52 protein-coding genes (1 of these 52 cut by a window edge) are annotated in these 57,265 nt (G+C 63.7%); 27 read left to right on the top strand and 25 right to left on the bottom strand.

What is annotated here, in order from left to right; all coding sequences use genetic code 11:
- The 4 genes from coaBC to argB all read left to right on the top strand — a co-directional run.
- Positions 1-358, top strand: partial view of a bifunctional phosphopantothenoylcysteine decarboxylase/phosphopantothenate--cysteine ligase CoaBC gene (gene coaBC, locus M5B99_RS10845; RefSeq protein WP_248804016.1) — the end only. Its footprint begins 851 nt before the window's first position; the window shows 358 of its 1,209 coding nt (coding positions 852-1,209); its start codon lies off the left edge, out of view; the stop codon is at positions 356-358.
- Between the two features lie 5 nt (positions 359-363).
- Positions 364-819 (top strand): dUTP diphosphatase, encoded by a 456-nt coding sequence (dut, locus tag M5B99_RS10840; protein WP_100942178.1) that lies wholly within the window; start codon positions 364-366, stop codon positions 817-819.
- Between the two features lie 1,267 nt (positions 820-2,086).
- Positions 2,087-3,484, top strand: a complete 1,398-nt coding sequence (locus M5B99_RS10835) for a phosphomannomutase/phosphoglucomutase (protein WP_248804087.1) — start codon at positions 2,087-2,089, stop codon at positions 3,482-3,484.
- A 64-nt stretch (positions 3,485-3,548) separates the two neighbouring features.
- Entirely contained in the window at positions 3,549-4,454 is a 906-nt protein-coding gene (argB, locus tag M5B99_RS10830) for an acetylglutamate kinase (protein WP_177094030.1), read from the top strand.
- 126 nt (positions 4,455-4,580) lie between these two features.
- On the opposite strand, the gene M5B99_RS10825 is transcribed toward argB, so the two are convergent.
- A complete protein-coding gene (locus tag M5B99_RS10825; RefSeq protein ID WP_248804015.1) occupies positions 4,581-5,138 on the bottom strand; it encodes a DUF4124 domain-containing protein in 558 nt (185 codons plus the stop codon).
- 36 nt (positions 5,139-5,174) lie between these two features.
- Positions 5,175-5,816 (bottom strand): orotate phosphoribosyltransferase, encoded by a 642-nt coding sequence (gene pyrE, locus M5B99_RS10820; protein WP_248804014.1) that lies wholly within the window; start codon positions 5,814-5,816, stop codon positions 5,175-5,177.
- A gap of 83 nt (positions 5,817-5,899) precedes the next feature.
- On the opposite strand from pyrE, the gene M5B99_RS10815 reads away from it, so the two are divergent.
- Positions 5,900-6,679: an exodeoxyribonuclease III gene (locus M5B99_RS10815; RefSeq protein WP_003176915.1), complete on the top strand. Its 780-nt coding sequence runs from the start codon at positions 5,900-5,902 to the stop codon at positions 6,677-6,679.
- An 80-nt stretch (positions 6,680-6,759) separates the two neighbouring features.
- Here the strand turns inward: M5B99_RS10815 and M5B99_RS10810 are convergent, their stop codons facing one another.
- A complete protein-coding gene (locus tag M5B99_RS10810) occupies positions 6,760-7,128 on the bottom strand; it encodes a DUF4870 domain-containing protein (protein ID WP_248804013.1) in 369 nt (122 codons plus the stop codon).
- Positions 7,129-7,162: 34 nt separating this feature from the next.
- Positions 7,163-7,885 (bottom strand): ribonuclease PH, encoded by a 723-nt coding sequence (gene rph / locus M5B99_RS10805; protein ID WP_248804012.1) that lies wholly within the window; start codon positions 7,883-7,885, stop codon positions 7,163-7,165.
- A 338-nt stretch (positions 7,886-8,223) separates the two neighbouring features.
- Between rph and M5B99_RS10800 the strand changes: the two genes are divergently transcribed.
- The 6 genes from M5B99_RS10800 (at position 8,224) to M5B99_RS10775 (ending at position 13,564) form a co-directional block, all read left to right on the top strand.
- Positions 8,224-9,087 (top strand): YicC/YloC family endoribonuclease, encoded by an 864-nt coding sequence (locus M5B99_RS10800; protein WP_248804011.1) that lies wholly within the window; start codon positions 8,224-8,226, stop codon positions 9,085-9,087.
- A 12-nt stretch (positions 9,088-9,099) separates the two neighbouring features.
- Positions 9,100-9,720, top strand: a complete 621-nt coding sequence (gene gmk / locus M5B99_RS10795) for a guanylate kinase (protein ID WP_248804010.1) — start codon at positions 9,100-9,102, stop codon at positions 9,718-9,720.
- Between the two features lie 167 nt (positions 9,721-9,887).
- Positions 9,888-10,151, top strand: coding sequence for a DNA-directed RNA polymerase subunit omega (gene rpoZ / locus M5B99_RS10790; RefSeq protein WP_103499221.1), 264 nt, complete (start codon positions 9,888-9,890; stop codon positions 10,149-10,151).
- Positions 10,152-10,211: 60 nt separating this feature from the next.
- Positions 10,212-12,317 (top strand): bifunctional GTP diphosphokinase/guanosine-3',5'-bis pyrophosphate 3'-pyrophosphohydrolase, encoded by a 2,106-nt coding sequence (spoT, locus tag M5B99_RS10785; protein WP_248804009.1) that lies wholly within the window; start codon positions 10,212-10,214, stop codon positions 12,315-12,317.
- Between the two features lie 45 nt (positions 12,318-12,362).
- A complete protein-coding gene (locus M5B99_RS10780; protein ID WP_040071713.1) occupies positions 12,363-12,743 on the top strand; it encodes a RidA family protein in 381 nt (126 codons plus the stop codon).
- Positions 12,744-12,829: 86 nt separating this feature from the next.
- Positions 12,830-13,564, top strand: a complete 735-nt coding sequence (locus M5B99_RS10775) for a hypothetical protein (protein ID WP_248804008.1) — start codon at positions 12,830-12,832, stop codon at positions 13,562-13,564.
- 206 nt (positions 13,565-13,770) lie between these two features.
- Here M5B99_RS10775 and M5B99_RS10770 read toward each other — a convergent pair whose 3' ends face one another.
- Positions 13,771-14,625 carry an SDR family oxidoreductase gene (locus M5B99_RS10770; protein ID WP_248804007.1) on the bottom strand — a complete coding sequence of 285 codons (855 nt, stop codon included), beginning with the start codon at positions 14,623-14,625 and terminating at the stop codon, positions 13,771-13,773.
- Positions 14,626-14,816: 191 nt separating this feature from the next.
- Here M5B99_RS10770 and exbB point away from each other — a divergent pair, with 191 nt between their 5' ends.
- The 3 genes from exbB to M5B99_RS10755 are packed head-to-tail and all read left to right on the top strand — an operon-like array spanning position 14,817 to position 16,987.
- Positions 14,817-15,809: a tonB-system energizer ExbB gene (exbB, locus tag M5B99_RS10765; RefSeq protein WP_248804006.1), complete on the top strand. Its 993-nt coding sequence runs from the start codon at positions 14,817-14,819 to the stop codon at positions 15,807-15,809.
- Between the two features lie 6 nt (positions 15,810-15,815).
- Entirely contained in the window at positions 15,816-16,241 is a 426-nt protein-coding gene (exbD, locus tag M5B99_RS10760; protein ID WP_248804005.1) for a TonB system transport protein ExbD, read from the top strand.
- The gene (locus M5B99_RS10755; protein WP_248804004.1) at positions 16,238-16,987 is read left to right on the top strand and encodes a TonB family protein; all 750 of its coding nucleotides are present in this window, start codon (positions 16,238-16,240) and stop codon (positions 16,985-16,987) included. The genes exbD and M5B99_RS10755 overlap by 4 nt, the downstream gene beginning before the upstream one ends.
- A 128-nt stretch (positions 16,988-17,115) precedes the next feature.
- Here the strand turns inward: M5B99_RS10755 and M5B99_RS10750 are convergent, their stop codons facing one another.
- The 7 genes from M5B99_RS10750 to M5B99_RS10720 form a co-directional block, all read right to left on the bottom strand.
- A complete protein-coding gene (locus tag M5B99_RS10750) occupies positions 17,116-17,376 on the bottom strand; it encodes a short-chain dehydrogenase (RefSeq protein WP_248804003.1) in 261 nt (86 codons plus the stop codon).
- Positions 17,377-17,669: 293 nt separating this feature from the next.
- Positions 17,670-17,855 (bottom strand): hypothetical protein, encoded by a 186-nt coding sequence (locus tag M5B99_RS10745; RefSeq protein WP_248804002.1) that lies wholly within the window; start codon positions 17,853-17,855, stop codon positions 17,670-17,672.
- A 3-nt stretch (positions 17,856-17,858) separates the two neighbouring features.
- On the bottom strand, positions 17,859-18,248 hold the full coding sequence (locus M5B99_RS10740; protein WP_248804001.1) for a hypothetical protein: 390 nt from the start codon (positions 18,246-18,248) through the stop codon (positions 17,859-17,861).
- Positions 18,245-18,724, bottom strand: coding sequence for a hypothetical protein (locus tag M5B99_RS10735; RefSeq protein WP_248804000.1), 480 nt, complete (start codon positions 18,722-18,724; stop codon positions 18,245-18,247). The genes M5B99_RS10740 and M5B99_RS10735 overlap by 4 nt, the downstream gene beginning before the upstream one ends.
- 4 nt (positions 18,725-18,728) lie before the next feature.
- On the bottom strand, positions 18,729-19,112 hold the full coding sequence (locus M5B99_RS10730; protein WP_248803999.1) for a hypothetical protein: 384 nt from the start codon (positions 19,110-19,112) through the stop codon (positions 18,729-18,731).
- 45 nt (positions 19,113-19,157) lie between these two features.
- Positions 19,158-20,522 carry a PAAR domain-containing protein gene (locus tag M5B99_RS10725; protein WP_318654568.1) on the bottom strand — a complete coding sequence of 455 codons (1,365 nt, stop codon included), beginning with the start codon at positions 20,520-20,522 and terminating at the stop codon, positions 19,158-19,160.
- Between the two features lie 169 nt (positions 20,523-20,691).
- Positions 20,692-20,949 (bottom strand): hypothetical protein, encoded by a 258-nt coding sequence (locus tag M5B99_RS10720; RefSeq protein WP_248803998.1) that lies wholly within the window; start codon positions 20,947-20,949, stop codon positions 20,692-20,694.
- 574 nt (positions 20,950-21,523) lie between these two features.
- Here M5B99_RS10720 and M5B99_RS10715 point away from each other — a divergent pair.
- The 3 genes from M5B99_RS10715 to M5B99_RS10705 all read left to right on the top strand — a co-directional run bounded on the left by M5B99_RS10715 (position 21,524) and on the right by M5B99_RS10705 (position 26,004).
- A complete protein-coding gene (locus M5B99_RS10715; protein ID WP_248799140.1) occupies positions 21,524-22,444 on the top strand; it encodes a hydrogen peroxide-inducible genes activator in 921 nt (306 codons plus the stop codon).
- A gap of 5 nt (positions 22,445-22,449) precedes the next feature.
- The gene (gene recG / locus M5B99_RS10710; protein ID WP_248804086.1) at positions 22,450-24,525 is read left to right on the top strand and encodes an ATP-dependent DNA helicase RecG; all 2,076 of its coding nucleotides are present in this window, start codon (positions 22,450-22,452) and stop codon (positions 24,523-24,525) included.
- A gap of 78 nt (positions 24,526-24,603) precedes the next feature.
- The gene (locus M5B99_RS10705; RefSeq protein WP_248803997.1) at positions 24,604-26,004 is read left to right on the top strand and encodes an aminoacyl-tRNA deacylase and HDOD domain-containing protein; all 1,401 of its coding nucleotides are present in this window, start codon (positions 24,604-24,606) and stop codon (positions 26,002-26,004) included.
- A gap of 192 nt (positions 26,005-26,196) precedes the next feature.
- Here M5B99_RS10705 and M5B99_RS10700 read toward each other — a convergent pair whose 3' ends face one another.
- The 13 genes from M5B99_RS10700 to tagH all read right to left on the bottom strand — a co-directional run bounded on the left by M5B99_RS10700 (position 26,197) and on the right by tagH (position 44,200).
- A complete protein-coding gene (locus M5B99_RS10700; RefSeq protein ID WP_248803996.1) occupies positions 26,197-26,574 on the bottom strand; it encodes an SCP2 sterol-binding domain-containing protein in 378 nt (125 codons plus the stop codon).
- 140 nt (positions 26,575-26,714) lie between these two features.
- Complete coding sequence (gene tagQ, locus M5B99_RS10695; RefSeq protein ID WP_248803995.1) at positions 26,715-27,659, bottom strand: type VI secretion system-associated lipoprotein TagQ; 945 nt, start codon at positions 27,657-27,659, stop codon at positions 26,715-26,717.
- An 85-nt stretch (positions 27,660-27,744) separates the two neighbouring features.
- Positions 27,745-29,472: a formylglycine-generating enzyme family protein gene (locus M5B99_RS10690; protein WP_248803994.1), complete on the bottom strand. Its 1,728-nt coding sequence runs from the start codon at positions 29,470-29,472 to the stop codon at positions 27,745-27,747.
- Complete coding sequence (locus tag M5B99_RS10685) at positions 29,465-30,670, bottom strand: ABC transporter permease (RefSeq protein WP_248803993.1); 1,206 nt, start codon at positions 30,668-30,670, stop codon at positions 29,465-29,467. The genes M5B99_RS10690 and M5B99_RS10685 overlap by 8 nt, the downstream gene beginning before the upstream one ends.
- The gene (locus M5B99_RS10680) at positions 30,667-31,383 is read right to left on the bottom strand and encodes an ABC transporter ATP-binding protein (protein WP_248803992.1); all 717 of its coding nucleotides are present in this window, start codon (positions 31,381-31,383) and stop codon (positions 30,667-30,669) included. Before M5B99_RS10680 ends, M5B99_RS10685 begins: the two co-directional genes overlap by 4 nt.
- Positions 31,383-34,451, bottom strand: a complete 3,069-nt coding sequence (locus M5B99_RS10675; RefSeq protein WP_248803991.1) for a serine/threonine-protein kinase — start codon at positions 34,449-34,451, stop codon at positions 31,383-31,385. The genes M5B99_RS10680 and M5B99_RS10675 overlap by 1 nt, the downstream gene beginning before the upstream one ends.
- 14 nt (positions 34,452-34,465) lie before the next feature.
- Positions 34,466-35,194, bottom strand: coding sequence for a PP2C family protein-serine/threonine phosphatase (locus M5B99_RS10670; RefSeq protein WP_248803990.1), 729 nt, complete (start codon positions 35,192-35,194; stop codon positions 34,466-34,468).
- The gene (tagF, locus tag M5B99_RS10665) at positions 35,195-35,848 is read right to left on the bottom strand and encodes a type VI secretion system-associated protein TagF (protein WP_248803989.1); all 654 of its coding nucleotides are present in this window, start codon (positions 35,846-35,848) and stop codon (positions 35,195-35,197) included.
- Positions 35,845-39,348, bottom strand: a complete 3,504-nt coding sequence (tssM, locus tag M5B99_RS10660; protein WP_248803988.1) for a type VI secretion system membrane subunit TssM — start codon at positions 39,346-39,348, stop codon at positions 35,845-35,847. Before tssM ends, tagF begins: the two co-directional genes overlap by 4 nt.
- A complete protein-coding gene (locus M5B99_RS10655; RefSeq protein ID WP_248803987.1) occupies positions 39,345-40,664 on the bottom strand; it encodes a DotU family type VI secretion system protein in 1,320 nt (439 codons plus the stop codon). Before M5B99_RS10655 ends, tssM begins: the two co-directional genes overlap by 4 nt.
- A 6-nt stretch (positions 40,665-40,670) precedes the next feature.
- Complete coding sequence (gene tssK, locus M5B99_RS10650; protein WP_248803986.1) at positions 40,671-42,005, bottom strand: type VI secretion system baseplate subunit TssK; 1,335 nt, start codon at positions 42,003-42,005, stop codon at positions 40,671-40,673.
- 15 nt (positions 42,006-42,020) lie between these two features.
- Positions 42,021-42,530 carry a type VI secretion system lipoprotein TssJ gene (tssJ, locus tag M5B99_RS10645; RefSeq protein WP_248803985.1) on the bottom strand — a complete coding sequence of 170 codons (510 nt, stop codon included), beginning with the start codon at positions 42,528-42,530 and terminating at the stop codon, positions 42,021-42,023.
- A gap of 263 nt (positions 42,531-42,793) precedes the next feature.
- Positions 42,794-44,200: a type VI secretion system-associated FHA domain protein TagH gene (tagH, locus tag M5B99_RS10640; RefSeq protein ID WP_248803984.1), complete on the bottom strand. Its 1,407-nt coding sequence runs from the start codon at positions 44,198-44,200 to the stop codon at positions 42,794-42,796.
- Positions 44,201-44,592: 392 nt separating this feature from the next.
- On the opposite strand from tagH, the gene tssA reads away from it, so the two are divergent.
- The 10 genes from tssA to M5B99_RS10590 all read left to right on the top strand — a co-directional run bounded on the left by tssA (position 44,593) and on the right by M5B99_RS10590 (position 57,225).
- Positions 44,593-45,621, top strand: coding sequence for a type VI secretion system protein TssA (gene tssA, locus M5B99_RS10635; protein ID WP_248803983.1), 1,029 nt, complete (start codon positions 44,593-44,595; stop codon positions 45,619-45,621).
- Positions 45,622-45,702: 81 nt separating this feature from the next.
- Positions 45,703-46,218 (top strand): type VI secretion system contractile sheath small subunit, encoded by a 516-nt coding sequence (gene tssB / locus M5B99_RS10630; RefSeq protein ID WP_103495520.1) that lies wholly within the window; start codon positions 45,703-45,705, stop codon positions 46,216-46,218.
- Positions 46,219-46,233: 15 nt separating this feature from the next.
- Positions 46,234-47,727: a type VI secretion system contractile sheath large subunit gene (gene tssC / locus M5B99_RS10625; protein ID WP_103495521.1), complete on the top strand. Its 1,494-nt coding sequence runs from the start codon at positions 46,234-46,236 to the stop codon at positions 47,725-47,727.
- A 257-nt stretch (positions 47,728-47,984) separates the two neighbouring features.
- On the top strand, positions 47,985-48,473 hold the full coding sequence (locus M5B99_RS10620; protein ID WP_177094000.1) for an Hcp family type VI secretion system effector: 489 nt from the start codon (positions 47,985-47,987) through the stop codon (positions 48,471-48,473).
- Between the two features lie 146 nt (positions 48,474-48,619).
- Positions 48,620-49,144 carry a type VI secretion system baseplate subunit TssE gene (gene tssE / locus M5B99_RS10615; protein ID WP_263860478.1) on the top strand — a complete coding sequence of 175 codons (525 nt, stop codon included), beginning with the start codon at positions 48,620-48,622 and terminating at the stop codon, positions 49,142-49,144.
- Positions 49,141-51,000, top strand: coding sequence for a type VI secretion system baseplate subunit TssF (gene tssF / locus M5B99_RS10610; protein ID WP_248803982.1), 1,860 nt, complete (start codon positions 49,141-49,143; stop codon positions 50,998-51,000). Before tssE ends, tssF begins: the two co-directional genes overlap by 4 nt.
- Positions 50,964-52,016: a type VI secretion system baseplate subunit TssG gene (gene tssG / locus M5B99_RS10605; RefSeq protein WP_248803981.1), complete on the top strand. Its 1,053-nt coding sequence runs from the start codon at positions 50,964-50,966 to the stop codon at positions 52,014-52,016. Before tssF ends, tssG begins: the two co-directional genes overlap by 37 nt.
- Positions 52,009-54,690, top strand: a complete 2,682-nt coding sequence (gene tssH, locus M5B99_RS10600) for a type VI secretion system ATPase TssH (RefSeq protein WP_248803980.1) — start codon at positions 52,009-52,011, stop codon at positions 54,688-54,690. The genes tssG and tssH overlap by 8 nt, the downstream gene beginning before the upstream one ends.
- A 153-nt stretch (positions 54,691-54,843) precedes the next feature.
- Positions 54,844-56,775 (top strand): type VI secretion system tip protein VgrG, encoded by a 1,932-nt coding sequence (locus tag M5B99_RS10595; RefSeq protein WP_248803979.1) that lies wholly within the window; start codon positions 54,844-54,846, stop codon positions 56,773-56,775.
- A gap of 15 nt (positions 56,776-56,790) precedes the next feature.
- Complete coding sequence (locus M5B99_RS10590) at positions 56,791-57,225, top strand: DcrB-related protein (protein WP_248803978.1); 435 nt, start codon at positions 56,791-56,793, stop codon at positions 57,223-57,225.
- The last annotated feature ends 40 nt before the right edge of the window (positions 57,226-57,265 follow it).

The raw sequence follows: 57,265 nt of genomic DNA, 5'->3' as shown, positions 1-57,265 counted from the left end.
TGCCCCGCAAAAACTCAAGAAAGACCCTACGAACGGCGACGGCCTACTGCTGCAGATGGTGCGTAACCCGGACATCCTGGCCACCATTGCCAGCCGCGCCGACCGTCCGTTCAGCGTCGGTTTCGCCGCCGAAACCGAACACCTGCTCGACTACGCCGCGCGCAAGCTCAAGGACAAGAACCTCGACCTGATCGTCGCCAATGACGTGGCCAACCCCAGCATTGGCTTCAACAGCGAGGAAAACGCCTGCAGCGTGATCGACCGCGAGCTCCACGCGACACTCTTTGCCCAGACCAGCAAGGGCAAGATTGCCCGCCAGCTGGTGTCCTTTATCGCCGAACGACTGAACCAGGTTTAATTTTCATGCACGCTTTGCAAGCCAAGATCCTCGACCCGCGCATCGGCGGCGAATTCCCGCTGCCGCAGTACGCCACGCCCGGCTCCGCCGGCCTCGACCTGCGCGCCATGCTCCAGCAGGACACCGTACTGGAGCCGGGCCAGACCTTGCTGATCCCCACCGGCCTGTCGGTGTACATCGGCGACCCGGGCCTTGCCGCCCTGATCCTGCCGCGCTCCGGCCTGGGCCACAAACACGGCATCGTGCTGGGTAACCTGGTGGGCCTGATCGATTCCGACTACCAGGGCGAACTGATGGTGTCCTGCTGGAACCGTGGCCAGACCGCCTTCAACATCGTCGTCGGCGAGCGCATTGCCCAACTGGTGCTGGTACCCGTGGTCCAGGCGCACTTCGAGCTGGTCGAAACCTTCGACGAGAGCCAGCGCGGTGCCGGCGGCTTCGGGCATTCGGGCAGCCATTGACCTAAGCTGATCCCGGCCCGGTCCGAACGGTGCGCGTTGAATTTCAGGATGATCCTCTCGGAGGCAGTATTTGAAAGGCTTCAAGCGCAGTACCAAGACCGCCGGCGGTCACGAAAGCAACGGCCATCCGCCTTCAGGCGACGCCAGCAACCCGCTGCTACCGGGGCTGCTACTTGCCCTCGGCGGGTTGATCCTGGCCGCCGCGCTCCTATGGTTTGGCGTAGTCGCACCCTGGAGCCAGACGTTACGCGGCAGCCTGGCGCAGTATCCCGGCGCCGTGGCGGCCGCGGGCCTGAGCCAGGCGACCCACGACCTGATCGCGCAGACCGAAGCCGCGGCCCTTGATCCCTCGCTGCTCAAGGCCCTGCAAAGCCAGAACGCCGATCAGGTCAAGGCCGCGGAAGCCGGCCTGCGCTTCGCCAATGGCCTGGTGGACGCGCAACTCTACCTGCCCGGCCAGGCCCAACCGAGCAATGACCGCGCCGCGCCGCTGAATTTCTCGGCGCTGGACCTGATCACCCGCGCCGAGCGCGGCACCCGCCCGGCACCGGAAGCCTACAAGATCGGCCAACGCTGGCTGGTCTACAGCGTGGCCGCGCTCAAGGCCCCCACCGATCCCCAGAGCGGCGGCACCCTGCTGCTGGTCTTCGATCTGCAACGACTGCTCCAACCCTTCGGCACCTGGAACCTGGAGACCGGCGAGCTGCGCCTGACGCAAAGTGTCCTCGGCAGCCCGGAACAGGTGTTGGATCAGCGCGGAACGGCGACAGCGGACGAAAGCGTTGCCTTTGGCACTGGCAACCCCAACTGGGTACTGAAATTCAGCCCTGGCCCCTTGCTCAAACTGTCCTACCCCCTGAGCGCCTACGCCTTGATGGCACTCGCCGCCTTGCTCGCCCTGGGCGGCGCCCTGCTGGGCATCTACCTGCCGCACAAACGCCTGCAGACCCGTATCGACGGCGATGCCCGACAGTTGGAGCAGTTGTTTCGCGAACTCTCCGGCGGCAAAGCCGTCAAAGCCTTCAGCTTGAGTCTGCCGGCCCTCAATGCACTGGCTCAGGAACTGGCGCGCTTTTCCTTGCGCAATGGTCATCCCGAGCCTGCCGGCAGTGATCCAGGCCCTGCGATCCGCAGCGCCCCAGCGCCGATCCAGCCCGTGACGCCAAGTGCCGTCTGGGCCGATCCGCTGTTCCAAGATACCGACATTCTCGATATCGATATTCTCGACGAACACCAGGATTTCCTGGGAACGGAGCCCCCCCACACCATGAACAGCATCGCACCGGCCATCCCGAGCTTCCCTGACAGCATCTTCCGCGCCTACGACATCCGTGGCACGGTCCCGGAGACCCTGAACGGCGAAACCGCCTACTGGATCGGTCGCGCTATCGGCGCGCAGAGCCTGGCCCAGGGCGAACCCAACGTTTCGGTGGGTCGTGACGGGCGCCTGTCCGGACCGGAGCTGGTCCAGCAGCTGATCCAGGGTCTGCACGACAGCGGCTGCCATGTCAGCGATGTCGGCCTGGTGCCGACCCCGGCGCTGTACTACGCCGCCAACGTGCTGGCCGGCAAGTCCGGGGTAATGCTCACCGGCAGCCACAACCCGTCGAACTACAACGGCTTCAAGATCGTCATCGCCGGCGACACCCTGGCCAACGAACAGATCCAGGCCCTGCACACCCGTCTCAAGACCAATGACCTGAGCAGCGGCAAGGGCAGCGTCGAGAAGGTCGACATCCTCACCCCATACTTCGAGCAGATCCGCAACGACATCGTGCTGGCGAAGAAGCTCAAGGTCGTGGTCGACTGCGGCAACGGCGCCGCCGGGGTCATCGCGCCCAAGCTGATCGAAGCCCTGGGCTGCGAAGTGATCTCGCTGTTCGAAGAGGTCGACGGCCACTTCCCCAACCACCACCCGGACCCGGGCAAGCCCGAGAACCTCGTGGACCTGATCGCCAAGGTCAAGGAAAGCCATGCCGACCTGGGCCTGGCCTTCGACGGCGACGGCGACCGCGTGGGCGTGGTGACCAACACCGGCAGCATCGTCTTCCCCGACCGCCTGCTGATGCTGTTCGCCAAGGATGTAGTGGCGCGCAACCCGGGCGCGGACATCATTTTCGACGTCAAGTGCACCCGTCGCCTGACCCCCTTGATCCGCGAATACGGCGGTCGTCCGGTGATGTGGAAAACCGGCCACTCGCTGATCAAGAAAAAGATGAAGGAAAGCGGCGCCCTGCTCGCCGGAGAAATGAGCGGCCATATCTTCTTCAAGGAACGCTGGTTCGGTTTCGACGACGGTATCTACAGCGCCGCGCGCCTGCTGGAGATCCTCAGCCAGGAAAAATCCAGCGCCGAGGAGCTGTTCGCGACCTTCCCGAACGATATTTCCACGCCGGAAATCAATATCAATGTGACCGACGAGGGCAAATTCAGCATCATTGATGCACTGCAACGCGACGCCGACTGGGGCGATGCCAACCTGACCACCATCGACGGTGTACGGGTCGACTATCCCCAGGGCTGGGGCCTGGTCCGCGCCTCCAACACCACGCCGGTGCTGGTCCTGCGCTTCGAGGCCGACAGCGAAGCCGAATTGCAGCGCATCAAGGACGTGTTCCACGCCCAATTGAAACGTGTTGCACCTGACCTCCCACTACCGTTCTGACCTCTGGACGGTGTAAAAGCATAGTCTTTGCACCGTCCGACCACTTGTTCCACCGGAGCCCTGAATGACCCTCGAACGCGATGCCGCTGCCAATACCGCCAAGGTTCTTTCCGAAGCGTTGCCTTACATCCGCCGATACGTCGGCAAGACGCTGGTGATCAAGTACGGCGGCAACGCCATGGAAAGCGAAGAGCTGAAAACCGGTTTTGCCCGCGACATCGTGTTGATGAAAGCGGTGGGGATCAACCCGGTGGTGGTCCACGGCGGTGGCCCGCAGATCGGTGACTTGCTCAAGCGCCTGTCCATCGAGAGCCACTTTATCGACGGCATGCGCGTCACCGACGCGCAGACCATGGACGTGGTGGAAATGGTCCTCGGCGGGCAAGTGAACAAGAGCATCGTCAACCTGATCAACCGTCACGGCGGCAGTGCCATCGGCCTGACCGGCAAGGACGCCGAGTTGATCCGCGCGAAAAAGCTCACCGTGACCCGCCAGACTCCGGAAATGACCCAGCCGGAAATCATCGACATCGGCCAGGTCGGCGAAGTGGTCGGGATCAACACCGATCTGCTGAACCTGCTGGTCAAGGGTGATTTCATCCCGGTGATCGCGCCGATCGGCGTGGGTGCCAATGGCGAGTCCTACAACATCAACGCCGACCTGGTCGCGGGCAAGATCGCCGAGGCCCTCAAGGCCGAGAAGCTGATGCTGCTGACCAACATTGCCGGCCTGATGGACAAGGAAGGCAAGGTCCTCACCGGCCTGAGCACCACCCAGGTCGACGACCTGATCGCCGACGGCACCATCTACGGCGGCATGCTGCCGAAGATTCGTTGTGCGCTGGAAGCGGTACAGGGCGGGGTCGGTAGCTCGCTGATCATCGACGGCCGCGTGCCGAATGCGGTGCTGCTGGAGATTTTCACCGATACCGGCATGGGCACCCTGATCAGTAATCGCAAGCGTCACTGATCAAGCCGAAACACAGACTCGAAAACGCCCCCCTGTAGGAGCTGGCTTGCCGGCTCCCACGGGGGTCGCGTCAGCCGTAGTTGCAAGTCGAGGCAGTCTTCTTTGCAGGCTCGCGTTGACCTTGTGTCAGTGCGTCAACTGCTCCACCCGCGCCCGATCCACGGCAAAGTCCTGCTGCGCCTGGACCCGTGCCGCCTGGTAGCGGGCAATATCCGCCCTCAGCCGCGCCTGTTCATCCCGTAGCCCAGCGAGTTGCCCGAGCAACTGCGGCGACACCTCGTGCCCCGCCCGCTCCTGCCCCGCCGCCTGGCTTTGCAAGCCGGCCTGCTGCGCCAGCAGGGCTTGCAGATTGGTCTGGATGCTCGCAAGCATCGCATCCAACTCAGCCAGCTTTCGAGCCTGAGCCTTATCGACCTCACTGACACTGGAATAACGCTGCAACAGCTGTGCATTGGCGTCGGCCTGGGCTTTCTGCGCCTGTAAGCGCGCCAGTTCCTCGGCCGTCGGCGCCGGCGCAATCGTCTGCACCACCCGTCCCCGCGAGTTCAGCACCTGATAGCCCTTGCCCGCATACTCCGGGGGCACCTGGCGATCGAGCACCGTGACGCCTTTACCGTCGACATAGCGATACAGCAGCATGCCGGATGCGTCCTCGGCCTGGGCGGCAAAGGACGCACAGAGCATCAGGGGCAACCACCGATACCCACGGCGCAAGGGAGGTCAGATCCCGTATTGCGCGCGATAAGCCTCAACCGCAGGCAGATGCTGCTTGAGCTGCTCATCGTCGGCCAGGAACTGCAGGACCTGGGTCAGGGACACAATGCTGACCACCGGGATCGCGAAGTCACGCTCGACTTCCTGGATCGCCGACAGCTCGCCATTGCCGCGTTCCTGACGGTTGAGGGCGATCAGCACGCCGGCAGGCTTGGCGCCCTGGGCCTGGATGATCTGCATCACCTCGCGGATCGCGGTGCCGGCGGTGATTACGTCGTCGATGATCAGCACATCGCCGACCAGCGGCGCGCCGACCAGGCTGCCGCCTTCGCCGTGGGCCTTGGCTTCCTTGCGGTTGAAACACCAGGGCAGATCACGCCCATGATGCTCGGCCAGGGCCACGGCGGTGGCCGCCGCCAGGGGAATGCCCTTGTAGGCCGGACCAAACAGCACGTCGAACGAAATGCCGCTCTCGACGATCGCCGACGCATAGAAACGCCCCAGCTGGGCCAGGGCCGAACCGCTGTTGAACAGGCCGGCATTGAAGAAGTAAGGGCTGGTCCGCCCGGACTTCAGAGTGAACTCACCGAAGCGCAAAACCCCGCGATCGATGGCGAAACGAATGAAATCGCGTTGATACGCCTGCATGAAAAAAGCCCCAAATACCACGGATTTAGCTAATTAGGTAGACCTTGGGGTATCATACACGCACGTGATTTTTGGGGCCATTTATGCGGATCATCAGTGTGAACGTCAATGGTATTCAGGCCGCAGTCGAGCGTGGTTTGCTCAGTTGGCTGCAAGCTCAGAATGCCGACGTCATCTGCCTGCAGGACACCCGCGCCTCCGCCTTTGAACTGGACGACCCAGCCTTCCAACTGGATGGCTACTTCCTTTATGCCTGCGATGCCGAAGTCCCCGCCCAGGGTGGCGTGGCTCTGTATTCGCGGTTGCAACCGAAGGCTGTCATCAGCGGTCTCGGTTTCGAGACGGCAGACCGCTACGGGCGCTACCTGCAAGCCGATTTCGATAAGGTCAGCATCGCGACCTTGCTGCTTCCCTCGGGGCAGAACGGCGATGAAGACTTGAACCAGAAGTTCAAGCTTATGGACGACTTCGCTCGCTACCTGGATAAACAGCGGCGCAAACGTCGTGAATACATCTACTGTGGCTCGCTGTACGTCGCGCAACAGAAGCTGGACATCAAGAACTGGCGCGACAGCCAGCAATCCCCGGGCTTCCTGGCGCCGGAACGGGCCTGGATGGATGAGATTGTCGGCAACATGGGTTATGTCGATGCCCTGCGCGAAGTCAGCCGCGAAGGCGACCAGTACAGCTGGTGGCCGGATAACGAACAGGCCGAGATGCTCAACCTCGGCTGGCGTTTCGACTATCAGTTGCTGACCCCGGGCCTGCGCCGTTTCGTCCGCAGTGCACGCCTGCCGCGCCAGCCGCGCTTCTCGCAGCACGCGCCGCTGATCGTCGACTACGACTGGACGCTGACCATCTAAGCGTCTTTTCGCAGTGACAAAAAAGCCGACGCCAAGTCGGCTTTTTTGCGTGCCAGCGCCTGACGCAGCGCTGCCCGGGGCTACTTGATCGGGCGCCAGGTGAAGGGATAGCGGTACGCCACGCCCTCATTGGCCTTGACCCCGGCAATGATGGTCAACACCACCGCCGCGATCACCAGCAGACCGAACAGCGGGATGCCGATCAGGACGAACATCAGCGGGATACAGACCATCGCCGCCACCGCCACGGTGATCTGGAAGTTCAGCGCTTCCTTGCCCTGGGCGTCGATGAACGGGTCCTGCTCGCGCTTCATCTGCCAAAGAATCAGCGGGCCGATCAGACTACCGAACGGAAACCAGTAGCCGAGAAACGCCGACAAATGACAGAACATCGCCCACTGCCTGACTTCCTGGCTCGGAGTGGTTACGGGTAACTGATCGTCATTCATCACGCGCTCCTTATGCTGAAAACGGTTCGGTTGCTCAGTCGGCCAAGGCGGCTTTCTGCAATTCGAAAATGTCGTTCATGCCTTTCTGCGCCAGCGCCAGCATCGCGTTCAGGTCTTCTGGCTGGAACGGCGCGCCTTCGGCCGTGCCCTGGACTTCAATGAAACCGCCCGTGCTGGTCATGACCACGTTCAGGTCGGTCTCGGCCGCCGAGTCTTCCAGGTAATCGAGGTCGAGCACCGGCTCGCCCTGGTACATACCCACCGACACCGCAGCGATCATCTGCTTGAGCGGGCTACCGCCCTTCAAGCCGCCACGCTTCTTGATCACCGCCAAGGCGTCGACCAGTGCAACCATGGCACCGGTGATGGACGCGGTGCGGGTGCCACCGTCGGCCTGGATCACATCGCAGTCGACATACAGGGTCACATCACCCAGCTTGGACATGTCCAGCGCGGCGCGCAGCGAACGGCCGATCAGGCGCTGGATCTCCAGGGTCCGGCCGCCTTGCTTGCCACGGCTGGCCTCACGCTGGTTACGCTCGCCGGTGGCACGCGGCAGCATGCCGTACTCGGCGGTCAGCCAACCCTGGCCCTGGCCCTTGAGGAAACGCGGCACACCGTTCTCGACACTGACCGTGCAAATCACTTTGGTATCACCGAACTCGACCAGTACGGATCCCTCGGCGTGTTTGGTGTAGTTGCGGGTGATGCGGATCGAGCGAAGCTGATCGGCGGCGCGACCACTTGGACGTTTCATTGGGAATACCTGTACGAGGACGGAAATCTACCCGGCATTATAGAGGTCATGACTCGCTCTGGGCACGTCTAAAAAGGTTACAGCCGCACCAAAGGCTCTGAAGCACAAAACGCGGACTTGAAATGTGGGAGCGGAGCTTGCCCGCGAAGAACGATAACGCTGTGTATCTGAATAACCGCGGCGCCCCCCCCCTTCGCGGGCAAGCTCCGCTCCCACAAGGTTTGGGGACTGCGACCGCACTGCGCTACAATCCTGCGCCTTTGCTGCCTGTCGGCTTTAATTCATTCATCGGTCCGCCCCGCCCACGCGGCGGCGAACCAGAATCGCGAGGTACTTCCATGGTCCACAGCATGACCGCCTTCGCCCGCGTCGAAAGCGCCGTCAGCCAGGGCACCCTGAGCTGGGAGCTGCGCTCGGTCAACAGCCGCTACCTGGAACCCCACCTGCGCTTGCCGGAATCCTTCCGTGACCTCGAGGGCGCGGTTCGCGAGGCCCTGCGCCAGGGCCTGTCCCGGGGCAAGCTGGAATGCACCCTGCGCTTCACCGAGGAAACCACTGGCAAGGCCCTGCAGATCGACCGCGAGCGCGCCACGCAGTTGATCGCCGCCGCTGAGACCGTCGCCAGCCTGATCAAGCAGCCCGCCGCGCTGAACCCGCTGGAGGTCCTCGCCTGGCCCGGCGTGCTGGTGGCCGACGCCAGCGACCCGCAGGCCCTGAACAACGAGGCATTGACCCTGTTCAACCTGGGCCTCAAGGAACTCAAGAACGGCCGCCAGCGCGAAGGCGCGGAACTGGCCCGCTTGATCGTCGAGCGCCTGGACGCCATCGAAGGCGATGTCGCGACCCTGCGCGAACAGGTGCCGCAGATGCTCGCCAGCCAGCGCCAGAAAGTCCTCGACCGCTTCGCCGACATGAAAGCCGAGCTGGATCCGACCCGCCTGGAGCAGGAAATGGTCCTGCTGGCGCAGAAAAGCGACGTGGCCGAAGAACTCGACCGCCTCGCCACCCATATCATCGAAGTCCGCCGGGTGCTCAAGTCCGGCGGCGCGGCCGGCCGACGCCTGGACTTCCTGATGCAGGAACTCAATCGCGAAGCCAACACCCTCGGTTCCAAGGCCTTCGACCCGCGCAGCACCCAGGCGGCGGTCAATCTCAAGGTGTTGATCGAGCAAATGCGCGAACAAGTACAGAACATCGAGTAAGGCTAACCCGACATGACCCACAGCACTGGCACCCTCTACATCATTTCCGCACCGTCGGGCGCAGGCAAGACCAGCCTGGTCAAGGCCCTGATCGATGCCGAACCGCAGATCCGCGTCTCGGTCTCGCACACCACCCGCGCCATGCGCCCGGGCGAAGCCAACGGCGTGAACTACCACTTCGTCGAGCGCGCCGAGTTCGTGCGGATGGTCGAGCACGGGGATTTCCTCGAGCAGGCCGAAGTCTTCGGCAACCTCTATGGCACCTCCCAGAGCCACCTGCAGCAGACCCTGGACGAAGGCCATGACCTGATCCTGGAAATCGACTGGCAGGGCGCCGAACAAGTGCGCCGGCAAATGCCCGCGGCCCGCTCGATCTTTATCCTGCCGCCGAGCCAGCAGGCCCTGCGTCAGCGCCTGACCAACCGCGGCCAGGACAGCGACGCGATCATCGAAGGACGGATGCGCGAAGCGGTCAGTGAAATGAGCCACTACGTCGAATACGATTTCCTGATCATCAACGACGATTTTGCCCACGCACTGGACGATCTGAAGGCGATTTTCCGCGCCAATCGCCTGCGACAGGGCCCCCAACAGCAACATTTCACTCAGCTATTGAGTGAATTGCTGGCATAAGCAACACTTCCCAAAAGCGCCGCGAGGGCTTTACATTGGTACTCGTAGCGCGTCGGCGAAGCAGCCGGAAAAATCAGCGCTTCCCTAAACGCTGGTGATTTTTTAAACTGTTCAGTCCGCTCGCCCATCCGGGTAGCGTGATTACCGCATTTGCTACGAGGAACACCATGGCCCGCGTAACCGTTGAAGACTGCCTAGAACATGTGGCTAACCGTTTTGAGCTGGTCATGCTCTCCACCAAGCGCGCTCGTCAACTGGCGACCGGCGGCAAAGAGCCGAAGCTGGCGTGGGAAAATGACAAACCAACCGTAATGGCGCTGCGGGAAATCGCCGAAGGCTACGTGACGGACGCGTTCATCGCTGAACAGGATATCGTCCATGAAGACCCAGTCTTCGCGGCCTTCGAGGACGAGTCCAACGAGGCCGTCTAAGCCTATGCCTGGTCGACGGAGCACGGCGCAGGGTACAAAGCTTCGGTCGGGGGAAACCTCATGCCGAGCATAGACGCCCTCGCCGATCGCTTATCGACCTACCTCGGCGCCGACCAGGTCAACCTGGTCCGTCGGGCGTACTTCTACGCCGAACAAGCCCATGACGGTCAACGCCGTCGCAGCGGCGAAGCCTACGTCACGCATCCGCTGGCGGTGGCCAACATTCTTGCCGACATGCACATGGACCATCAGAGCCTGATGGCCGCCATGCTCCATGACGTGATCGAAGACACCGGGATCGCCAAGGAAGCGCTGCAAGCGCAGTTCGGTGAAACCGTGGCCGAACTGGTCGACGGGGTCAGCAAACTGACCCAGATGAATTTCGAGACCAAGGCCGAAGCCCAGGCGGAAAACTTCCAGAAGATGGCCATGGCCATGGCCCGCGATATTCGCGTGATCCTGGTCAAGCTCGCCGACCGCCTGCACAACATGCGCACCCTTGAAGTGCTGTCCGGCGAAAAGCGCCGGCGCATCGCCAAGGAAACCCTCGAAATCTATGCGCCCATCGCCAACCGTCTGGGCATGCATGCGATCCGCATCGAATTCGAAGACCTCGGCTTCAAGGCCATGCACCCGATGCGTTCCGCGCGGATCTACCAGGCGGTCAAGCGCGCCCGGGGCAACCGCAAGGAAATCGTCAACAAGATCGAAGAGTCCCTGAGCCACTGCCTGGCCGTCGACGAAATCCAGGGCGAGGTCAGCGGACGCCAGAAGCACCTGTACGGCATCTACACCAAGATGCGCGGCAAGCGCCGAGCCTTCAACGAGATCATGGACGTCTACGCATTCCGGATCATCGTCGATAAGGTCGACACCTGCTATCGGGTCCTCGGTGCCGTGCATAATTTGTACAAGCCCCTGCCCGGCCGCTTCAAGGACTACATCGCGATTCCCAAGGCCAACGGCTATCAGTCACTGCATACCACGCTGTTCGGCATGCACGGCGTGCCGATCGAGATCCAGATTCGCACCCGCGAAATGGAAGAGATGGCCAACAACGGCATCGCCGCCCACTGGCTGTACAAGTCCAGCGGCGACGAGCAGCCCAAGGGCACCCATGCCCGGGCCCGCCAGTGGGTCAAGGGCGTGCTGGAAATGCAGCAACGCGCCGGCAACTCCCTGGAGTTCATCGAAAGCGTGAAGATCGACCTGTTCCCGGACGAGGTCTACGTGTTCACGCCCAAGGGCCGGATCATGGAGCTGCCCAAAGGCTCCACGGCGGTGGACTTTGCCTACGCGGTGCACACCGACGTCGGCAACAGCTGCATTGCCTGTCGGATCAATCGCCGTCTCGCACCTCTGTCCGAACCGCTGCAAAGCGGCTCCACGGTCGAGATCGTCAGCGCCCCGGGTGCGCGCCCGAACCCGGCCTGGCTCAACTTCGTGGTCACCGGCAAGGCCCGCACGCATATCCGCCACGCACTGAAACTGCAGCGTCGCTCCGAATCCATCAGCCTGGGCGAACGCCTGCTGAACAAGGTACTCAACGGTTTCGACAGCGCCCTGGACAAGATCCCGGCCGAGCGCGTGCAGGCCATGCTCCACGAGTACCGCCTGGAACTGATCGAAGACCTGCTGGAAGACATCGGCCTGGGCAATCGCATGGCCTATGTGGTCGCCCGCCGCCTGCTCGGCGAAGGCGAACAACTGCCCAGCCCCGAAGGCCCGCTGGCGATCCGCGGCACCGAAGGCCTGGTGCTCAGCTACGCCAAGTGCTGCACGCCGATCCCGGGCGACCCGATTGTCGGTCACCTGTCCGCCGGCAAAGGCATGGTGGTACACCTGGACAACTGCCGCAATATCAGCGAAATCCGCCACAACCCGGAAAAATGCATCCAGCTCTCCTGGGCCAAGGATGTCACCGGCGAATTCAACGTCGAACTGCGCGTCGAGCTGGAACACCAGCGCGGCCTGATCGCCCTGCTGGCCAGCAGCGTCAATGCCGCCGACGGCAATATCGAGAAAATCAGCATGGACGAACGCGATGGTCGCATCAGCGTGGTCCAACTGGTGGTCAGCGTGCATGACCGCGTGCACCTGGCCCGCGTAATCAAGAAACTGCGCGCCCTGACCGGCGTGATCCGCATCACTCGCATGCGCGCATAGCTCAATAGCCCGTCTACGTAGCCGCCCATTACAAGGAACCCCTTCATGAGCAAGACCGTTATCAGCAGCGACAAAGCCCCAGCCGCCATCGGCACCTACTCCCAGGCGATCAAGGCCGGCAACACCGTCTACATGTCCGGCCAGATTCCCCTGGACCCGAAAACCATGGAACTGGTGGAAGGCTTCGAAGCCCAGACCGTACAGGTCTTCGAAAACCTCAAGGCCGTGGCCGAAGCCGCTGGCGGTTCGTTCAAGGACATCGTCAAACTGAACATCTTCCTCACCGACCTGAGCCACTTCGCCAAGGTCAACGAGATCATGGGCAAGTACTTCCAGCAGCCTTACCCGGCCCGTGCCGCCATCGGTGTTGCCGCCCTGCCGCGCGGCTCGCAGGTCGAGATGGACGCGATCCTGGTCCTCGAGTAACCGCCAGCCACGCCGCCCTCGAACAACCCCGCACTGCCTGGTGCAGCCTTGTCGCTGCACCAGCTTCGTCTGCAAAGGATTCCACCATGCGCAAAGCGCTTGCCTTCTCGGTGTTTGCCCTCCTGCTCGGCGGTTGCGCCAGCGACCCCGCCAAATACGACATCAGCGGCACCTGGATCAACCAGGCCGCCATCGATGCCGCCGTTAAAAAGGGCAGCTTGCGCGAAGCCCTGGAAACCTACGGACCGAACCTGGAGTGGAGCATCGATACCCGTAACGGCCAGGCCCGCTACAGCAACGGTTTCGAACGCCCCGAGGGCCATGTGCGCGCGGACGGCAAGCAGTGGCATGTCGATTTCTATGGCAGCGCCGGGACTTCGCTGGCGCGTGATGGCAAGGAACTGACCCAGGGCGCCAGCGACTCGGAGCCGGAACAGCCGTTCGTGCGCGCCGAAACCGAACTGCCGGCCAATGCGCCGGTGGGCGCCAGCTTCGAGCAAGCCTTGTACTCGGCCTACATGGGTGGCGACTGGAAGATCAGCAGCGGCCCGGGCGAAGGCGGCCAGGTGAAATTCCTGCCGGACGGGCGCCTGGAAGGCCTGCCCGGTGCCGATCGCTACGCACTGTGCCTGGCTGGCGATTGCGCCTCCATGAGCGGTGAGAACGACAGCATCTGGTTGCAGCAAGGCAGCAAGGGCGCCGCCTGGATCTTCGTGCGCAAGGACAAGCAGCTGGAAATTTTCCAGGCGCTGAACTCGGCCCAGCCTGATGAACAGCCGCAGCTCAACCCCGGTCCGCGCCAGTGGTTGCTGAAGAAGTAAGGGAAGCCCACGAGCTTCGCAGAGCTCCCCCCTGTGGCGAGCGGGCTTGCCCGCGCTGGGCCGCGAAGCGGCCCTAAACCCGGCCAATACGGTGCATCAGGTAGACCGAGGTGGCTGGTTTTGCGACTGCTGCGCAGTCGAGAGCGGCGGTGCGGCGTCCCGACAAGCCCGCTCGCCACAGGGGGTGAGGCCTCCATGAGCGTTTATCAGCGCCCTTCTAGAATCGCCGCATAGCCCTCGCGGAAACTCGAATAACGCGGTGCCCAGCCCAGAGCCCGCGCCCGGGCATTGCTGCAGCGCTTGCTTCCGGTACGGCGAATGCTCGCGTCCTCGGCCCACTCGGTCACCTCCAGGTACTCGCGCAACCAGCCCACCACCTCGGCCAATGGCGCCGGCGCATCATCGACACCGATGTAGCAATCCTCCAGCACCTTCCCGGCACGATCAGCCTCCAGCAGAAACGCCAGCAGGCCGGCCGCATCGTCGGCATGAATCCGATTGCCATACAGAGGCGGCTCCACCGCCACCCGATAACCACGCCGGACCTGAGTCAACAACCACTCGCGACCCGGCCCATAGATACCCGTCAGGCGTACCCGGGTCGCCGGGATGCCGCTGTCCAGCGCCACCTGCTCGGCCTCCAGCATCAAGCGCCCGGAATAGCCCTCGGCATCGGTCGGCGAAGCCTCGTCGACCCACTCGCCCGCCTGCTGCACGTACACACTGCTGCTGGAGACGAACAGCAGACGCCGCGGCTGCTGGCCTGATTGCCTGAGCCAGCTCAATACATGCCGCAAACCATCGACGTAGGCTGCGCGATAACCGGGCTCGTCGTGCTCGGTCGCCGCAGCGCAATACACCAGGTAATCCTGCGGGCCGCTCGGCCAGGTGGCAGGGCGCTGCTCGGCGAACAGATCGCCCGCGACTCCGACGACACCCTCAGGCAAATGCGTGATCGAGCGACGCAGACCGTGGACTAGCCAGCCCTGGGCGAGCAATTGCGTCGCCAGGCGACTACCGATATCGCCGCAGCCGGCAATCAGAACAGAAGGAGCAGACATCACGGATCTCCAGGGGAAAAACAACAAACCGGCGCTGGAAATTGACCAGCGGTTAGCAATGGAAGAAAAAAAGAGAAGCTATTACTTTTGTTAACAAGAAGTATTTGCAATAATGCACAACCCAATGTTCTCGGCCCACGAGGCCTGAAAGGACAAGACCCTCTTCATATCTTCTCTCAGGTCCGGCCAGCATGACACGCAATAAACGCCTCGTTTCGTCACCCCAGTCCCACAGCTCATCGCGCGCCTGGCGCTCGACAGCGGCCTTGCTGCTCAGCCTGGTGCTGGCGCCGACCGTGACATTCGCCGACGAAGCAGCAGCGCAGGCCCCAGCGGCAGCCGTCGCTCCAGCCCCGGCTGATCATGCCGCACCCGTCGCCGCGCCAACCGCCGCGGCTCCGCCCCTGGCCGAGAATGCCACAACGGCCGACGCCACCGATGCCAGCGCACTACCGGCCGAAGATAACAGCCTGGGCATGGCCCACGACCTGTCGCCCTGGGGCATGTACAAAAACGCCGACATCGTCGTCAAGATCGTGATGATCGGCCTGGCCATCGCCTCGATCATCACCTGGACCATCTGGATTGCCAAAGGCTTCGAACTGCTCGGTGCCAAGCGTCGCCTGCGCCGTGAGATGCTCGCCCTGAAAAAGGCCCGCACCCTCAAGGAAGCCAGCGACACCGCCAACCAGCAGGGCAACCTCGCCCACCTGCTGGTACATGACGCCCTGGAAGAAATGCACCTGTCGGTCAACAGCCGCGAGAAAGAAGGCATCAAGGAGCGCGTCAGCTTCCGCCTTGAGCGCCTGGTCGCCGCCTGCGGTCGCAACATGAGCAGCGGCACCGGCGTGCTCGCCACCATCGGCTCCACCGCGCCCTTCGTCGGCCTGTTCGGTACCGTGTGGGGCATCATGAACAGCTTTATCGGCATCGCCAAGACTCAGACCACCAACCTTGCCGTGGTCGCCCCGGGCATCGCCGAAGCCCTACTGGCCACCGCCCTGGGCCTGGTCGCGGCGATTCCGGCCGTGGTGATCTACAACGTCTTCGCCCGCTCCATTGCTGGCTACAGGGCCCAGGTAGCCGACGCATCGGCCCAGGTCCTGCTGCTGGTCAGCCGTGATCTCGACCACCTGCCGCCCGAGCGCTCGACGCAAACGCCGCATATGGTGAAAGTGGGGTAATCAGCCATGGGCCTGCATCTGAACGACAGCGGCGACGATCTCGCCGAAAACCACGAAATCAACGTCACACCGTTTATCGACGTGATGCTGGTACTGCTGATCATCTTCATGGTCGCCGCGCCCCTGGCCACCGTGGACATCAAGGTCGACCTGCCCGCCTCCAGCGCCAAGCCGGCACCGCGCCCGGAAAAGCCGGTGTTCCTCAGCGTCAAGGCCGACCAGCGTCTGTTCCTCGGTGAAGACGAAGTCAAGGCCGAGGCCCTGGGCCCGAGCCTGGACGCCCTGACCCACGGCAAGAAGGACACGACCATTTTCTTCCAGGCCGATAAAGGCGTGGATTATGGCGACCTGATGCGCGTGATGGATGCCCTGCGCGCCGCCGGTTACCTGAAGGTCGGCCTGGTCGGACTCGAGACGGCAGCCAAGAAATGACCAATACGCGCCAAAAGCTGACGCGTTACGGCGCCAGCCTGGGCCTGGTGCTGGGCATTCATGCGCTGGCGATCGTCGCCACGCTGAACTGGTCGGTGTCCAAGCCCATCGAGCTGCCGCCACAGGCGATGATGATCGAACTGGCGCCATTGCCCCCCGCCCCACCGCCGCCGGCACCGCCCAAGGTGATCATCCCGCCACAACCGCCCGCGCCACTGGAAGAGTTACCGCTGCCGAAGCTGGCCGAAGCGCCGAAGCCGACGATCTCGGTGCCCAAGCCGGTCAAGCCGAAACCCAAGCCGCAGCCGCCCAAGCCCCAGGTGAAGCCGGAGCCGGTGAAGGAAAAGCCGACGGAGGAAAAACCTGCCGATACGCCGCCGACCAACACGCCGCCGGAAAAATCCGCGGCCCCGGCGCCCGGCCCCTCGCCCCAGCAGGTAGCGGCAAAGGCCAGCTGGGAAGGCACCTTGCTGGCCCACCTGGGCAAGTACAAGAAGTACCCGCCGGCTGCGCAGTCACGGGGCAAGGAAGGTCTGAACCGCCTGCGCTTCGTGGTCGATGCCGAAGGCAAGGTGCTTTCCTATGAGCTGGTGGGCCGCTCGGGCAACGCCGATCTGGACCGCGCCACCCTGGAAATGATCCGCCGCGCCCAACCGCTGCCCAAGCCACCGGCCGAAATGCTGAGCAACGGCAGCATCGAGATTGTCGCGCCGTTCGTGTACTCCATCGACAGGCGCAACCGCTAAGCGCCTGTAAACCGGCGGGAACCGCACAACAGGAGGCCTGTGTGGCAGCGGGGGTGTTGTGTGATGAGAACAGGATTGCTTGTGCTTTTATGGGAACGGGCGGGATCTCCTACAGGGCGATACGTGAGTCAGGGCCGTAGTCGCCAACCCAGTACATCCATCAGGTCGCAGCCATCGCGAAGCACCATCGCGGGAACCTGGAGAATGTGTTGGAAGTCGATGTCGTTGGCGTTGTGCAGTTCGATGCGAGACAGGGCTTCGAGCATTTGCGTCGCCGCGAGGAAGCGGGCGGCGGCGTTGGCATGGAGCACGTCGGTCGGGCTTTCGGCATCGATCAACAGGCTGGGGATCAGGCAGTCGATGGCGGTGAGGGGTATGTATTTAGTCATGGGTAAAGCCTCAGTCTATTGGTTAGAAACCGCCCGATTCGTCGCCAAACGAAACGGGTGGCAGCTGTACGCAGGTTGGCGAACCGGAATAGACCAAGCCGGCAGACCCGAAGGTCTCCCGCGCACAGCTGCCATATAGAAGCAGCTTTGCGGGTACGAACGCACCTGCAAACAAGCACAGAGCTTTCGCACAGTCTAAAAACCGAGTCGCCAAACCCGTATCGCCAATAAGGGCGACCGGCGGACTATAAGCTGTGACCTTGCGAGGAAGCAAGGCGGGGAATTGTTACTGATTATTCTTGTTTCGTAGGGAGGGCTGAAGACAGCACCTCTTCAGGCAGGTAGTTGGGGACCACCCACGACAGGGATAACTCGATTAAAGAAAACATCGCGCCGAACACAGTAAATGAGTTTTGCCGTGCCAAGCCCTCAGCCAAGGCATTTACTTGAAATGCCTTGGCTGAGGAATAGTCGTCCATCAGTTATCTAAACTTCAGCAATACAGCTACAATCACCATCCAAATAACACTACCCACCATCATCACTGTTACGATTTTCAGTCGACGTTTAAGATAAGGAGGGAAATTTTCAAGATCAACTGGGTCCAGTTCACCGATACGCAGTGACGCCCTTGGCATCAAGATCATCCCGGCGATTTTTGCTATCTCCAAGAGGGACCAAATCAAACCTCGCTTCCCCAGGCTCGGCCCCCAAAGATAAATATAACGGCTATTCTTCAGGGCCTCCTTTATGGCGTCCATGTGACAGTGGCTCAGGTACAAATTGTATGCAATACCTACTGCTGTAAGCAGACCTGGGCCACCAGTAACAATGATTGCAATCCATAGAGGCCAAGTGTCGATACTGGTCATGGTTGTGTAGCTTCGTAAATTTTCTCCCCCATGTATTCGCCACCCATACCGCCGTAAGTCGTCCCCACCCAGGCGCCAGTCCCTACCAGGGTCGCAACACAGACAACACCCCCTACACCTGTAGAGAGGCCAAGCGCTGCGCAGATTGAACTACTGGCAATTTGGCCTGCCCATCCAAGTGCAACACCACCAAGGGTGGACAAGCCGAACTTCCCCCCCTCAGTAAACCTGATCTTCTCGCAAGCCGCCCCGGAATCGCCGTTACACACGTCCTGAATAGCCGCCAACGAGGACACGCCACCAATGGCAATGCCGATATAACCACCGGTCTTCATATACTTGGCCGCACGACTGGTCCCCTCCACATGGGTGGCATAACCCGGAATCTGTCTCGGCGCCCCGGCCTTGCTCCAGTGGTGCACCAGGCTCTGACTGGAAATTTCGAGGGCCGTTTTTAATTTGGGGTAGTCGTCCATAAAATTACTCAAACTTCGCCAACACGTATGTAATCACCAGCCAAATACCACCGCCATACATCATCACTGTTACGGTTTTCAGTCGACGTTTAAGGTGAGGAGGGAAGTTCTCAAGATCGACTGGGTCCAGCTCACCGATACGCAGTGATGCCCTTGGCATCATGATCATCCCGGAGATTTTTGCGATCTCCAAGAGGGACCAAATCAGACCCCGCTTCCCCAGGCTCGGCCCCCAAAGATAAATATAACGACTGTTCTTCAATGCCTTCTTTATGGCATCCAGGTGACGGCGGCTCAGGTACTGATTGTATGCAATACCCACAATTCCAAGCAAAAATGGCCCACCATTAAAAAAGAGAACCGCCCAGACGGGCCAATTGCTGATCATGGCTGTACGGTCTTATACAGTGTCTCGCCTATGACCTCTCCCCTTTCACCACCAATAAGTCGTACCCACCCAGGCGCCAGTCCCTACCAGGGTTGCAACACAGACAACTCCCCCTACGCCTGTAGAGAGACCAAGCGCCAGGCAGATCGGAACACTGGCAGATTGGCCCATCCATCCACCTATAACTCCACCAATGGTAGATCCGCCGAATTTCCCCCCTTCAGTAAACCTGACCTTCTCGCAAGCCGCCCCGGAATCACCGTTACACACTTCCTGAATAGCCGCCAACGAGGACACGCCACCAATGGCAATGCCGATATAACCACCGGTCTTCATATACTTGGCCGCACGACTGGTCCCCTCCACATGGGTGGCATAACCCGGAATCTGTCCCGGCACCCCGGCCTTGTTCCAGTGGTGCACCAGGCTCCGACTGGAAATCCCGAGAGCCGTTTTCAACTTGGGGTGATCGCCCAAGGTGGTCTGGCCACGTAGGCGAGTGGAGTTCAGCAGGTGTGAATCCAGCTGGCCGAGCAGACGCTTGCGCTCGGCGAAGAACTGCGACGATTTAAGGTGGCCGTGTTGGCGATAGCTTTCCTGATGCAAGCGCTCCATGGCCTGGAGGGTGTCGCGCAGGTTGTTCAGGTGCGTTTCCATCACCACCGCGCTGCCCCCCAGCCAGGTTGAGGTCTGGCCGGTAAAGCTGGCGATTTCAGCGCCGTGGCGGTGCATGAAGTCGGCCTCGTCCGCTGTCAGGGCTTCAAGCGCAACATTCACCGTTTGCGCAGCGGCCATCAACTGCGCCTCCTCGCGGGTACATAGCAGGTTGTTCGGATCGCTGAGCACGCTCATCGAACCGGCCTTGACTTCACCACGAGAAGGGTTGAGCGCCCGGAACTTGCGCATCACCGCCGGATCGGGCGCGGGGAAAAGCGTGGCCTCCAGCGCTTCGCGGGTCGTGCTTTTGGGTACCACATAGAACCCCGGTTCCTGGGGTTCCACGCTGCTGAATACCGCCGGAGCCGGAGGGGTTGAAGGCGTGAAAGCGGATTGACGCGGTGCTACCGGGCTGCCACTCATGGCTGAAAAGGCCGGTTGAGCGGCGTGCCTGGCCGGTGGCGGTGTGGCACTTTCGTTCACGTAGCTGGCCGTAAAAACCGAGGGGATCAGTTTGGCTCTGCAGGGACAACCGCTAAAGCTATCCAGCGTGCCGGCCATCAGCCGGCCATGGCTGTCCATATGCGAAACGCCACCGAGTATCCGATAGGTTTTCCCGTCCTTTCCACACGAGACCCGATCACCTTCGCGCGCATGAAGGACGCCATACAGGTTGATTCTGTCATCGCCATCCAGCACTTTTTCACCACAGGTGGTTTTGTCACCCAGGCCAATGAAATAACCTTTATTCATTGTTTTTTCTCCATGGTCAGCCGCTCGACTTCAACCTGTTGTCGACGGTAAATTGCTCGTCAGTTTCGAAAACATTCGAACAGCGCGGCACTGAGTAACACGCCGGCAAACTCCACGCCTTATGTCTCAGTTGATAGAGGGCAAAAAATCCTCTGCCATCCGCACGCCTTCAGGCGCGATGAACAAAACACCCGCCTGTCGCGTGTTGAATCACTCCGCCGTTACGCGTTTGGCTGCCCTCGGTCGCCACTCGGTAAATAGCGATAGGCGGGTGAGCTTTAACGTAAGCCTGCCGTTGATTAATAATCGCCATGGCATCTTCATGGAGCTTGGAAAGTTGCTGCTCCGTGAAGGGCGAGTTGTCCAGAATACTGAGAAATTCAGGGCAGGCTTCGTTGGTATACTGCAGGGGCGATGATGTATTCATTTTTATGATCCTGATTCATGAGGACTTTGGGCTACTGTTGTTCTCTCCTTAGCGAAAGCTGATATGCCTGATGATATCGCCGATGAAAATCGTGAGGATGTAATTAGCCCAGGCAGAACCTACAGCTTTGGCCGCTGAAAGTAAGTAGGATGTTTCTTAAAATCGCTTATCCATAAACAACTTGATTGATCAGCACTGCGTTTCCTTCGGGGCTGTTGGATCGCCGCACCGCCGCGAAGCTTTTTAGCGATCTTGAGGGCCTCTTCGCGGGCAAGCTCCGCTCCCACAGGACCGACCGAGTCGTACACGGAATTTGTGTCCAACGATGAACATAGGAGCCTGGCTTGCCAACGATGAGGCCCTCAAGTCGTCAAAAGCTTCGCGGCGGTGCGGCGATCCGACAAGCTCCGCTCCCACAAAAGCTCCGCCGCCCACAAGTTCGCGTCCTACCGCCCGAACAAAACCCCCACTAAAACCGACATCAACGACAATCGCCGTTCTTCCTGCGTCTGATAACGTGCGTCTATCGATTGCAGCCGTTATGCTTGGCCCGGCAACCTCATGGACGCTCGCTATGACTCTTACAGAACTACGCTATATCGTCACTCTCGCTCAGGAACAACACTTCGGCCACGCGGCCGAGCGTTGTCACGTCAGCCAGCCGACCCTGTCGGTCGGCGTGAAAAAGCTCGAGGACGAACTCGGTGTGCTGATTTTCGAGCGCAGCAAGAGCGCCGTGCGCCTGACCCCCGTCGGCGAAACCATCGTTGCCCAGGCGCAAAAGGTCCTCGAACAGGCCCAAGGCATCCGCGAACTGGCCCAGGCTGGGAAGAACCAGCTGACCGCGCCGCTGAAAGTCGGCGCGATCTACACCGTCGGCCCCTACCTGTTCCCGCACCTGATCCCGCAACTGCACCGGGTCGCCCCGCAGATGCCGTTGTACATCGAAGAAAACTTCACCCACGTGCTGCGCGACAAACTGCGCAACGGCGAACTGGACGCGGTGATCATCGCCCTGCCGTTCAACGAAGCCGATGTGCTGACCCTGCCGCTCTACGACGAGCCGTTCTACGTCTTGATGCCGGCCTCGCACCCCTGGACCAAGAAGGAAACCATCGACAGCGCCCTGCTCAACGACAAGAGCCTGTTGCTGCTGGGCGAAGGCCATTGCTTCCGCGACCAGGTCCTCGAAGCCTGTCCGACCCTGGCCAAGGGCGGCGATGCGGCCAAGCACACCACGGTCGAATCCAGCTCGTTGGAAACCATCCGCCACATGGTCGCCTCCGGCCTGGGCATTTCGGTGCTGCCGCTGTCGGCGGTGGACAGCCATCACTACGCCCCCGGCGTGATCGAAGTCCGTCCGCTGACGCCACCAGTGCCGTTTCGCACCGTGGCCATCGCCTGGCGCGCCAGCTTCCCGCGACCCAAGGCGATTGAAATCCTCGCCGACTCGATCCGCCTGTGCTCGGTGGCCAAGCCTCCCGCAGCGAGCTGATCGACGTGGCTGAACTGTCGCAAGTGTCGGTCACGGCGCTCAAGGGCGTTGGCGCGGCCATGGCCGAGAAGCTGGCCAAGGTCGGCCTGGAGAATCTCCAGGACGTGCTGTTCCACCTGCCCCTGCGCTACCAGGACCGCACCCGCGTGGTGCCCATCGGCGCCCTGCGTCCGGGCCAGGACGCCGTGGTCGAAGGTGTGGTCAGTGGTGCCGACGTGGTCATGGGCAAGCGCCGCAGCCTGTTGGTACGCATCAACGACGGCACCGGCAGCCTGAGCCTGCGCTTCTACCATTTCAGCACCGCGCAGAAGGACGGCCTCAAGCGTGGCACCCACGTGCGCTGCTACGGTGAAGCCCGTCCCGGTGCCTCCGGCCTGGAAATCTACCACCCGGAATACCGCGCCATCAGCGGCGACGAACCACCGCCGGTGGACACCACCCTGACGCCGATCTATCCGCTGACCGAAGGCCTGACCCAGCAGCGCTTGCGCCAGCTCTGCCTGCAAAGCCTGGCAATGCTCGGCCCGCGCAGCCTGCCGGACTGGCTGCCGCAGGAACTGGCCCGCGACTACCAACTGGCACCGCTGGACCAAGCCATCCGCTACCTGCACCAGCCACCCGCCGATGCCGACGTCGACGAACTCGCCCTCGGTCATCACTGGGCCCAGCACCGCCTGGCCTTCGAAGAGCTACTCACTCATCAACTGTCCCAGCAACGCCTGCGCGAAAGCCTGCGAGCCCTGCGCGCGCCGGCCCTACCGAAAGCCCAACGCTTGCCCGGGCAGTTTCTCGCCAACCTCGGCTTCCCGCCGACCGGTGCCCAGCAACGGGTCGGCAACGAAGTAGCCTACGACCTCAGCCAGCCAGAGCCGATGCTGCGGCTGATCCAGGGCGACGTCGGCGCCGGCAAGACCGTGGTCGCCGCCCTGGCCGCCTTGCAGGCCCTGGAAGCGGGTTACCAGGTAGCCCTGATGGCGCCGACCGAGATCCTTGCCGAACAGCACTTCCTCAATTTCCAGCGCTGGCTGGCACCGCTGGGCATCGAAACCGCCTGGCTGGCCGGCAAGCTCAAGGGCAAGGCCCGCGTCGCCGCCCTGGAGCAAATTGCCGGTGGCACGCCGATGGTGGTCGGCACCCACGCGCTGTTCCAGGACGAAGTGCAGTTCAAGAATCTGGCGCTGGTGATCATCGACGAACAGCACCGCTTCGGCGTCCAGCAACGCCTGGCCCTGCGCCAGAAAGGTGTTGGCGGGCGGATGTGCCCGCACCAGTTGATCATGACCGCCACGCCGATCCCACGGACCCTGGCCATGAGCGCCTATGCCGACCTCGACACCTCGATCCTCGACGAACTGCCGCCGGGCCGTACCCCGGTGAACACCGTGCTGGTGACCGACAGCCGGCGCTTCGAAGTGGTGGAACGAGTGCGTGCCGCCTGTGCCGAAGGCCGCCAGGCCTATTGGGTCTGCACGCTGATCGAAGAATCCGAAGAACTCACCTGCCAGGCCGCCGAAACCACCTTCGAAGAACTCACCGCCGCCCTCGGCGAACTGCGCGTCGGGCTGATCCACGGGCGTATGAAGCCGGCGGAAAAGGCGGCGGTGATGGCTGAATTCAAGGCCGGCGCCCTGCAACTGCTGGTGGCGACCACGGTGATCGAAGTCGGCGTCGACGTGCCCAATGCCAGCTTGATGATCATCGAAAACCCCGAGCGCCTGGGGCTGGCGCAACTGCACCAGCTGCGCGGCCGGGTCGGCCGGGGCAGCGCCGCCAGCCACTGCGTGCTGCTCTACCATCCGCCGCTGTCACAGATCGGTCGCCAACGCCTGGGCATCATGCGCGAGACCAACGACGGCTTCATCATTGCCGAGAAAGACCTGGAGCTGCGCGGCCCCGGGGAAATGCTCGGTACCCGCCAGACCGGGCTCCTGCAATTCAAGGTCGCCGACCTGATGCGCGACGCCGACCTGCTGCCAGCGGTGCGCGATGCCGCGCAAGCCCTGTTGGCTCGCTGGCCGCAGCACGTCAGCCCGTTGCTGGAGCGCTGGCTGCGCCATGGCCAGCAATACGGCCAAGTGTGATAGACCTCACAGTTTATGGACCATTAGGGCGGCCAAGCTGGTTATACTGGGAAAATTGTAGGAACCCGGATACAGACCATGACAGAAGTTGCCCTCATCGATGCAACCCCGCACACCCCGTCTGTGGTCCGGCTGCTGCTCGACAAGCTCGCCATCCGCTATAGCGAGGTCCTGGACCACCCCGGTCTGCCGGCCGCGCGCAAGGTCCAGGCCGTGCTGCTCGACGATGCAGTCGGCGCACTCATGGTCCTGTTTCCTCAGGACCAGTTGCTCGACCTCAATCGCCTGACCGAATTGACCGGCCGGCGCCTGACGGCGGTGCCCACCGAACGCATGGAGCGCATGCTCGGTAAACACAGCCTGCACCTGCTACCGGGCTTACCCGGGCTGACCAGTTCGCCGTGCCTGTACGAAGAGCAGCTGCTGCGGGAACCGAACCTGTTGATCGACTCCGGCGAAGCCGGCCTGCTGCTGGAAATCTCCAGCGACGACTTCAAGGGCATGCTGAGCAAGGCCAGTGCCGCCAGTTTCGGCGAACCCGTGGCCGATATCCGCCCCAACCTCGACCGCCCGCACGATGACCGCGAGGAAATCACCCAGGCCGTGCAAGCCTTCACCGCGCGGCGGATCCAGCAGCGCCTGGAAGCGACCATCGAGATTCCGCCGCTGGCGGAAACCGCACAGAAGATCATCAAGCTGCGGGTCGACCCCGACGCGACCATCGACGACATCACCGGCGTAGTCGAAACCGACCCGTCGCTGGCGGCCCAAGTGGTGAGTTGGGCGGCGTCGCCCTACTACGCCTCGCCGGGCAAGATTCGCTCGGTGGAAGACGCGATTGTCCGCGTGCTCGGTTTCGACCTGGTGATCAACCTGGCGCTGGGCCTGGCCTTGGGCAAGACCCTGAGCCTGCCCAAGGACCACCCGCAACACAGCACGCCTTACTGGCAGCAATCGATCTACACCGCCGCGGTGATCGAAGGCCTGACCCGTGCCATGCCACGCGCCCAGCGCCCGGAAGCCGGCCTGACCTACCTCGCCGGTTTGCTGCACAATTTCGGCTACCTGCTGCTGGCCCACGTCTTCCCGCCGCATTTCTCGCTGATCTGCCGGCACCTGGAGGTCAACCCACACCTGTGCCACAGCTATATCGAGCAGCATTTGCTGGGTATCAGCCGCGAGCAGATCGGTGCCTGGCTGATGCGTTACTGGGACATGCCGGATGAGTTGTCCACTGCACTGCGCTTCCAGCACGACCCGGGCTACGACGGCGACTATGCCGCCTATCCGAACCTGGTGTGCCTGGCCGTGCGCCTGCTGCGCAGCCGCAATATCGGCTCGGGCCCGGACGAAGAGATCCCGGATGCCTTGCTTGAACGCCTGGGGCTGACCCGCGACAAGGCCGATGACGTGGTGAACAAAGTGCTGGAAGCCGAAGTGCTGTTGCGCGAACTGGCGTCGCAGTTCAGCCAGGGCTGAAGCGCGGCCTCGAAGACCGCTATCGCGAGCAAGCTCGCTCCTACAGATTCAGCCTCGATCACAGGTTATGCGTACGACGCAAAACTGTGGGAGCGGAGCTTGCCCGCGAAGAGGTCCTCAAGGCCGCCAAAAGCTTCGCGGGCAAGCTCCGCTCCCACAGGTTTTGTCCATGCCGTGACAATCAGAACCGACTCAGGCTTTCTTCTTCCGCGGCTTGAGGTACTTCATCAAGCCCTGGAACCACATCACCAGCGCCGGATTGCCCTTGATCTGGATCGACTTGTCCTGGATCCCCGTCATGAACGCCAGTTGCTTGTTCTTCGCCTGCAACGTGGCGAAGCCATAGGCGGCGTCCTTGAAGGCAATGGCAAACGCCGGCTCGGGATACACCCCGGACTGACTGCTGATGCGCTGATCCTTGACGATAAAGTGACGAGCCACCTTGCCGTCCAGGGTCTGCAGCTGGAACACCAGGGCCTTGTCGGCCAGTTGCTGTTGGAAGGCGGGTTTTTTGCGGCTGGCCCGAGCCATCAACAGACCCAGCGCCCAGAGAAGAAAACGAAATTTCATGCACACAGCCTCGGCAGAAAAGATTAACGGCCGGCGCAGTGTAGCGCGTTACTTGAAGAACGCCACCGATCTCCCGCTTTACTCAGGAGATCGGCTGGCGTTTAACGCTTATACCCACAAATTGTCAGACGATCCGCCCATCAGGCGTTCGGGCAAGGCACCGGTGCCCAGTCGCCCAGGTCCGGGTTCTTGCACATGCTGTTGACCTGGGACTGGCCGTTGGTGGCCACGTCCTGGCTCGCGGCTTTCTTGGCGTTCGCGTCCTGCAGGGTCTTCTCGGTGGCCACGGCTTCTTTAGGCACGGTCGGCAGCACCGGCTTCTTCGCCACCTTCGCTTTCTTGCCCTTGGTGGTGGTCGGCGCGACTACCGGGTTGGTGTCGGCGGTCGCCACGGTGACCACGTCGGTACGCTGTACACCGACCTGGCGCAGGTCCTGCTCATAAGCCTGGGTGTAGTTGTTCAAGTCTTCGGCCGAGCGCCCGTTCACGGCGACGATCAGGTCATTGGACTCTTTCAGGCCGGAAACGATTTCCGCCAGACGCTTGCGGCCTTCGGCGTCGCCGATGGTCTTGGCCTTGCGTGCCGAAACCAGGTTGGTGAACTCACGCTGGTAGCAGCTCTGCGACGCCTTGGCATAGGCCGTGTTGCGATCCATGTCGGCGGCGCTTTTGTTGATGTCCTGGGCATAGGAACCGATGCGCTGGTTATCATCGGCGATCTGCTTCTGCTTCTCGGTGTAGTAACCCGCCGCGCCGCCTGCCAGAGCACCGCCAGCCGCGCCGATGGCGGCATTGCGCCCACGCTTGGCCGGGTCGTCGCCGGTCAGCGCGCCCAGGGCGGCACCGCCCAGTGCACCGATCACCGCACCGGTGGCGATCGACTTGGTCATGTCCGAGTCAGTGGCGCGCAGATGCTGCACCGGCTCGTAGCAAGTCGGGTAGTACTCGACCTTGGTGGTCGCGCCGACTTTCGAGGTCGGTGAAGTGGCGCAGCCGCCCATCAGCACGGTGCTGAATCCGGCGGCAACCCACAGCGCGGCACGGCACTTGGAGGTCGAAACAAGGGGTTTGCTGGAGAAGATCATGTTTGTGTTCCCTTTTTTGGTTTGACTTGCCCGGTACGGCACCCTGCCGTCCGAGTCCCCTCTACACTCGCCGGATACCGACCGCTCATGGCTGCTGGGCGGTCGACGCGAGTAACGCTTTCAAGATCGCCGCCGGATCGGCCCGCTGTTGCTTGCGGTAGTCCCCGACATGACGAACGAACAAGGTCGCCCGTGCGACCAGGCTATGGCCGAGCACGGGCTTGCGATTGAGTTCCTCCTTGACCCGCTGGAACTGCGCCTGGATCACCGCATCGGTGTAGCGCGTGGCTGTTGCCAGGTTGTCGATATAGATCGCCACCGCGCCGTCCAGCGCACTGGTGCCGTTCTCGATGGCCACGGCAAAGAGCTTGGCGGCGGCCTCGTCCTTGGACTCCACGGCCTGCTGGCGGCTCTTCTTCAAGTTGGTCAGGCGAATGTTGTAGTTATTCACGGTCTCGGCCACCAGGGCCGCCGACTGGATCAGGTTGCCGGCAGCCTCTTCACGCTGGCGGGCGATCAACGAAACGTTGCGCTTGAGCTCTTCATTGACCAGCCCCAGCTCGGCTTGCAGCTTCGGGTCGGTGCTGGTGGAAATGATCCCGTCCAGGCGCTTGGTCGGATCCTGGGCGTCATCGATGGCGTCGGTCAGGGAAGCCAGCCGGCCTTCCTGCTGCCATTGGGCGAACAACTCCTTGTAGCGCGAACGCGGCGCCGAGAGCGCGCCGACGGCGACACGAAAACCGGTGGTCTCGTTGCTCTGCTCGGTACCATCGGCGGCAAACAGCGGGTACTCGCGGCGCATACCGGTAAACAGCGTGCCTTCACCTTCCAGGTAGTTGCCGCCCTTGACCACGAAACCGCCGTAGGTGCCCTGACGGCGTCCCGCACGCACCAGTTGGAACGACTCCTGGACCATCTGCGCGGCATTGCCGATCACGTCGAACATCCCGATGGGGTTGGGCAGCTTGGTGCCGATCGGCATCAGCCGCGCCGCCTGACCGGTGCCGCCGGCGACCTGGTTGAATACCGCGTAGTCGGACAGCGGCCCGTCACTGTCGCTACCCGGCGCCCGCCGCGGAAACAGACGGCCTTCCAGGTCCTGGCGACTGACCGCCTGGGCGCCACGGGCAGCGAATTCCCACTCGACTTCGGTGGGCAGGCGGACAAAGCCCAGGCCACCATCATCGGCAGACGAGCCACGGCCGCTGACCGGCAGCAGGTCGCGGTGATATTTCATCAGCCAGGCACTGTAGACCGCCGAAAAACGCTCGGCGTCAAAATGCGACACCTTGACCTTGGGCAGGCGCCCGGCCACACCGCTCGGCGCGTCGCAGGCCGGCGCCTGCTCGCCGCTGGCCAGGGCTTGTGCCTGGGCCATTACCAAAGCGTACTGGCGGGCCGTTACCGGGTATTTGCCGATGAAATAGAACATCGGCTTGAGGGGCGAATCGGCATCGGTCTTCGGTAAGGTCGGGGCAATGCTTTTCTGCCAGGCGCCAGGCAGGTCCTTGAGGGTGAACTGACCGCTGATAAAGTCCCGGCGATAGCCGGAAATAAACGACTGCTTGTAGCCCGCCTCGTCCTCGCTGAAGGGGTAGCCGAGACTGATTTCACGATCATCGAGGCTGCCGCGAGCCAGCACATAGACCGCGCGAAAGACCATCTCGCCTTCGCAGGGCAGCGGCAGGCTGATGTCATCGGCCAAGGGCTTGGGGTTGTCGAGTTTTTCGCTGTCCTCATCGGCCCGCGCCCAGGAACCCAGGCACAGGGACGCGACGAGAACCGCCAGGGCCGCGCTGCGCAACTTATACATCTCTGATTCCTTCCGAAGCTTCTATCCGCGCCACGCGCCAGCCCCCCAGGGCGGCAGCCAGAGCACAGACCGCCAGCACGCTGAAAAGTGCCAGCAGGTAATGCGGCAACAACAGGCGGCTGGCGTACTCGCCGGCCGCCTGTACGAACAAGCGGTTCAAGCCCCACTCCGCCAGGCTGTAGAGCACGCCGCTCAACAGCCCCGCGAACAGGCCGCTGTACAGCGCTTGCAGCACCACGAACAGCAGCAGTAAGCGGGTGCCGAGGCCGAGCAGACGCAACACCGACAGCTCGCGGCGCTTGCGCTCGACCGCCGCCAGGGCCCCGGCGAAGAGCGCCGCGAAGGCGCCGGCCAAGGCCAATGCAGCAATGAGCCAGAACACGATGCCGAGGTTGCGGCTCAGGGACTGTACCTGGGCGATGGTCTGGGCCTGGGTCGAGACCAGCAGGTTGCGCTCGGCGAAATAGCGCCGCAGCGGCTCGACATCGGCCAGCCCACGGGCATACAGGCGAAACCCCGGATAGACCCGTTGCGCGGCGCTGCCCGCCGGCTCGCCGGGCCAGCCGAGCACCGGCACGCCCAGGCCGTCGCGATAGTCCTCGGCGGCTTCCAGCAAGCCCAGCGGCGCGAACAGCGCATCACGCTCGAAGGCCTCCAGCGGCAACACCGCCTGCACCTGGACCTGCGTGTGGCGGCTTTCCAGACGACCAGCCACCTGCCGGCCGAAAGACACCTGCAACCAGTCACCCGCCTTCACCCCGAGTTTCTCCGCCGCCGTCTGGCTGAGCAGCATCGCCGCCAGGCCGACCGGCGCGGGCAAGGCACCGAGCAAGGGGTCGCCCTCGGCGGTGGGCAACATTTCCACATTGACCACCGGCCCCTGGGCACTGGTCGACAAGTCCGCGGTCGCGGCGATCTGCCGGGTCCGCGGCAAGGCAAAGGCGACGTCTTCACGCTGCCCCAGCCCGGCGATAAACGCCGCACTGAAACGTCCGCCGCCGAGGGGAATGATCTCGCGCACCGTCGGATCGCGTTCGAGGCGTTCGGTGAGGCTGCTGACCAGGCCGAACTTGAGACCGAACAACACCAGCAGCGGTGCGATCACCGCCACCAGGGCCAGCACCGCACAGGCCGACAGCCGCCAGTCGGTGCGATAGTCCTGCCAGGCCAGGTCGGCGATCAGGATGGCGCGGGTCATGGCGTCTGCTCCAGGATCGCCGTCACACCACCATCGCCATCGCGCTGGCAGGCAATCCGCAACACCGGCACGCCGAGTTCGCGCACCAGGGCTTCGTCATGGGTGGCGATGACGCAACAGGCGCCCTGCTCCCGGGCCTGCTTCAACAACAATTGCATGACCCGTCCGGCATTCAGCGGATCGAGGGCCGCGGTCGGCTCGTCGGCCAACAGCAGCCGTGGGCCGTGGGCCAGGGCCCGGGCACAACTGACCCGCTGGCGCTGGCCGACCGACAGGGCCTGGGGCTTCTTGTCCAACTGATCGGCGATTTCCAGTTGCTCGGCGAGCCGCTGGACGCTGCCGTCCTCCTTCATACCCAGAAGTTGGCGCGACAAGGCGATATTCCCGCGCACATCGAGAAAACCCAGCAAGCCCCCGGTCTGCAGCACATAGCCGAGCTTTCGGCTACGCAGGTCCGCCAGGCGATCATGCCGGCCCTGGCGCCACAACGCGGCGATATCCAGCGCGCCGGCCGGCTCGTCGAAGACGAACAGGCCGGCGCGGTCCGGCGCCAACACCAGCGCCAGCAGATCGAGCAAGGTGCTCTTGCCACAACCGCTGGGCCCGACCACCGCCCACTGCGCGCCGGGCGCCAGGCTCAGGCACGGCACCTCCAGGCTGTAGCGCTGAGCGCCCTCGCCCCGCGTCTTGCGCACTTCTCGCAGACTGATCATCACGGCAACGTCGACAAAGGTACGCGGTACAACGCATCACCCGGCTCGGCATCGCCGAACCGGACCCAATTGGCCACATCGTTGTGGAAGGTTTCGTAGAGGCGGATCTTCGAATCCAGTTCGTCGATAAAGTCTTCCTGTTCGGCCACGCTCAGCGACAGCCAGAGATCCTGGGTCATGTTCAGCGACTTGCTGCGGTACGGCAGACCTTCCAGGTACTCGCCGAGAAGGCCGCCGTCGGCCAGGTTGCCGCCCTTGCGCAAGGCCTGCGGGTCGCGGCTCATATAGGCACTGGCGCTGGCGATTTCCTGGAAGAAATCCTTGGGCGAGGTCTGGGTCTTGCGCGCCGCGTCGACGATCAGCTTCAGCGACTGCTGCAGCTCGTTGAGTTGCAACTTGGTCAGCATCACGCAGACCTGGAACGCCGGCAGCGCCGGATTGGTCAGGTCGCGGTCGGCGGTCCAGGCGCTGACCAGTTGCGGCGCCTGGCTGGCGGCCTTGTGCCCAAGGAAATCCATGTGCATGGCATAACCGATGGCCGCCGTTTTGTCCGCCAGGCTCGGCGAGGCCGCCAGCAGCGGCACGGCCTGGGTCTGGTTGCTGCGCACCTGGTGCACCAGGTTGGCGAACACCGAGCCGATCTCGCCGACCCGTTCGCCAAGCTTGTGCACGTCGCCGCCCTGGACCGGGATATACAGATCACCGATCTGCGGGTTGGCGTCGGCGGTCAGGGTCCGGTACTGCTGCTCGGCGAAGGCATGGTTCTTCTTCCCGGCATCGCTGCGCAGGTGCAACGCGTAGATCTTGATCTGCTTGCCCAGCGCGGCCTGACGGATCTCCGCTTCGTTCATTTTGGTGCTGCTGTAGGGGTCGTTCTTGCGCAACGAACCGGCATCGGTGACCAACAGGATCAGCCGGCCGCCGTAGCCCGACCAGTCCATGCCATTGACCGCCTGCATGACCCCGGCGAAGGAGTCCTCGTTGAACGAATGGCTGGAGATCGTCGACGCCTTGACCTCCCGCGCCAACTCCAGGAAGCGCTCGGGATCGCGGCCCTGGTCGAGGGTCACCAGGGTCTTGGTCAGGTACTGCAGGCCCGGGGTCTTCTGGATATTGTTGCGAAAGCCGATCAGGCCGAAGCTCACGCTGTCCAGTTCACCACGCTGGGCAATCTGGCTTTGCAGCTCGTGGACCACGTCGCGGACCTGATCGATATACGGCTGCATCGACTCCGTGGTGTCCACCACCAGCACAATGGCTGTGCGGAAGGTGTCGGCCGCGACTGCCGGCGCGGCACCGTTGCCGAGGGCTTTCGAGGTGCTGCCGGGGTCGATGGAGGCAACGTTGAGCAACTGCACCGGCTGGCCGTTTTCATCCAGGCTTTCGCGCGAATCGAAAATCGGCAGCAGGTAGAACTGGTTCTGCGGCACCGCACTGGCGGCCGGCTCCAGGGCCAGCACGCGCTGATTGTCCTGAGGGTTTTTCTGCGCATTGAGCAGCAGGTTTTTCGCCGCCGAAGGATTGGCCAGCAGCTTGTCGATATCGGCGGCCTCACGCAGGAACATCACCGGCGCACGCCCGGAGCGCTCGGTGAACTTGAGGACCAGGCTCTGCTTCCAGTCGCTGACCGCATCCTGCGGCAACCAGCCTTCGCTGCGGCCGTCACTGGCGGCGCCAACCCGCAGCCAGGTGCTGCCGTCGACAGTCTTGCGCTGGTAGACGTACAGCACCGAGAACGCCGGCAGCGGCGTGCCCGGCTTGGCCCCGGGATCGCTGGAAAAGCTTGCGCCGGGCTTGCTCAGGACCCGCTGGAACAGGGTCTTCTTGCCGACCATCAACAGGGGGCGCTGGCCCCCGTCGATATCCGCCGCCACCGGCAGGGCCGCACTGGCCGGCTGGACCGGCGGCGGATTCGAAGCCGGAGACGGATTCGGCACCGACGGTGTTTTGGCCGGCGGCTGCGCGACCGTGATCGGCGTCGCGGGATGGCTCTCACGCCCCAGCCACCAGTAACCGCCGCCCGCCAAACCGAGGGCGGCGGCCACCGCCACGGCAACCAGCGTCAGCACCGGACCGCGCCGTTGTCCGGATTCGGCGGAACGATCGAGAACCGGCGTAGCTGCGGGGCGTGGTGCTGGTATCGGCGCAGCCGTCTGGGCCGTAGCGGGAATCTCGATCGACACCGGGGTCAGCCCGCCCAGGTCACTGGCCGCTGGCGCAGTCGGCGTCGGCGGCTCAATCGCCAGCGGCCGGACCAGGGTCGCCTCGAGGTTTTCCGCCGGCAGATTATCCAGCTCCCGCAGCAAAGCCGCGGCATCCGGGAAACGCTCCGCCGGGTCCTTGGCCAACAACCGGCGCAAGACTTCCTGGTAGCGCCCATGCTGGAGCGGCAACTCCGGCAGCGGCTCAGTCAGGTGCGCCAGGGCCGTGGACAGGGCATCGGTGCCGATGTAGGGCAACTTGCCGACGAGTATTTCGTAGAGCACCACACCCAGCGCATACAGGTCCGATCGCCCATCGAGGTCCTGCCCCCGGGCCTGCTCCGGGCTCATATAGCTCGGCGTGCCCACGGCAAACCCGGCCTGGGTGAACTGGGTGCGATCGTCCAGCGACTTGGCGATGCCGAAGTCCGAGAGTACCGCCGTGCCATCGGCGCGGAAGAGGATGTTGGCCGGTTTCACATCACGGTGCACCAGGCCCTTGGCATGGGCATAACCCAGGGCCGAGGCGATCTGGCGGATATAACCCAGCCCCTGCTCCGGGCTCAGTCCCGCCGCGATCCGCTCCTTGAGCGTGCCATTGGGCAGGTACTCCATGGCCATGTAATACAGCTCGCCGACATTGCCGATGTCATGGATGGTCACGGTGTTGGGATGCGACAGCCGCGCCAGGGTCCGGCCTTCACGCAGGAACCGCTCGCAGAAGGTCGGGTCGGCGGCCAGTGCGGCCGCCATCACTTTCAGCGCCACCTTGCGCTCCAGCGACCGTTGGGTCGCCAGATAGACGGTTGCCATGGCGCCTTCGCCAATCTCCTCGCCTATATCGAATCCGGGAATCATTATTTCCATGGTGTCAGGGATCTTCAGGTGGCTTTGACGACAATCGCCGTGATGTTGTCGGGGGCGCCCCGGGTCAGGCCCAGGTGCACCAGGCTGCGGACCACGTCATAGGGGTCGGCATGCGCCAGCACGTCGCGGATCTCGGCGTCTTCGGCGGTCTTGTTCAAGCCGTCGCTGCACAGCAGGTAGGTGTCGCCGGTCAGCACCTGGAACGGCACCATCGACAACTCCAGTTGCGCCTCCACGCCAATCGCCCGGGTGACGATGTTCGCCCGTGGGTGCACCCGCGCCTCGGCCTCGCTGAGCAAGCCGCTGTCCTGCAGGTCCTGGACATAACTATGATCGCGGGAAACGCTCTCCAGCTGACCGTCACGCAGGCGATACAGGCGACTGTCGCCGGCCCACAGGCAGACGCCCTCGGCCCCGCGCACCGCCAACAGCACCACGGTGCTGCCCATCATCGCCACGCCGCGGTGGGCGGTTTCCTCGCGCACGGCGGCATTGACCTCCGCCAGGCGCGAGCGCAGGGCCGAGGTGTAGATCGCCAGGGAGTCCGAGGGCGCAATACGCCGCAGGGTATCGACGATCAGGCTGCTGACGTAGTCCCCCGCCGCATGCCCGCCCATGCCGTCGGCCACCACCCAGAGCCCGGCGCCGGGCAGTTCCAGGAAGGCGTCCTCGTTGATCTGGCGGACCATGCCGACATGGCTGTAGCTGGCCGACTGGTAATTGATTGCAGGTGCGTGAGCCATCTAGATCGATGCCCCCTTGCCCAGAAGGAAACTGCCGAAATCGACGGTGGCCGGCAGGCCAGCGCAGCGCATCAGGCCCGCCTCGATGCGCTGCGAACCACGTCCCCACCAAAGGCTGCTACCGATGCAGGCCTGCTCGGCCAGGGCGCTGGCACGGCTTGGCGCATCGAGCGCGGCCAGGCGCTGCAACCCGGCGAAGACGCTGGAGGGCGCCTTGTTGGTGAATGGCAAACCACCCAGGTTCTCGACACCCTGATCGAACGCTTCGAAACCGGCGCCTTCTTCCAGGGTCGCCAGCAACAGGGCTTCGGCCTGCTCGAACCAGGCGTCCGCTCCGCCGACCACCGCCGCCAGGGCGTGCCCGGGATCGAGGGGTTGGGCCACGGTCAACGGAAAGTAGCGCCCGACCCGGTCGATGCTCGGCATCAACACCCCGGCCACCGCGTCCGGCCCACAGACGCCCGGCGCCAGCACAAAACGCCAGAGCGGGCTGACCAGGTACACACTCAACCAGTCAGCACCCAGTTGCTGCTGGCTGGCGAGCAAGCCCGAAGCCAGCCAGGCATCCCAGGGCTGGATAAAATTCTGTGGCAGACCACGGCTGACAAAGTCGCCGCGGCTGGCCAGCTTGCCGTAGAAACCCACCGTCGTCATAAGCGCTCCGGCAGGCTGAAGCCATTGAGCACGCGGCTCTTGAAAGGATTGAAGGCGCTGCTGGCGCGCAACTCGTAGGAGATGCTCGCACCATCCACCCGCAACCGCAGATTGAAGCGATCCGGCGCATTACCAGCCACCAGGTCCGATTGCTCCAGCAGACGGAACCAGGCCCAGGGACCGTCCAGGGTGATCCCGGAGCGTCCGCTGGCCGACGGCGGCGTGATCGACAGGCGCACCACGCCAACGCTGCCGGGGTTCGGCCATTGCATCGCCACCGGCCGGCTCGGACCGTGGTCATAACCGACCTGCTGGCCGTCGAGCTCAAGCTGGAACTGGGTGATGGACGCATCCATCGCCACTGGCTTGAGTTCGAAACGTACCGTCGGCTGGGTGCCGCCCGAGCGGAAGAACGCATCGCGAATCGCCGCGGCGCGCTGGAAGGTCTGCAATACGCCAGGGGCAATCCCGAGTTTCTGCGCCGCCCCCGGCTGCCAGCGCCAAGGGGTCGCCGAGGTGTCGACATAGGGCTGCAGGTACTTGCGGAAGTAGTTGTCCATCACCCCGCCGACCCCGAAGAACAGGCCGAAGTCCTCCAGCGTCGCATCCCGGGCACTGCCGGGCGTCAGCGGATAACGACCGCTGAGGGACTGCCGATAGACGTTGACCACTTCGCTGGTCCAGGCCGCGTTCAGTTGGTTGCGCACCCCGCCCATCATGCTGTTGGTGGTCGAACTGACCACCGACTTGACCAGCCCCTGGACCAGCGGCGGCTGGCGCTCGGCATTCAGGCTGACCCGCGTGGCGGCGGCCGAGGCCTGGTTCTTCGCCTCGCCGAGCAGGGCATCGCCACTGGCACCGGACATGGCGCTGACCTGCACATAGAGCGCATTCAGGTCCGCCAGCAAGGCATCGATGGCCGCCGGCTCACCTTCGCCCTTGTTGACCAGGGCATTGAGCTCGGCGAAGTGCGCGCTCACCGGGTCCTGCGTCTCCACCGGCACGGCGTTGCCCGCCGCCTGTTCCTGACCGAGCAGGGAACCGAGGCGTTGTTTGAGCTGGTCGACATTGCCCGCGACCGGCTTGCCCTGGGCTGCCAACTGGCGTTCCTCCTGCTGCAGATCGGTTTCCCTGGCCACCGCCACCAGCAACTTTTTCAGCGGCGAGGTCGGTCCGGAAATCACCCGCAGCACATCGGCGGCCTGGGCCACGCTGGTGATCGGCACAAAGTCGATATCGGCGAGCAAGGCATCCCACTGGCGCAGATAGTCCTGGAAATACAGGCGCCGTACATCCGCCGCCAGGCTGGCGACATTCTGCTGGTCGGCCGGGTCGCGGCCCAGCACCCATTGTTCCTCGGCAACGGTATTGGCCTGGTTCAGGCTGGTCAGCAGGAAGGCCTGCCGATAACCCTTGACGGTGAAGAAGCCGCTCAACGGATCGCCCAGGGGCTTGCCGCTCTTGCGACTGAACACCAGCGCCGCATCACGCCCGGCAGCCTCGTTCAGGCGGAAATCCACCACGCCGTCCGGCAGTTTCTGCCGTTTGACCCGGTCATAGACCCGCTGCGCCACCGGCAGCTGTTGCAACTGGCGACGCAGGTCGTCGATCAATCGTTCGTCCAGCCGGGCATTCGGTGGCCGACGTTCGAACAGCGCTTGCAGATGCTCGCCGAGGGCGGCGCGCTGCTCCGGCGGTAGATCCCGCGGCAGGCTACGATCCCAGTCGAGGGCGATCCAGGCCTTGATGAACTGCGGGTCGTAATGCTCGTTGTCGGCCAGCATCAGATAGGCTTTCAGGCCTTCGTAGAGGAAGTCCGAATTACCGCCGCCGTGCAGTTGTTCTTCGACGCGGGTCAGCAGGCGCGGCGCGAACACCGCGATCAGCAACTTGCGATAGACGCTGGCGGACTCGGCTTCGAGCATGTCGCCCTGGTACAGGCCCAGGCCTTCGGCCCAGCCTGGTGCGTCGCCGGCCAAGTGCTTGACCGCATTGAGCAACGGCAGCACCGCCAGCACGTCGCGTTGCGCCGAACTGAGTTCCTGCACGCTCTGGCCCAGGGGCGCGACCTTCTGGTCGACCTGGGCGATATAAGCCTCATTGGCGCGGAAACTCAGCCACCACAGCGTACCGACCACCAGCACCACCGCGACCGTGGTCGCCAGCACCCCACGCGCCAGCCATTTGCGCCGCTGTTCGACCTTGGGGTTGACTCCCACCAGCCCGCGCTCGGCAAAGGCCACGGCGGTGAACAACTTCTCGATAAAATAGCTGCGCCCGCTGCCGCTCTGACGCGCCAGCTGCTGGCGGTCGAGGCTCATGCTCTGGGCCATGGCGCCGATCAGGCGATCGATAGGACTGCCTTCCTGAGTGCCGCTGGTGAAGTACACGCCGCGCAGCAAAGCGCGGTCTTCATAGGCATTGGGCTTAAACACACCGTCGAGGAAATCCTGCAGACAGGTCTTCAGCGCACCGAACTGCTGCGGGAAACCGTAGATCAGGTCGCGCCGCACCGGGTCGCGCTCCTGTTGCAGACGCTCCACCAGCCGCGCGTTGAGGCGCTGCTCGAGCCCCATGAACTCTTCCTGAAAACGCGCCAGCGGACCGGCGGCGTGCTTGCCGTCGTCCAGGTCGAAGGTCATGCCCCAGACCTGGGCCCGCTCTTCCTTGCTCAGGGCGTCGAAGAACTCCATGAACCCCGGCACCAGGTCGAGCTTGGTCAGCATCAGATAGATCGGGAAACGCACGCCGAGCTGGGTGTACAGCTCCTGGATCCGCGCACGGATCGCCGTGGCGTGGGCGACCCGCTCCGCGTCAGTGCTGAGCAGCAAGTCCGACAGGCTGATGGCGATAAAAGCGCCGTCGATGGGCCGCCGCGAACGCTGGGTTTTCAGCAGATCGAGAAAACCCAGCCAGGCCGCCTTGTCCACCTGGGCATGGCTGTCCTGGGTGGTGTAGCGACCGGCGGTGTCCAGCAGCACGGCTTCGTCGGTAAACCACCAGTCGCAGTTGCGCGTACCGCCGACACCGCGAATCGCCCCGGCGCCGAACTGCGCGGCCAGGGGAAAATGCAGCCCCGAGTTGACCAGCGCGGTGGTCTTGCCCGAACCCGGCGGGCCGATGATCACGTACCACGGCAACTCGTACAGGTTGCGGCGTTCGTCACCGCCGAGCTTGGCTTTCTTGAGCAGCGCCAGGGCCTCGGCCATGCGTTGGCGCAGGGTCGCCAGCTCTTCGGCGGTGGCGACACTGGCAGGGTCCGGCGGGGTTTCCGCGGCCAGGCTCTGCATGACCCTGGCCGCCTGGCGCCGGGCCTGGATCAGGCGGAATACGCGGTAGGCGATCCACACCGCGAAAATCAACAGGATCAACGCCCAGCGTCGACCTTCCGGCACCAGCACTTCCAGCAGCGGACCAACGAACCAGATGATCAGGCTCAGGGCGATCAGCCCCAGCAGCGGGATCACCCAGCGCACGACAAAACCGAAAAACGCCTTCACTCGACTCCCTCCGCCAAGACTGTGATTTCCACCCGACGATTCTTCGCCCGGCCCTCGGCCGTGGCGTTCGAAGCCAGCGGCTCGGTGTCGCTACGCCCTTCGGCGCTGAAGCGCGCAGGCGTGCCGGTTTTCGCCGCGAGGATCTGCAGCACCTGCTCGGCCCGGGCCTGGGACAGCGCCCAGTTGGACGGGAAGCGCAGCGTCGCGATGGGCCGGTTGTCGCTGTGCCCGGTGACCCGCACCTGACCTTTCACTTTGCGAATGGCATCGGCGATGCGCAGCATCAGCGGCTGGTAGTCGTCGACAATGCTGGAGCTGGCCGAGGCGAAGAGTTCGTCGCCGCGAATAGTCACCACCGAGCGGTCGACCTTGTCTTCCACGGCGACCTTGCCGGCCTTGATATCGTCGGCCAGGAAGCCGGCCAGGCGCGGTCGTTCCACGACCTTGGGCTGGACCACCGGACGGTCGATGGTCTGCACCGGGATCTCGCCCAGGGCATGGATATTGCGAAACACCGGCTCGGCGTCGGCGGCCAGCTTCAGGCGCAGGCCGAACAGCAGGGCCAGCAACAACGCCAGGCCGATGGCGATACCGACCCAGGGCGGCATGAACTGGCTCAACCGATCACGCACCACCGCCAGGCCGCGCCAGTGCGGCGACAGCTCGCGCTCATATTCGCCGCGGGCACTGCGGATTGCCGCGCTGGTGCGCTCGCGCAGGGCATCGAGCTGGCTGCGACCGTCGATCATCACCCGGTAGCGGCCTTCAAAACCCAGGCAAATACACAGGTACAACAGCTCCAGCAGGTACAGGCGCTCGCGCGGACTTTGCAGGCAATGGTCGAGCAACTGGAAGACCTTCTCGCCACCCCAGGCTTCGTTGTGCACGGTGATCAACAGGCTCTGCTTGCCCCAGTCGCCGGCACTGCCCCACGGCGTGCTCAAGACCGCCTCGTCGAGGGCGGTGCACAACGCGTAGCGTGCCAGCAACACATCGTTGCGCGCCACACCGGCGCCTTCGGCGCGCTCCTCGAACTGGCGCAGGTAAGCCAGCAACTGCGCCCGCAGGCTGGCCGGCGCCGGATGAGCGATGGTGTTGCGCAACCGCGTCAGCAACGCCAGCAAGGGGCCGGCGGCGCTCTCCAGGGGGTTCAGGCCTTGGGACTGACCGATCGGCAGCGGCGCGGCCGGGACAGACAGCGGCGTCACCGGCTCGGCGCGGGCCGCTTCCGGTGCCCGGCCACCGGGACGCGGCATGAACTGGGTGCGGTCATTGGCGGGCAACGGCTGGCCCGACGGATCATCATTGGCATTCATCGCGGCTTATCCTCGGATTGCCCAGAAGGCCAGGTTCAGGCCGGGAAAATCGCCGGCGACATGGAAGGCGAAACCGCCGGAATTCACCAGTTGCTTCCAGTGCTCGCTGCCGCGGTCGAGTTCGTAGTAGGTCGACCCGGCATGGAACGGAATCTGCCGTGGTGCCACCGGCAGTGGCAGCAGGCCGATGCCCGGCAGTTGCAGGTTGACCAGGTCGCGGATGTGCTCCACCGAACCGACCTTGCTCTGCTGGGCGAAACGCCCGCGCAGGGTTTCGCTGGGGATATCGGCGCGCACCACGAGGATGAAACTGGCGCTGTCGATCAGGCTGCGGTCCGCCAGCATCGCCACATGGATGCCATAGGCTTTCTCGACAATCGGAATCGGCGTCGCCTTGCTGTCGATCAGCATCGACAGGGCTTCGCGCAGGGCCTGCATGACCGGCGCGAAGCTCAGCGCCAGGGCATCGTGTTGATAGGCCGGGAACGCGGCCGGGCGCCGACCGCTGCTGGCGAAGGTGGAAAACTCGCCGGCCAGGCTGACCAGCTCGCTGTACAGGCGCTCGGGGTGCAGCGGGCTGATCTGGTTCAGGTGGCTGATCAGCGGCTGGGCACGGTTGACCAGTTGCAGCAGCATGAAATCGGCAATCTCCGAGGCACCGCCGGCGCCCGAGGCCACCACGCGCCCGGCCAGGGCTTCGCCACGCTGGTGCAGCAGGCCCAGCAGCTCGCTGCGAAACGCCGTCAGTGGTTTGCTTGCCGCCACATCGAGCACTGGCGGCACATAGCTGTCATCGAGGACCAGAGCGCGATCGGCACGCTTCTCCTTGACCCGCACCAGACCGATGGCGGCGTAATCGCCCAGGCCATCCTCGGCGGTCAACAGACGCAAGGCCCGCGAACCCAACGCCACCGGCGCGCGGTTCTCGAACGGCGCGTTGTCGTCACGGACTTCGCGGACCTGGCTCAGGTAGCGCGCACCACCCAGTTCCTCACCTTCGTCGACAGTGTCCCGCGAGCCGGCGCGCTTGAGCGGCAAGGCCAGGTAGACCAGGCCGTCGCGCAGGCTGGCGTCGATGGTCAGCGGGCTTGGTGCCAGGTCATCATGAGGGATGTTGAACGGCGTGCCGTCCGGCAGCAGACCCCGGGCCGAGACGATGGCCAGCTTGCCCTGGGCCAACAGGCCCTGGTCGATCAGCAGCTCGGAAAAACCCCAGGCGCCGACGGCCAGTGGCCGGCTGCGCGCGTCGATCAGGTTTTCCAGATAACGGTCATGCTGCTGGAAGTGCTGCGTTCCGATGAACATGCCTTCCGACCAGACCACTCGATTGTTCCAGGACATGGCTTCTCCGTTTGCCTAGGGGGCGGTGCGGGTTGGGGTCACGACGATGGCACTGCGCACGGCGCGCACATCGAGGCTGATCTGATAGTCGTTGAGCTGCTTGGGCGTGATGGTCAGCAGCGTGCGCCAGAGTGCCTGGTCGACTTCGCGGTAGCCGACCACCAGGCCGACCTGGCGGGTCGCCGGGTTGAGGGCTCGCTCAATGTCCAGTTGTTCGCCGGGCCGGACCAGGACTTCGTCCTGGTCGATCAGGTCGGCACCGAGGGTCGCCTGGGCGCGTTCGGCCAGGGCGAAGTAGTCGGCGCGGTTGAAGTTGGCGCTGTTCTTCAGTTCGTAGATGCGCACGCGCACGGGGGCGGGCACACCGTCTGCACCGGGGTTGAGACCGGCAATGGCATGGAAATGCAGGGAAGCGGAGGCGCTATCGGCCACGGGGGCGTCAGCGGGCGCTGGGGCAGCCGCGTCCTTGGCACATGCGCCGAGCAGCAGCGTGAGGGCTGCGGCCAGTAAAACTCGGTAAATCATCCTGCGTCCTCAATGACGTTATGAGCTTTCCGTTAAATCCTGTTTTGCGATCAAGCTTTGGAACTGTGCTGCCTATGCCGGCCTCTTCGCGGGCAAGCTCCGCTCCCACAGGTTTTGCGCCGTACACAAAACCTGCATACGACTCGTCCTATTGTGGGAGCGGAGCTTGCCCGCGAAGAGGCTCTCGAGATCGCTAAAAGCTCCGCGGCGATGCGGCGTCCCGACAAGCCCTGCTCCTACAGGTCCATGGCGTTCTCAATGCCTTATCCCTTGCGCAACCGCGCACTGTGTTCCTCATACGCCCGACTGAACTCCCGCCCGAACAAATCCTGGAAATCCTCTTCGGCCTCGCGGGAAATATTCGTGTACAGCTCGGTGAACTGCTGCCAGTACTGGGCCTGGCGCGAACCGCTGAACAGGTTCGACAAACCACCGGGCTTGCCCATGCGGGTCTCGAGTTCCGACGGCTCAAAACGCTTGAGCAGGTGCTTGATCGCCGCTTCCACCCCGGCCATCACCGCCATCTGGTGCGCGCGCAAGTCATCGAAACTGTCGCTGACCGCCTGGTCCGGCGCCATGAACGCCTGGCTGCCGTGACGCAACAGCAAGAGCAGCGCTTCATCGACATTCGGGGCGAATTTCAACGGGTTGTTTTCCACCGGGCGGATCAGTGTCTGCTGCATGCGGAACTCGCCCTTGAGACTGCTGCGGGCCCGCAGCACATCGATCAGACCCTCGACCATCAGCCGGTAGCTGCGGCCGATGGCTTCCATCTGCGCCTCCACCTCGGCGGTGTCGATACGCAACTGGTCAAGGCCGGCACCACGCAGAAAGGCCTGCAGCAAATCGGCTTGGGGCGCGCCGCTCGACACCGCCACGGGGGCCGGCCGGCTAACCGGGGCCACTGTCGGTACAGGCAAGGGAGTCGGCGCCAGCGTGGGTGTCGGCTCGGCGATAACCTCGGCAATCGCCACGGGAACAGGCTCGGCCATCGGGGTGCTGAGCGGCATCTTGGGCGTATCGCCAAACAGGTCCCAGTCCTCGGGAATCACCCCGGCGCCCGGTGTTTTCGGCGGCGCCACGGGTGCCGGACTGATCACCGGCGTCGGTGGACGAAAGTCATGCTGCTGTGCCGGCACATGGTCCGACTGGGTCGCCGGAGGCACGCTTACCGGCGCCAGGAAATCAAACAGGTCGGGCAGCGTGTCCATCGCCGAACCGCCCTGGAAATGCGCGGCCGCGGTGCTGACCGGCGACGCGACCGGCACGGCGGCCGCGCGCCCCATCAAGGCTTCGAAACTGTTGGACGAATCGCCCCCCGAGAGGCTGTCCTGCGCCAGTTGCAGGTTGAAATCGATGCGCGCACGGATCTCGTACTCACCGATGCGGATGATTTCTCCATCCTGCAAGGGTTCGCTGTTACCTCGACGCAAACGGATACCGGCCTGAACTAACTCCACGCCATTGGTACTGGTATCGGTCAGATAGTAACGACCATCCTTGTATTGAATAACGCAATGTTTCGAGGAAACCAGCCGCTCCGGATCGGGAAGAACCCAGTCATTCTCGGAACTACGGCCAATTGCCATCACCCCGGTGTCCATGGACTTCTCCGGACATTGACCAGGGGTGATCTTGTGATAACTAGTGATAGTCAAACACAGCGACATTGCGCCTCCTTGCAGTACATCCACGCACGAGCCGCCCGACACAAACACCGTGCGCCGGGCCCCGCCATGGCCACCAAAATCCGCCAAAAAACCTATCTATTTCAGCCAGTTCGCTGATTCTAGCGAATTCTACCTACAAAATTATGAAAAACGCACACGGTCTGACCCAGCGGTCGATAGCCTTGACGAGTGTGTCACAACGGTAACAAAGGGCCGCTAGCTTACCTTGACAAGCTATAACTACTACACCAAAAATGCACAACTTCTTGTTTACAGGTGATAGCTCATTGATATCACTGCGTATATGCCAACAGGGAATATGAGAGTTTTCCGAAGGAACTTTCGGAATAAATGCCTGACTATCCAGCAGGCCGATAAGGAGATCGAATTTGGTGGATGTGCCGTTGTTGCTCGCCGCTGTTTCAGCGAACTCGCCCTGTGGCGAGGACCTGGAATATGACGCGCAATTCTTGCAATTGGAGCGTGATGCCCAAGGTAAACCCGAGCGCATCATGGGCGACTCGGTGCAAGCGGCCGAACCTCCGGCGTGGCGCGCCATCGAGCAGTCGAGCACGGCGCTCCTGCAACGCAGCAAAGACCTGCGCATCACCCATTTTCTCGTGCAAAGCGCCCTGGCCCTCGACGGTCTGCCGGGGCTCGCCAACGCCCTGACCCTGGTCAGCCAGATGCTCCAGCAGTACTGGGCGGAGCTCTATCCGCTGCTCGACGCCGATGACGACAACGACCCCACGGTGCGGATCAACGCGTTGTCGGGACTGGCCTGCGAGACCAATATCCGCCTGTTGCGCGAAAGTGTGCTGACCCGTTCCCGGGCCTTCGGCACCGTGACCCTGCGCGCCGCGCTGAATGCCAGCGGCCTGCAAGGCTTCTCCGACGAAAGCCTGAACGCCGACGAACTGTCCGGCGCCCTGCGCGACAGCGACCCCGAGCAACTGGCGGCTGTGCGCGCCGCGCTCAGCGAAGCCCGCGGCGCCGTCGACGCCATCGAGCGTTTCGTCAGCGACCAGGTCGGCTCAGCCGAGGGTGTCGACCTCAGCGCCTTGCGCCAACCGATCAAGCTGGCCTTGCAGATCCTCGCCGAATACGCCCCCGGCACCGACACCGGCGAATCAACCGCAACCGGATACGAGTCGGAGCCCGCCGTGCATGGCAGCGACAGCGTCGCCCCGGTCGCCCCGCGCAGCGCGCCGCCGGGTGAGATCGGCAACCGCGACGACGTCCTGCGCAGCCTCGAGCGGCTGCTGAACTACTACGCCCGCCACGAGCCCTCCAGCCCGCTGCCGGTACTGTTGACCCGGGCGAAAAACCTGGTGCACGCCGACTTCGCGACCATTGTGCGCAACCTGATTCCCGACGGCCTGTCCCAATTTGAAAACCTGCGGGGCCCCGAGGGCGAATAAGCCCGCCGGGACCGCGCCGCTTAGTTAACGGCAACCACCGATAACGCCAACACCGTCGCTTGAGCGACCAGGAGCAACAACGTGGCGAACACCAGCTCTCAGAAATTCATTGCGCGCAACCGCGCGCCACGGGTCCAGATCGAGTACGACGTAGAGCTCTACGGCGCCGAGAAAAAGGTCCAGTTGCCCTTCGTCATGGGCGTGATGGCCGACCTCGCCGGCAAGCCCGCCGAGCCCCTGCCAGCGGTCGCCGACCGCAAGTTCCTGGAAATCGACGTCGACAACTTCGACTCGCGTCTCAAGGCCATGCAGCCGCGGGTGGCGTTCCATGTGCCGAACGAGCTGACCGGCGAAGGCAACCTGAGCCTGGACATCACCTTCGAAAGCCTCGAGGACTTCAGCCCGGCCAACGTCGCGCGCAAGGTCGATGCCCTGAACAAGCTGCTCGAAGCCCGTACCCAGCTGGCCAACCTGCTGACCTACATGGACGGCAAGACCGGCGCCGAAGAAATCATCATGAAGGCCATCAAGGATCCGGCGTTGCTCCAGGCCCTGGCGAGTGCGCCAAAGCCCCAGGACTCCGAGCCCAGCGCTTAATCAGGACGAACGATCATGACCCAGTTGCAGCAAGACAATCAGGCGTTGCCCGGCACCACCACCGAGCCCAGCGAATTCGCCAACCTGCTGATGCAGGAATTCAAACCCAAGACCGAGCGTGCCCGCGAAGCCGTCGAGGGCGCCGTGCGCACCCTGGCCGAGCAGGCCCTGGCGCAGACCGACCTGGTGTCCAACGACGCCATCAAGTCCATCGAATCGATCATCGCCGCCATCGACGCCAAGCTCACCGCACAGGTCAACCAGGTGATCCATCACCCTGAGTTCCAGCAGCTGGAAAGCGCCTGGCGCGGTCTGCACTACCTGGTCAACAACACCGAAAGCGACGAGCAACTGAAGATCCGCGTGCTGAACATCGCCAAGCCGGAACTGCACAAGACCCTGAAGAAATTCAAGGGCACGGCCTGGGACCAGAGCCCGATCTTCAAGAAGATGTACGAAGAGGAATACGGCCAGTTCGGCGGCGAGCCCTATGGCTGCCTGGTGGGCGACTACTACTTCGACCAGTCGCCACCGGATGTCGAGTTGCTCGGCGAGCTGTCCAAGGTCTGCGCCGCCATGCACGCGCCGTTCATTGCCGCCGCTTCGCCGACCGTGATGGGCATGGGCTCGTGGCAGGAACTGTCGAACCCGCGCGACCTGACCAAGATCTTCACCACCCCGGAATACGCCGGCTGGCGCTCGCTGCGTGAATCGGAAGACTCGCGCTACATCGGCCTGACCATGCCGCGCTTCCTGGCGCGCCTGCCCTATGGCGCCAAGACCGACCCGGTGGAAGCCTTCGCCTTCGAAGAAGACACCGACGGTGCCGACAGCGCCAAGTACACCTGGGCCAACGCGGCCTACGCCATGGCGGCGAACATCAACCGTTCGTTCAAGCACTACGGCTGGTGCTCGCGGATTCGTGGCGTCGAATCCGGCGGCGAAGTGCAGAACCTGCCAGCCCACACCTTCCCCACCGATGATGGTGGCGTGGACATGAAATGCCCGACCGAAATCGCGATTTCCGACCGTCGCGAAGCCGAGTTGGCGAAGAACGGCTTCATGCCGCTGCTGCACAAGAAGAATACCGACTTCGCCGCGTTCATCGGCGCCCAGTCGCTGCAGAAACCGGCCGAGTACGACGATCCGGACGCCACCGCCAACGCCAACCTGGCCGCACGCCTGCCGTACCTGTTCGCCACCTGCCGCTTTGCCCATTACCTCAAGTGCATCGTGCGCGACAAGATCGGCTCGTTCAAAGAGAAGGACGAGATGCAGCGCTGGTTGCAGGACTGGATCCTCAACTACGTGGACGGCGATCCGGCCCACTCCACCGAAACCACCAAGGCCCAACACCCATTGGCGGCAGCGGAAGTGGTGGTCGAGGACGTCGAGGGCAACCCGGGTTACTACACCTCCAAGTTCTTCCTGCGGCCGCACTATCAGCTCGAAGGCCTGACGGTGTCGTTGCGCCTGGTATCCAAACTGCCGTCGGCGAAAGGGGCGTAACCCCCAACCCTGGCGGGCAACGCAATTCCTTTTAGGAGCCGAGCTTGCTCGCGATCGAGTGCGCAGCACTCGCAAAACCAGCGGACGCGGTCTTCCTGAAAGACCGGGTTCTCAGGATTTACGACCGCTTCGCGGCCGATCGCGAGCAAGCTCGGCTCCCACCAAGGACCGCGCCATCCGTCACAACAGCGAACCCGTCGTCAACCGCGGCGGGTCCTGGCTAACAACATCGTGGTGAAGACCACACTGGAGAAAACATGGCTGTTGATATCTTCATCAAGATCGGCGACATCAAGGGCGAGTCCCAGGACAAGGCCCACAAAGAGGAAATCGATGTCCTCAACTGGAGCTGGGGCATGTCCCAATCCGGCAACATGCACATGGGCGGTGGCGGCGGTGCCGGCAAGGTCAATATCCAGGACCTGTCGCTGACCAAGTACGTCGACAAGGCCTCGCCAAACCTGATGATGCATTGCGCCAGCGGCAAGCACATCGACAAGGTCACCCTGGTAGTGCGCAAGGCCGGCGGCGAAAGCCAGGTCGAGTACATGAAGATCGACCTGGAAGAAGTGCTGGTCACCTCCCTGAGCACCGGCGGTTCGGGCAGCGATGACCGCCTGACCGAAAACGTCACCCTGAACTTCGCCCAGGTCATGGTCGAGTATCAGGAGCAGAAAGCCGACGGTTCCAAGCAAGGTGGCCCGGTCAAGTTCGGCTGGAACATCCGCTCGAACACCAAGCGCTGATCCCCGTGCCCCCGACGCTCAGCGTCGGGGGCATCTGGTGTTACCCCGAATTCGATTCATTCCCGGTGTCCGAGCATGGCCAAGCCTTCGTTTCCCGTTCAGTGGCGCTGCCGCCCCGCAGTGTCCAGCCCCTGTGACGTCGCGCGATGAGCAACGTGCCGAGCGACCTCACCCTGCGCGAACGCCTGCAACCGTCGCTGCTCGACCGGCTGACCGACGACGAGCCGGGCAATCTCCAGGAAGGCAGCGACAAGCGCGTGCTGTCCCTGAGCCAACTCAAGGCCTCGGTGCTGCGTGACCTGACCTGGCTGCTCAACAGCACCAGCCTGCTCGACGCCGACGCCACCCTGCACACCCCGGCCGGTACTTCGGTGATCAACTACGGCCTGCCGGCACTGGCGGGCAACAGTGCCTCGAGCATCGATGTGGCCGCCCTCGAAGGCTTGATCCACACCGCCATCACCACCTTCGAACCGCGCATCCTCAGCCATACGCTGCGGGTCCGGGCCCAGGTCGCCCACGGCGAGATGAACCACAACGCCCTGAGCTTCGAGATCGAAGGCGACCTCTGGGCATTGCCGGCCTCATTGCCGCTGCTGCTGCGCACCGACCTCGACCTGGAATCCGGCCATGTCCGCGTGGTGCCCGGCGAGCAACGGAGACGTTCATGAACCCGCGCCTGCTCGACCTGTACAACCAGGAACTGCAACACGTGCGCGAAAGCGCCGCCGAGTTCGCCAAGGAGTACCCGAAGATCGCCGGGCGCCTGACGCTGTCCGGGCTCGACTGCGCCGACCCCTACGTCGAGCGCCTGCTGGAAGGCTTCGCCTACCTCACCGCGCGGGTCCAGCTCAAGCTCAACGCCGAGTACCCGACCTTTACCCATAACCTGCTGGAAATCGCCTACCCACACTACTTGGCGCCGACACCGTCGATGACCGTGGTGCAGTTGCAGACCGACCCGGATGAGGGCTCTCTGGCCAGCGGTTTTACCCTGCCCCGCGACAGCGTATTGCGCGCCACCCTGGGCAAGGACACCCAGACTTCCTGCGAATACCGCACGGCCCACGCGGTGACGCTGTGGCCGTTGCAGGTCAGCCAGGCCGAGTATTTCGGCAATCCATCGGCAGTGCTCGGACGCCTGGCCGCCAGCGAACCGAAAGCCAAGGCCGGCCTGCGCCTGACCCTGCGTACCGGCGCCGAGCTGCCGTTCAACCAGCTCGACCTGGACAGCCTGCCGCTGTACCTCAACGGTGCCGACGAGCAGCCATTTCGCCTGTACGAGCAACTGCTGGGCAATGCCTGCGCGGTGTTCGCCCGTGCCCCGGGCGGCGACTGGGCCGAGCGCCTGCCCGCCGACGCCCTGCGCGCCTGCGGCTTCGACGACCGCGAAGCAGCGATGCCGGTGGTGGCCCAGGCTTTCCAGGGCTATCGGCTGCTGCAGGAATACTTCGCCCTGCCCCAACGCTACCTGTTCATCGAATTCGCCGAGCTGGGCCGTGCGGTCAAACGCTGCGCCGGCCAGGAACTGGAACTGATCGTGCTGTTCGAACGTTTCGACCCCAGCCTGGAAAGCAGCGTCGGCGCCGCGCAGTTCGTGCCGTTCTGTACCCCGGCGATCAACCTGTTCCCGCGTCGGGTGGACCGTATCCACCTGTCCGAACGGGTCAACGAACACCATGTGATCGCCGACCGCACCCGGCCCATGGACTTCGAGATCCACTCGCTGACCGGCGTCACCGGCCATGGCACCGGGCCCGACCAGCCGTTCCTGCCGTTCTATGCGGTGCGCGATCCGTCCCGCTACGGCCGCGACCAGGCCTACTACACCCTGCGTCGCGAACCACGGGTGCTGTCCAGCGAACAACGACGCAAAGGCACCCGCTCAACCTATGTCGGTAGCGAAACCTTCATCAGCCTGGTGGACAACCGCCAGGCGCCCTACGGCCACGACCTGCGCCAGCTGGGCGTCAGCGCGCTGTGCACCAACCGCGACCTGCCGCTGTTCATGAACGTCGGCGGCGGCAAGAGCGACTTCACCCTGGCCGACAGCGCGCCGGTCTCGGCGATCCGCTGCCTGGCCGGGCCCAGTCGCCCAAAGGCCAGCCATGCCCATGACAACCAGGCCTGGCGTCTGATCAGCCAGCTGTCGCTGAACTACCTGTCATTGAGCGAAGCCGGCCAGGGTGCCGCCGCCCTGCGCGAACTGCTGCGCCTGTATGGCGAGAGCAACGACGCCGCGCTGCAATTGCAGATCGAGGGCCTGCGCGAAGTCAGCAGCAAGCCCTGCACCCGGCGCCTGCCGATGCCCGGGCCGATCGTCTTCGGCCGTGGCCTGGAGATCACCCTGGAATTCGATGAAAACGCGTTTCGCGGCACCGGGGTGTTCCTCCTCGGCGCGGTGTTCGAACGCTTCCTGGCACGCTACGTGTCGATCAACAGTTTTACCGAGACGGTGATCCGTACCACCGAACGCGGCGAGATCATGCGATGGAAAGCCAAGCCCGGACGCCGTCCGACCCTGTGAGCACGCTCACGGCGATGCAGGCCGAACCCTGGGAATACGATTTCTTCCAGGCATTGCGGCGTATCGAGTGCGAATCGCCGCAGTTGCCGCGCTTCGGCCATTCCCAACGGCTGGCCGACGACCCGTTGCGCCTCGGCCAGCAGCTCGACTGCGCCTTCGCCCCGGCCACCCTGGCGTCCATGACCCCGGCCAGCGACACCACGCCGGCGCGACTCGAACAGTTCTTCTTCGGCCTCGGCGGGCCCAACGGCCCGTTGCCGCTGCACCTGACCGAGTACATGCGCGAACGCCAGCGCAACAATGCCGACAGCACCAGCAAGCGTTTCCTCGATATCTTCCACCATCGCCTGCTGAGCCTGTTCTACCGGGCCTGGGCCGAAGCGCGGCCGACCGTCAGCCATGACCGCCCGGACGACGACTACTGGTCCGCGCGCCTGGCTGCCCTGAGTGGCCGGGGCATGCCCAGCCTGCTGAAACAGGGGCTGATCGCGGACACCGCCAAGCTGCACTTCAGCGGCCACCTCGCCGCCCAGACCCGCTACCCGGATGGCCTGCGCGCCATCCTGCAAGCGTATTTCGGGCTGCCGGTGCAGATCGAGGAATACGTCGGCCAATGGCTGCACCTGCCCGAGCGCAGCCGCGTCGGCGTCAGCGCGCACCAGCTGGGCGTCGACTTCTGCCTGGGCCGGCATGTCTGGGACCGCCAGCACAAATTCCGCATCCGCGTCGGCCCCCTCAAGCTGGCCGACTACATGGGCCTGCTGCCCGACGGTGAACCCTTCCGCCACCTGGTGGCCTGGGTCGCCGAATACCTGGGGCACGAGCTGGACTGGGACCTGAACCTGGTCCTGGAACAGCCGCAAGTGCCCAAGCTGCAACTCAACGGCCAGTTCCGCCTGGGTTTCAACACCTGGCTCGGCCACCCCCAAGAAGATGCCAAGGACCTGATCCTGGCCCGGCACTACGCCGATCAGGCCACCTCGGCCCACCATTCAAGGAGCCCGGACCATGGGTGAAATCAGCCGCGCCGCGTTATTCGGCAAACTCAACAGCATCGCCTACAAGGCCATCGAAGCCGCCACGGTGTTCTGCAAGCTGCGGGGCAACCCCTATGTGGAACTGAGCCACTGGCTGCACCAGTTGCTGCAATTGCAGGACTCCGACCTGCACCGCCTGATCCGCCAGTTCAATATCGAGCCGGCGCGCCTGGCCCGCGACCTGACCGATGCGCTGGACCGCCTGCCGCGCGGCTCGACCTCGATCACCGACCTGTCGTCCCACGTCGAAGAAGCCGTGGAGCGCGGCTGGGTCTACGGCAGCCTGATGTTCGGCGAAAGCCAGGTGCGCACCGGCTACCTGATACTCGGCATCCTCAAGACCCCGAGCCTGCGCCATGCCCTGCTGGCGCTGTCGTCGGAGTTCGACAAGATCAAGGTCGAGGCCTTGAGCGAACGCTTCGACGAATACGTCGGCGATTCGCCGGAAAACCACCTGGGCGCCAGCGACGGCTTCACGGCCGGGGCGGTGCCAGGCGAAGCCAGCGGCGCCATGGCCCCCAGCGCCATGGGCAAGCAGGAAGCCCTCAAGCGTTTCACCGTGGACCTGACCGAACAGGCCCGTAGCGGCAAGCTCGACCCCATCGTCGGCCGTGACGAGGAGATCCGCCAGTTGGTCGATATCCTCATGCGTCGGCGCCAGAACAACCCGATCCTCACTGGTGAAGCCGGCGTCGGCAAGACCGCCGTGGTCGAAGGCTTCGCCCTGCGCATCGTCGCTGGCGACGTGCCGCCGGCCCTCAAAGATGTGGAACTGCGCAGCCTCGATGTCGGCCTGCTGCAAGCCGGTGCGAGCATGAAAGGCGAGTTCGAACAACGCCTGCGCCAGGTCATCGAAGACGTCCAGGCCTCGCCCAAGCCGATCATCCTGTTTATCGACGAAGCCCACACCCTGGTCGGTGCTGGTGGCGCCGCCGGTACCGGTGACGCGGCCAACCTGCTGAAACCCGCCCTGGCCCGTGGCACCCTGCGCACCGTGGCCGCGACCACCTGGGCCGAGTACAAGAAGCACATCGAAAAAGACCCGGCCCTGACCCGCCGTTTCCAGGTGGTGCAGGTTGCCGAGCCGTCGGAAGACAAGGCCCTGCTGATGATGCGCGGCGTCGCCTCGACCATGGAAAAACACCACCAGGTGCAGATCCTCGACGAGGCGCTGGAGGCTTCGGTGAAGCTGTCGCACCGCTATATCCCGGCGCGCCAGTTGCCGGACAAGTCCGTCAGCCTGCTGGACACCGCCTGTGCCCGGGTGGCCATCAGCCTGCATGCGGTGCCTGCCGAGGTCGACGACAGCCGTCGGCGTATCGAAGCGCTGGAAACCGAGTTGCAGATCATTGCCCGCGAGCATGCCATCGGCGTCGATACCGCCGTGCGCCGTAGCAACAGCGAGAACCTGCTGAACGCCGAGCGCGAACGCCTGGCCGAGCTGGAAGTGCGCTGGGCCGACGAGAAAGCCCTGGTCGACGAACTGCTCGCCACCCGCGCCGAACTGCGCGAAAGCGCCGGTGTGGTGGACCGCGAGGCTGGCACTGAACAGAGCCACGTCCTACGGGAAAAACTGGTCGACCTGCAACGGCGCCTCAGCGCCCTGCAAGGCGAAAGCCCGCTGATCCTGCCGACCGTGGACTACCAGGCGGTGGCCTCGGTGGTCGCCGACTGGACCGGCATTCCGGTGGGCCGCATGGCTCGCAACGAACTGGAAACCGTGCTCAACCTCGACCAGCACCTGCAAAAACGTATCATCGGCCAGGACCATGCGCTGCGGATGATCGCCAAGCGCATCCAGACCTCCCGCGCCGGCCTCGACAACCCGAGCAAGCCGATCGGCGTGTTCATGCTCGCCGGCACCTCGGGCGTGGGCAAGACCGAAACCGCCCTGGCCCTGGCCGAAGCCATGTACGGCGGCGAACAGAACGTCATCACCATCAACATGAGTGAGTTCCAGGAAGCCCATACCGTCTCGACACTCAAAGGTGCCCCGCCCGGCTACGTCGGCTACGGCGAAGGCGGCGTGCTGACCGAAGCGGTGCGGCGCAAGCCTTACAGCGTGGTGTTGCTGGATGAGGTGGAAAAAGCCCACCCGGACGTGCACGAGATCTTCTTCCAGGTCTTCGACAAAGGCGTGATGGAGGATGGCGAAGGCCGGGTGATCGACTTCAAGAACACCCTGATCCTGCTGACCACCAACGCCGGCACCGAACTGATTTCGCACCTGTGCAAGGACGCCGACAACGTGCCCGACCCGGAGGAGATCGCCAAGGCCCTGCGCCAGCCGCTGCTGGAGATTTTCCCGCCGGCGTTGCTCGGGCGCCTGGTGACCATTCCTTACTACCCGCTGAGCGACAGCATGCTCAAGGCGATCACCCGCTTGCAGTTGGGGCGGATCAAGAAGCGCGTGGAAAGCACCCACAAGGTGGCCTTCGATTTCGACGACGCGGTGGTCGACCTGATCGTTTCGCGCTGCACCGAGACCGAAAGCGGCGGCCGGATGATCGATACCATCCTGACCAACAGCCTGCTGCCGGACATGAGCCGCGAATTCCTCACGCGCATGCTCGAGGGCAAGGCGCTGGCGGGGGTGCGAATCAGTGAGCGGGATAACGAGCTGCATTACCAGTTCAGCGACGCGGGCGCCTGAGCCGACGCTTTCGCGGGCAAGCTCCGCTCCCACAGGTCCTCGGTCGTTCCCACATTTTGTGTACGACCGAGGACCTGTGGGAGCGGAGCTTGTCGGATCGCCGCACCGCCGCGAAGAGGCCAGACCAGACCACACAGAATCCAGAGATAACCCATGCTATTCACCCAAGCCACCCGCCTGGCCCAGATCAACAGCCCCCTCGGGCCGGATGTCCTGTTGCTCAAGGATTTCGGCGGCGGCGAGGAGCTCGGGCGGCTGTTCGACTACGAATTGCACCTGACCTCCAACGACGGCGCCCTGGACCTCAACCAGTTGCTCGGCAAACCCATGAGCCTGTCGCTGCAGGTCCAGGGCGGCCTGCGTTACTTCCACGGCATCGTCGCCCGCTGCAGCCAGAACGTCAGCCAGGGCCAGTTCGCCAGCTACTCAGTGACCCTGCGTCCCTGGCTCTGGCTGCTGACCCGCACCTCCGACTGCCGGATCTTCCAGCACCAGAGCATCCCGCAGATCATCAAGCAGGTGTTCCGCGACCTCGGTTTCTCCGACTTCGAAGACGCCCTCAGCCAGCCCTATCGCGAATGGGAATACTGCGTCCAGTACCGCGAAAGCAGCTTCGACTTCGTCAGCCGGCTGATGGAGCAGGAAGGCATCTACTACTACTTCCGCCATGAAAAGGACCGCCACGTGCTGGTCCTGGCCGATGCCTACGGCGCCCATCACAGCGCCCCGGGCTACGAGTCGCTGCCCTACTACCCGCCGGACGGCCAGCATCGCGAACGCGATCACCTCAACGGCTGGCACCTGGCCCAGGAAGTCCAGCCCGGTTCCCTGGAGCTCAACGACTACGACTTCCAGCGCCCCAGTGCGCGGATCGACGTGCGTTCGGTGATGCCGCGCCCACACACCGCCGGTGACTATCCGCTCTACGATTACCCCGGCACCTACGTGCAAAGCCAGGACGGCGAGCATTACGCACGTACCCGTATCGAAGCGATCCAGAGCCAGCATGAACGCGTCGAGCTCAACGGCAACGCCCGCGGCCTGGGATCCGGGCATCTGTTCAGCCTCACCGGCTTCGGCCGCCAGGACCAGAACCGCGAATACCTGATCGTCGGCGCCCGTTACTACATTGCCCAGGAAAGCCTGGAATCCGGCGCGACGGCGGCCGGCGCGCAGTTCGAAAGCAGCCTGAGCTGCATCGACGCGCAACAGAGCTTCCGCTCGCTGGCGAACACCGCGCGGCCTACCGTCAAAGGCCCGCAGACCGCCGTGGTGGTGGGTCCGGCCGGCGAGGAAATCTGGACCGACCAGTTCGGCCGGGTCAAGGTGCACTTCCACTGGGACCGCCACGACCAGTCCAACGAAAACAGCTCCTGCTGGATTCGCGTGTCGCAAGCCTGGGCCGGCAAGAACTGGGGTTCGATGCAGATTCCGCGGATCGGCCAGGAAGTCATCGTCAGCTTCCTCGAAGGCGACCCCGACCGGCCGATCATCACCGGCCGGGTCTACAACGCCGAACAGACGGTGCCCTACGACCTGCCCGCCAACGCCACCCAAAGCGGCATGAAAAGCCGTTCGAGCAAGGGCGGCAGCCCGGCCAACTTCAACGAAATCCGCATGGAAGACAAGAAAGGCGCCGAGCAGCTATACATCCATGCCGAGCGCAACCAGGACATCGTGGTCGAGGTCGACGAGAGCCATGCGGTGGGCCACGACCGCAACAAGAGCGTGGGGCGCGACGAGACGGTGACTATCGGCTCGGTGCGCCTGCGCGCGGTCAAGGACGACGACATCCTGGTGGTCGGCCGCAAGAAGACCGACAGCATCAGCCAGAGCTACGTCATCGAGGTCGGCGAAAACCTGCGCCTGGTCTGCGGTGAAAGCGTGCTGGAGTTGAATGCCAGCGGCCAGATCAACCTCAGCGGCGTGCAGATCAGCTTCCATGCCTCGGGCGATGCCGAATTCAACACCGGCGGCACCCTGCACCTGAACAACGGCGGCGGCCCCGGCGCAGCGCCCGAAGGCCAGGGCGTCAAAGGCAGCATCGACGCCAGCGTCGAGGCAATGTTCCCCAAGCCCAAATAACGAGACCCGCGAGCCATGACCTATCGCCTCAATGAATTCCAGTTCGCCCTGCCCGAGAGTGAGCTGCTGGACGCCTCGATCAATATCCTCAAGTTCCCGGAGCTGGGCACCTCGCTGATCGTCAGCCGCAGCCAGCTGGCCGAGGGCGAGACCCTGCAGAGCAACTTCGACGCCCAGCTCAAGCGCCTGGAACAGCAGGTCCAGGAACTGCGCTACCAGCCGGGCCAGGCCGTGCGCCTGGGCGCCGATCAGTCGGTGGACGGCATCGAGCTGCGCAGCCAGTTCAGCAAGGGCGCGGAGAAGGTCTTCCAGTACCAGCTCGCGCTGGTACTGCCGGGCACCCGCAAGATGCTCGCCCTGAGCTACGTCAAGGCCGACAAGCTGGGGGATGCCGAGGCCACGCATTGGGCGACGATCAAGCAGTCCCTGCAATTCGACCGGGTGTCGTGACGGGCACGATGCATGTCTCACGCACTGTGGGCCGCCCGGC

This window comes from Pseudomonas sp. MWU13-2100 (assembly GCF_023242365.1).
Lineage (GTDB): Bacteria > Pseudomonadota > Gammaproteobacteria > Pseudomonadales > Pseudomonadaceae > Aquipseudomonas.
The sequence above is the reverse complement of the archived record's forward strand: the minus strand, read 5'-3'. Positions and strand labels throughout refer to the sequence as shown.

Bases quoted from the DNA above. Each gene is read 5' to 3' on its own strand.
- dut (WP_100942178.1), top strand. From the start codon at position 364: ATGCACGCTTTGCAAGCCAAGATCCTCGACCCGCGCATCGGCGGCGAA.
- M5B99_RS10835 (WP_248804087.1), top strand. From the start codon at position 2,087: ATGAACAGCATCGCACCGGCCATCCCGAGCTTCCCTGACAGCATCTTC.
- argB (WP_177094030.1), top strand. From the start codon at position 3,549: ATGACCCTCGAACGCGATGCCGCTGCCAATACCGCCAAGGTTCTTTCC.
- M5B99_RS10825 (WP_248804015.1), bottom strand. From the start codon at position 5,138: ATGCTCTGTGCGTCCTTTGCCGCCCAGGCCGAGGACGCATCCGGCATG.
- pyrE (WP_248804014.1), bottom strand. From the start codon at position 5,816: ATGCAGGCGTATCAACGCGATTTCATTCGTTTCGCCATCGATCGCGGG.
- M5B99_RS10815 (WP_003176915.1), top strand. From the start codon at position 5,900: ATGCGGATCATCAGTGTGAACGTCAATGGTATTCAGGCCGCAGTCGAG.
- M5B99_RS10810 (WP_248804013.1), bottom strand. From the start codon at position 7,128: ATGAATGACGATCAGTTACCCGTAACCACTCCGAGCCAGGAAGTCAGG.
- rph (WP_248804012.1), bottom strand. From the start codon at position 7,885: ATGAAACGTCCAAGTGGTCGCGCCGCCGATCAGCTTCGCTCGATCCGC.
- M5B99_RS10800 (WP_248804011.1), top strand. From the start codon at position 8,224: ATGGTCCACAGCATGACCGCCTTCGCCCGCGTCGAAAGCGCCGTCAGC.
- gmk (WP_248804010.1), top strand. From the start codon at position 9,100: ATGACCCACAGCACTGGCACCCTCTACATCATTTCCGCACCGTCGGGC.
- rpoZ (WP_103499221.1), top strand. From the start codon at position 9,888: ATGGCCCGCGTAACCGTTGAAGACTGCCTAGAACATGTGGCTAACCGT.
- spoT (WP_248804009.1), top strand. From the start codon at position 10,212: ATGCCGAGCATAGACGCCCTCGCCGATCGCTTATCGACCTACCTCGGC.
- M5B99_RS10780 (WP_040071713.1), top strand. From the start codon at position 12,363: ATGAGCAAGACCGTTATCAGCAGCGACAAAGCCCCAGCCGCCATCGGC.
- M5B99_RS10775 (WP_248804008.1), top strand. From the start codon at position 12,830: ATGCGCAAAGCGCTTGCCTTCTCGGTGTTTGCCCTCCTGCTCGGCGGT.
- M5B99_RS10770 (WP_248804007.1), bottom strand. From the start codon at position 14,625: ATGTCTGCTCCTTCTGTTCTGATTGCCGGCTGCGGCGATATCGGTAGT.
- exbB (WP_248804006.1), top strand. From the start codon at position 14,817: ATGACACGCAATAAACGCCTCGTTTCGTCACCCCAGTCCCACAGCTCA.
- exbD (WP_248804005.1), top strand. From the start codon at position 15,816: ATGGGCCTGCATCTGAACGACAGCGGCGACGATCTCGCCGAAAACCAC.
- M5B99_RS10755 (WP_248804004.1), top strand. From the start codon at position 16,238: ATGACCAATACGCGCCAAAAGCTGACGCGTTACGGCGCCAGCCTGGGC.
- M5B99_RS10750 (WP_248804003.1), bottom strand. From the start codon at position 17,376: ATGACTAAATACATACCCCTCACCGCCATCGACTGCCTGATCCCCAGC.
- M5B99_RS10745 (WP_248804002.1), bottom strand. From the start codon at position 17,855: ATGGACGACTATTCCTCAGCCAAGGCATTTCAAGTAAATGCCTTGGCT.
- M5B99_RS10740 (WP_248804001.1), bottom strand. From the start codon at position 18,248: ATGACCAGTATCGACACTTGGCCTCTATGGATTGCAATCATTGTTACT.
- M5B99_RS10735 (WP_248804000.1), bottom strand. From the start codon at position 18,724: ATGGACGACTACCCCAAATTAAAAACGGCCCTCGAAATTTCCAGTCAG.
- M5B99_RS10730 (WP_248803999.1), bottom strand. From the start codon at position 19,112: ATGATCAGCAATTGGCCCGTCTGGGCGGTTCTCTTTTTTAATGGTGGG.
- M5B99_RS10725 (WP_318654568.1), bottom strand. From the start codon at position 20,522: ATGAATAAAGGTTATTTCATTGGCCTGGGTGACAAAACCACCTGTGGT.
- M5B99_RS10720 (WP_248803998.1), bottom strand. From the start codon at position 20,949: ATGAATACATCATCGCCCCTGCAGTATACCAACGAAGCCTGCCCTGAA.
- M5B99_RS10715 (WP_248799140.1), top strand. From the start codon at position 21,524: ATGACTCTTACAGAACTACGCTATATCGTCACTCTCGCTCAGGAACAA.
- M5B99_RS10705 (WP_248803997.1), top strand. From the start codon at position 24,604: ATGACAGAAGTTGCCCTCATCGATGCAACCCCGCACACCCCGTCTGTG.
- M5B99_RS10700 (WP_248803996.1), bottom strand. From the start codon at position 26,574: ATGAAATTTCGTTTTCTTCTCTGGGCGCTGGGTCTGTTGATGGCTCGG.
- tagQ (WP_248803995.1), bottom strand. From the start codon at position 27,659: ATGATCTTCTCCAGCAAACCCCTTGTTTCGACCTCCAAGTGCCGTGCC.
- M5B99_RS10690 (WP_248803994.1), bottom strand. From the start codon at position 29,472: ATGTATAAGTTGCGCAGCGCGGCCCTGGCGGTTCTCGTCGCGTCCCTG.
- M5B99_RS10685 (WP_248803993.1), bottom strand. From the start codon at position 30,670: ATGACCCGCGCCATCCTGATCGCCGACCTGGCCTGGCAGGACTATCGC.
- M5B99_RS10680 (WP_248803992.1), bottom strand. From the start codon at position 31,383: ATGATCAGTCTGCGAGAAGTGCGCAAGACGCGGGGCGAGGGCGCTCAG.
- M5B99_RS10675 (WP_248803991.1), bottom strand. From the start codon at position 34,451: ATGGAAATAATGATTCCCGGATTCGATATAGGCGAGGAGATTGGCGAA.
- M5B99_RS10670 (WP_248803990.1), bottom strand. From the start codon at position 35,194: ATGGCTCACGCACCTGCAATCAATTACCAGTCGGCCAGCTACAGCCAT.
- tagF (WP_248803989.1), bottom strand. From the start codon at position 35,848: ATGACGACGGTGGGTTTCTACGGCAAGCTGGCCAGCCGCGGCGACTTT.
- M5B99_RS10655 (WP_248803987.1), bottom strand. From the start codon at position 40,664: ATGAATGCCAATGATGATCCGTCGGGCCAGCCGTTGCCCGCCAATGAC.
- tssK (WP_248803986.1), bottom strand. From the start codon at position 42,005: ATGTCCTGGAACAATCGAGTGGTCTGGTCGGAAGGCATGTTCATCGGA.
- tssJ (WP_248803985.1), bottom strand. From the start codon at position 42,530: ATGATTTACCGAGTTTTACTGGCCGCAGCCCTCACGCTGCTGCTCGGC.
- tagH (WP_248803984.1), bottom strand. From the start codon at position 44,200: ATGTCGCTGTGTTTGACTATCACTAGTTATCACAAGATCACCCCTGGT.
- tssC (WP_103495521.1), top strand. From the start codon at position 46,234: ATGACCCAGTTGCAGCAAGACAATCAGGCGTTGCCCGGCACCACCACC.
- M5B99_RS10620 (WP_177094000.1), top strand. From the start codon at position 47,985: ATGGCTGTTGATATCTTCATCAAGATCGGCGACATCAAGGGCGAGTCC.
- tssE (WP_263860478.1), top strand. From the start codon at position 48,620: ATGAGCAACGTGCCGAGCGACCTCACCCTGCGCGAACGCCTGCAACCG.
- tssF (WP_248803982.1), top strand. From the start codon at position 49,141: ATGAACCCGCGCCTGCTCGACCTGTACAACCAGGAACTGCAACACGTG.
- tssG (WP_248803981.1), top strand. From the start codon at position 50,964: ATGGAAAGCCAAGCCCGGACGCCGTCCGACCCTGTGAGCACGCTCACG.
- tssH (WP_248803980.1), top strand. From the start codon at position 52,009: ATGGGTGAAATCAGCCGCGCCGCGTTATTCGGCAAACTCAACAGCATC.
- M5B99_RS10595 (WP_248803979.1), top strand. From the start codon at position 54,844: ATGCTATTCACCCAAGCCACCCGCCTGGCCCAGATCAACAGCCCCCTC.
- M5B99_RS10590 (WP_248803978.1), top strand. From the start codon at position 56,791: ATGACCTATCGCCTCAATGAATTCCAGTTCGCCCTGCCCGAGAGTGAG.